General features: G+C 55.8%; 51 protein-coding genes (1 of these 51 running past the window's edge). 30 read left to right on the forward strand and 21 right to left on the reverse strand.

Annotated elements, in window-relative coordinates:
* Positions 1-285: 285 nt before the first annotated feature.
* From asnB to nagB, 5 genes are all read right to left on the reverse strand, one after another.
* Positions 286-1,947, reverse strand: coding sequence for an asparagine synthase B (gene asnB / locus ABLV75_RS11410; protein WP_004100213.1), 1,662 nt, complete (start codon positions 1,945-1,947; stop codon positions 286-288).
* Between the two features lie 278 nt (positions 1,948-2,225).
* Positions 2,226-2,978: an HAD-IIA family hydrolase gene (locus tag ABLV75_RS11415; RefSeq protein ID WP_004100215.1), complete on the reverse strand. Its 753-nt coding sequence runs from the start codon at positions 2,976-2,978 to the stop codon at positions 2,226-2,228.
* A 45-nt stretch (positions 2,979-3,023) separates the two neighbouring features.
* On the reverse strand, positions 3,024-4,244 hold the full coding sequence (locus ABLV75_RS11420) for an N-acetylglucosamine repressor (protein ID WP_004100216.1): 1,221 nt from the start codon (positions 4,242-4,244) through the stop codon (positions 3,024-3,026).
* Positions 4,245-4,251: 7 nt separating this feature from the next.
* Positions 4,252-5,400 carry an N-acetylglucosamine-6-phosphate deacetylase gene (nagA, locus tag ABLV75_RS11425; protein WP_004100218.1) on the reverse strand — a complete coding sequence of 383 codons (1,149 nt, stop codon included), beginning with the start codon at positions 5,398-5,400 and terminating at the stop codon, positions 4,252-4,254.
* A 60-nt stretch (positions 5,401-5,460) separates the two neighbouring features.
* Positions 5,461-6,261 (reverse strand): glucosamine-6-phosphate deaminase, encoded by an 801-nt coding sequence (nagB, locus tag ABLV75_RS11430; RefSeq protein WP_004100220.1) that lies wholly within the window; start codon positions 6,259-6,261, stop codon positions 5,461-5,463.
* Between the two features lie 312 nt (positions 6,262-6,573).
* Between nagB and nagE the strand changes: the two genes are divergently transcribed.
* From nagE to chiQ, 4 genes are all read left to right on the forward strand, one after another.
* A complete protein-coding gene (gene nagE, locus ABLV75_RS11435; RefSeq protein WP_004100222.1) occupies positions 6,574-8,526 on the forward strand; it encodes a PTS N-acetyl glucosamine transporter subunit IIABC in 1,953 nt (650 codons plus the stop codon).
* 177 nt (positions 8,527-8,703) lie between these two features.
* Positions 8,704-10,371 carry a glutamine--tRNA ligase gene (gene glnS / locus ABLV75_RS11440; RefSeq protein WP_004100223.1) on the forward strand — a complete coding sequence of 556 codons (1,668 nt, stop codon included), beginning with the start codon at positions 8,704-8,706 and terminating at the stop codon, positions 10,369-10,371.
* Between the two features lie 437 nt (positions 10,372-10,808).
* Positions 10,809-12,212 carry a chitoporin gene (gene chiP, locus ABLV75_RS11445; RefSeq protein WP_004100225.1) on the forward strand — a complete coding sequence of 468 codons (1,404 nt, stop codon included), beginning with the start codon at positions 10,809-10,811 and terminating at the stop codon, positions 12,210-12,212.
* A 47-nt stretch (positions 12,213-12,259) separates the two neighbouring features.
* Entirely contained in the window at positions 12,260-12,592 is a 333-nt protein-coding gene (chiQ, locus tag ABLV75_RS11450) for a ChiQ/YbfN family lipoprotein (RefSeq protein ID WP_004100227.1), read from the forward strand.
* Between the two features lie 53 nt (positions 12,593-12,645).
* Here chiQ and ABLV75_RS11455 read toward each other — a convergent pair whose 3' ends face one another.
* The 8 genes from ABLV75_RS11455 to ybfF form a co-directional block, all read right to left on the reverse strand.
* Positions 12,646-13,941, reverse strand: a complete 1,296-nt coding sequence (locus tag ABLV75_RS11455; protein ID WP_004100228.1) for an MFS transporter — start codon at positions 13,939-13,941, stop codon at positions 12,646-12,648.
* 54 nt (positions 13,942-13,995) lie between these two features.
* Positions 13,996-15,135, reverse strand: a complete 1,140-nt coding sequence (gene tcuB / locus ABLV75_RS11460; RefSeq protein ID WP_023320572.1) for a tricarballylate utilization 4Fe-4S protein TcuB — start codon at positions 15,133-15,135, stop codon at positions 13,996-13,998.
* Positions 15,122-16,525, reverse strand: coding sequence for an FAD-dependent tricarballylate dehydrogenase TcuA (tcuA, locus tag ABLV75_RS11465; RefSeq protein ID WP_004100231.1), 1,404 nt, complete (start codon positions 16,523-16,525; stop codon positions 15,122-15,124). Before tcuA ends, tcuB begins: the two co-directional genes overlap by 14 nt.
* A gap of 97 nt (positions 16,526-16,622) precedes the next feature.
* Positions 16,623-17,549, reverse strand: coding sequence for a tricarballylate utilization LysR family transcriptional regulator TcuR (gene tcuR, locus ABLV75_RS11470; protein WP_004100232.1), 927 nt, complete (start codon positions 17,547-17,549; stop codon positions 16,623-16,625).
* Between the two features lie 128 nt (positions 17,550-17,677).
* Positions 17,678-18,130: a ferric iron uptake transcriptional regulator gene (gene fur / locus ABLV75_RS11475; RefSeq protein WP_004100233.1), complete on the reverse strand. Its 453-nt coding sequence runs from the start codon at positions 18,128-18,130 to the stop codon at positions 17,678-17,680.
* Between the two features lie 291 nt (positions 18,131-18,421).
* The gene (gene fldA / locus ABLV75_RS11480; protein WP_004100234.1) at positions 18,422-18,952 is read right to left on the reverse strand and encodes a flavodoxin FldA; all 531 of its coding nucleotides are present in this window, start codon (positions 18,950-18,952) and stop codon (positions 18,422-18,424) included.
* A 149-nt stretch (positions 18,953-19,101) separates the two neighbouring features.
* Positions 19,102-19,395 (reverse strand): LexA regulated protein, encoded by a 294-nt coding sequence (gene ybfE / locus ABLV75_RS11485; RefSeq protein ID WP_004100235.1) that lies wholly within the window; start codon positions 19,393-19,395, stop codon positions 19,102-19,104.
* Between the two features lie 133 nt (positions 19,396-19,528).
* Positions 19,529-20,302, reverse strand: coding sequence for an esterase (gene ybfF / locus ABLV75_RS11490; protein WP_004100236.1), 774 nt, complete (start codon positions 20,300-20,302; stop codon positions 19,529-19,531).
* Positions 20,303-20,486: 184 nt separating this feature from the next.
* On the opposite strand from ybfF, the gene seqA reads away from it, so the two are divergent.
* From seqA to araD, 11 genes are all read left to right on the forward strand, one after another.
* Complete coding sequence (seqA, locus tag ABLV75_RS11495) at positions 20,487-21,035, forward strand: replication initiation negative regulator SeqA (protein ID WP_004100237.1); 549 nt, start codon at positions 20,487-20,489, stop codon at positions 21,033-21,035.
* A gap of 32 nt (positions 21,036-21,067) precedes the next feature.
* Positions 21,068-22,708: a phosphoglucomutase (alpha-D-glucose-1,6-bisphosphate-dependent) gene (gene pgm / locus ABLV75_RS11500; RefSeq protein WP_004100238.1), complete on the forward strand. Its 1,641-nt coding sequence runs from the start codon at positions 21,068-21,070 to the stop codon at positions 22,706-22,708.
* Positions 22,709-22,764: 56 nt separating this feature from the next.
* On the forward strand, positions 22,765-23,184 hold the full coding sequence (locus ABLV75_RS11505; RefSeq protein ID WP_004100239.1) for a hypothetical protein: 420 nt from the start codon (positions 22,765-22,767) through the stop codon (positions 23,182-23,184).
* 322 nt (positions 23,185-23,506) lie between these two features.
* On the forward strand, positions 23,507-24,304 hold the full coding sequence (locus ABLV75_RS11510; protein ID WP_004100245.1) for a DeoR/GlpR family DNA-binding transcription regulator: 798 nt from the start codon (positions 23,507-23,509) through the stop codon (positions 24,302-24,304).
* 114 nt (positions 24,305-24,418) lie between these two features.
* Positions 24,419-25,492: an erythritol/L-threitol dehydrogenase gene (locus ABLV75_RS11515; RefSeq protein WP_004100247.1), complete on the forward strand. Its 1,074-nt coding sequence runs from the start codon at positions 24,419-24,421 to the stop codon at positions 25,490-25,492.
* Positions 25,493-25,774: 282 nt separating this feature from the next.
* Positions 25,775-26,641: an ABC transporter substrate-binding protein gene (locus ABLV75_RS11520; RefSeq protein WP_049595825.1), complete on the forward strand. Its 867-nt coding sequence runs from the start codon at positions 25,775-25,777 to the stop codon at positions 26,639-26,641.
* A gap of 105 nt (positions 26,642-26,746) precedes the next feature.
* Positions 26,747-28,231 (forward strand): sugar ABC transporter ATP-binding protein, encoded by a 1,485-nt coding sequence (locus tag ABLV75_RS11525; protein ID WP_004100251.1) that lies wholly within the window; start codon positions 26,747-26,749, stop codon positions 28,229-28,231.
* 67 nt (positions 28,232-28,298) lie between these two features.
* A complete protein-coding gene (locus ABLV75_RS11530; protein ID WP_047721089.1) occupies positions 28,299-29,228 on the forward strand; it encodes an ABC transporter permease in 930 nt (309 codons plus the stop codon).
* Between the two features lie 27 nt (positions 29,229-29,255).
* Positions 29,256-30,734 (forward strand): FGGY-family carbohydrate kinase, encoded by a 1,479-nt coding sequence (locus tag ABLV75_RS11535; protein WP_004100253.1) that lies wholly within the window; start codon positions 29,256-29,258, stop codon positions 30,732-30,734.
* Positions 30,731-31,630: an L-ribulose-5-phosphate 3-epimerase gene (locus ABLV75_RS11540; RefSeq protein WP_004100254.1), complete on the forward strand. Its 900-nt coding sequence runs from the start codon at positions 30,731-30,733 to the stop codon at positions 31,628-31,630. The genes ABLV75_RS11535 and ABLV75_RS11540 overlap by 4 nt, the downstream gene beginning before the upstream one ends.
* On the forward strand, positions 31,620-32,315 hold the full coding sequence (gene araD / locus ABLV75_RS11545) for an L-ribulose-5-phosphate 4-epimerase (RefSeq protein ID WP_004100255.1): 696 nt from the start codon (positions 31,620-31,622) through the stop codon (positions 32,313-32,315). The genes ABLV75_RS11540 and araD overlap by 11 nt, the downstream gene beginning before the upstream one ends.
* Positions 32,316-32,471: 156 nt before the next feature.
* Here araD and kdpE read toward each other — a convergent pair whose 3' ends face one another.
* From kdpE to kdpF, 6 genes are read right to left on the reverse strand one after another with little or no spacing between them, the layout of a single operon-like run.
* Positions 32,472-33,149: a two-component system response regulator KdpE gene (gene kdpE, locus ABLV75_RS11550; protein ID WP_004100256.1), complete on the reverse strand. Its 678-nt coding sequence runs from the start codon at positions 33,147-33,149 to the stop codon at positions 32,472-32,474.
* On the reverse strand, positions 33,146-35,833 hold the full coding sequence (gene kdpD / locus ABLV75_RS11555; RefSeq protein ID WP_004100257.1) for a two-component system sensor histidine kinase KdpD: 2,688 nt from the start codon (positions 35,831-35,833) through the stop codon (positions 33,146-33,148). Before kdpD ends, kdpE begins: the two co-directional genes overlap by 4 nt.
* 1 nt (position 35,834) lies before the next feature.
* Entirely contained in the window at positions 35,835-36,410 is a 576-nt protein-coding gene (kdpC, locus tag ABLV75_RS11560) for a potassium-transporting ATPase subunit KdpC (protein WP_004100258.1), read from the reverse strand.
* A gap of 10 nt (positions 36,411-36,420) precedes the next feature.
* Positions 36,421-38,469, reverse strand: coding sequence for a potassium-transporting ATPase subunit KdpB (gene kdpB / locus ABLV75_RS11565; RefSeq protein ID WP_004100259.1), 2,049 nt, complete (start codon positions 38,467-38,469; stop codon positions 36,421-36,423).
* A gap of 21 nt (positions 38,470-38,490) precedes the next feature.
* Positions 38,491-40,170: a potassium-transporting ATPase subunit KdpA gene (kdpA, locus tag ABLV75_RS11570; protein WP_004100260.1), complete on the reverse strand. Its 1,680-nt coding sequence runs from the start codon at positions 40,168-40,170 to the stop codon at positions 38,491-38,493.
* Complete coding sequence (gene kdpF, locus ABLV75_RS11575; protein ID WP_016807944.1) at positions 40,170-40,259, reverse strand: K(+)-transporting ATPase subunit F; 90 nt, start codon at positions 40,257-40,259, stop codon at positions 40,170-40,172. Before kdpF ends, kdpA begins: the two co-directional genes overlap by 1 nt.
* Before the next feature lie 310 nt (positions 40,260-40,569).
* On the opposite strand from kdpF, the gene ABLV75_RS11580 reads away from it, so the two are divergent.
* A complete protein-coding gene (locus tag ABLV75_RS11580) occupies positions 40,570-40,776 on the forward strand; it encodes a DUF2517 family protein (RefSeq protein ID WP_004100261.1) in 207 nt (68 codons plus the stop codon).
* A gap of 254 nt (positions 40,777-41,030) precedes the next feature.
* Positions 41,031-42,473 carry a deoxyribodipyrimidine photo-lyase gene (gene phrB / locus ABLV75_RS11585; protein ID WP_004100262.1) on the forward strand — a complete coding sequence of 481 codons (1,443 nt, stop codon included), beginning with the start codon at positions 41,031-41,033 and terminating at the stop codon, positions 42,471-42,473.
* On the opposite strand, the gene dtpD is transcribed toward phrB, so the two are convergent.
* Complete coding sequence (gene dtpD / locus ABLV75_RS11590; protein ID WP_004100264.1) at positions 42,442-43,923, reverse strand: dipeptide permease DtpD; 1,482 nt, start codon at positions 43,921-43,923, stop codon at positions 42,442-42,444. The two genes, phrB and dtpD, sit on opposite strands and share 32 nt — an antisense overlap.
* Before the next feature lie 270 nt (positions 43,924-44,193).
* On the opposite strand from dtpD, the gene ABLV75_RS11595 reads away from it, so the two are divergent.
* From ABLV75_RS11595 to nei, 8 genes are all read left to right on the forward strand, one after another.
* Positions 44,194-44,937 (forward strand): type 2 GTP cyclohydrolase I, encoded by a 744-nt coding sequence (locus ABLV75_RS11595; protein WP_004100265.1) that lies wholly within the window; start codon positions 44,194-44,196, stop codon positions 44,935-44,937.
* Positions 44,938-44,952: 15 nt separating this feature from the next.
* Positions 44,953-45,609: a 5-oxoprolinase subunit PxpB gene (gene pxpB / locus ABLV75_RS11600; RefSeq protein ID WP_004100266.1), complete on the forward strand. Its 657-nt coding sequence runs from the start codon at positions 44,953-44,955 to the stop codon at positions 45,607-45,609.
* Positions 45,603-46,535 carry a 5-oxoprolinase subunit PxpC gene (gene pxpC, locus ABLV75_RS11605; protein WP_004100268.1) on the forward strand — a complete coding sequence of 311 codons (933 nt, stop codon included), beginning with the start codon at positions 45,603-45,605 and terminating at the stop codon, positions 46,533-46,535. The genes pxpB and pxpC overlap by 7 nt, the downstream gene beginning before the upstream one ends.
* Positions 46,525-47,271 carry a 5-oxoprolinase subunit PxpA gene (gene pxpA, locus ABLV75_RS11610; protein ID WP_004100269.1) on the forward strand — a complete coding sequence of 249 codons (747 nt, stop codon included), beginning with the start codon at positions 46,525-46,527 and terminating at the stop codon, positions 47,269-47,271. The genes pxpC and pxpA overlap by 11 nt, the downstream gene beginning before the upstream one ends.
* Before the next feature lie 66 nt (positions 47,272-47,337).
* Positions 47,338-48,063 carry a DUF969 domain-containing protein gene (locus tag ABLV75_RS11615; protein ID WP_004100271.1) on the forward strand — a complete coding sequence of 242 codons (726 nt, stop codon included), beginning with the start codon at positions 47,338-47,340 and terminating at the stop codon, positions 48,061-48,063.
* Entirely contained in the window at positions 48,060-49,055 is a 996-nt protein-coding gene (locus ABLV75_RS11620) for a DUF979 domain-containing protein (protein WP_004100273.1), read from the forward strand. The genes ABLV75_RS11615 and ABLV75_RS11620 overlap by 4 nt, the downstream gene beginning before the upstream one ends.
* 9 nt (positions 49,056-49,064) lie before the next feature.
* On the forward strand, positions 49,065-49,709 hold the full coding sequence (gene pcp, locus ABLV75_RS11625; RefSeq protein WP_004100274.1) for a pyroglutamyl-peptidase I: 645 nt from the start codon (positions 49,065-49,067) through the stop codon (positions 49,707-49,709).
* Positions 49,710-49,724: 15 nt separating this feature from the next.
* Positions 49,725-50,516, forward strand: coding sequence for an endonuclease VIII (nei, locus tag ABLV75_RS11630; RefSeq protein ID WP_004111444.1), 792 nt, complete (start codon positions 49,725-49,727; stop codon positions 50,514-50,516).
* A gap of 45 nt (positions 50,517-50,561) precedes the next feature.
* Here nei and gltA read toward each other — a convergent pair whose 3' ends face one another.
* Complete coding sequence (gene gltA / locus ABLV75_RS11635; protein WP_004100276.1) at positions 50,562-51,845, reverse strand: citrate synthase; 1,284 nt, start codon at positions 51,843-51,845, stop codon at positions 50,562-50,564.
* Between the two features lie 640 nt (positions 51,846-52,485).
* Between gltA and sdhC the strand changes: the two genes are divergently transcribed.
* The 5 genes from sdhC to sucA all read left to right on the forward strand — a co-directional run.
* Entirely contained in the window at positions 52,486-52,890 is a 405-nt protein-coding gene (sdhC, locus tag ABLV75_RS11640) for a succinate dehydrogenase cytochrome b556 subunit (RefSeq protein WP_004100277.1), read from the forward strand.
* Positions 52,884-53,231, forward strand: a complete 348-nt coding sequence (sdhD, locus tag ABLV75_RS11645; RefSeq protein WP_004100278.1) for a succinate dehydrogenase membrane anchor subunit — start codon at positions 52,884-52,886, stop codon at positions 53,229-53,231. Before sdhC ends, sdhD begins: the two co-directional genes overlap by 7 nt.
* Positions 53,231-54,997 carry a succinate dehydrogenase flavoprotein subunit gene (sdhA, locus tag ABLV75_RS11650; RefSeq protein WP_004100279.1) on the forward strand — a complete coding sequence of 589 codons (1,767 nt, stop codon included), beginning with the start codon at positions 53,231-53,233 and terminating at the stop codon, positions 54,995-54,997. The genes sdhD and sdhA overlap by 1 nt, the downstream gene beginning before the upstream one ends.
* A 15-nt stretch (positions 54,998-55,012) precedes the next feature.
* Positions 55,013-55,729: a succinate dehydrogenase iron-sulfur subunit SdhB gene (sdhB, locus tag ABLV75_RS11655; RefSeq protein WP_004100281.1), complete on the forward strand. Its 717-nt coding sequence runs from the start codon at positions 55,013-55,015 to the stop codon at positions 55,727-55,729.
* Between the two features lie 380 nt (positions 55,730-56,109).
* A protein-coding gene (gene sucA / locus ABLV75_RS11660) for a 2-oxoglutarate dehydrogenase E1 component (RefSeq protein ID WP_004100282.1) crosses the window boundary here: on the forward strand, positions 56,110-57,671 show its 5' portion. It continues 1,246 nt past the right edge of the window; only the first 1,562 of its 2,808 coding nucleotides appear in the window; the start codon lies at positions 56,110-56,112; the stop codon falls past the right edge of the window.

A 57,671-nucleotide genomic window follows, 5' to 3' on the forward strand; every position in this document is an offset into this window, starting at 1 on the left:
CCTGTGACCCCATCATTATGAGTGATGTGCTCTAACCAGCTGAGCTACGTAGCCATCTTTTTTTTCGCGTTACCTTATCGGCGTTGCGGGGCGCATTATGCGTATTGAGCTTTGAAGCGTCAACCTCTTTTTCATTGAAAATGGGCTGAAAGTAACTGTTTGGTTAGGTTGCGAACAGCGTGGCGCAATAATCGGCAATTATTGGTTATTTATCGTTTTTAGCGGCTTAAATAAGGCTCAAAGTAAAAACGGACTCCGAAGAGTCCGTTTGGCAAAAAACGAGGCTTAGTAGGCCGACTGGTGTACGCCCACCGCGCGTCCGGACGGATCGTTCATTTTTTTGAAAGATTCATCCCACTCGATCGCTTTTGCGGAGGAGCAGGCGACGGACGGGCCGCCAGGCACGCATTCTGCGGCGCTCGGTACCGGGAAGAGCTCTTCAAAGATCTCACGATACAGATAGGCTTCTTTCGACGATGGCGTGTTGTACGGGAAGCGGAAGCTGGCCGTTTCCAACTGCTGATCGGAAATTTGTTCAGCGGCCACCTCTTTTAAGGTGTCGATCCAGCTGTAACCGACGCCGTCAGAGAACTGCTCTTTCTGCCGCCAGGCGACGCTTGCTGGCAGATAAGATTCAAAACATTCGCGCAGAATATGTTTTTCCATTTTACCGTTGCCGCACATTTTATCCTGCGGGTTGATACGCATTGCCACATCAAGGAACTTCTTATCGAGGAACGGCACGCGGGCTTCAACGCCCCAGGCGGACATCGCCTTGTTCGCACGGGCGCAGTCGAACATGTGCAGCGCCTGCAGTTTGCGTACGGTCTCTTCGTGCAGCTCTTTGGCGTTTGGCGCTTTATGGAAATAGAGATAGCCGCCGAACACTTCATCAGAACCCTCGCCGGAGAGCACCATTTTGATGCCCATCGCTTTGATTTTACGCGACATCAGATACATCGGCGTCGAAGCGCGGATGGTGGTGACATCGTAAGTTTCAATGTGATAGATAACATCGCGAATCGCGTCCAGCCCTTCCTGGACCGTAAAGTGGATCTCGTGATGCACGGTACCCAGATGGTTAGCCACTTCCTGCGCGGCTTTCAGATCGGGGGCGCCTTCCAGCCCAACGGCGAAAGAGTGCAGCTGCGGCCACCAGGCTTCGGATTTTTCCTGATCCTCGACGCGGCGGGCGGCAAATTTCTTGGTGATAGCGGAAATTACCGATGAGTCCAGGCCGCCGGAGAGCAGTACGCCGTACGGAACATCGGACATCAGGTGGCTTTTCACCGACTCTTCCAGCGCCTGACGCAGTTCGTTTTTGTCCGTGACGTTGTCTTTCACCGCGTCATAGTCGAACCAGTCGCGCTGATAGTACTGGCGAATTTCGCCATCTTTGCTCCACAGGTAGCTGCCTGCCGGGAACTCTTTAATCGTGCGGCAGACCGGTACCAGCGCTTTCATTTCCGAAGCGACGTAGAAGTTGCCGTGTTCGTCGTGGCCCATATACAGCGGGATAATCCCGATGTGGTCGCGACCAATCAGGTACGCGTCTTTTTCACTGTCGTAGAGCGCGAAAGCAAACATTCCCTGCAGATCGTCGAGGAAGTCCGGACCTTTTTCCTGATACAGCGCGAGGATGACTTCACAGTCGGAACCGGTCTGGAAGGCATAGCGATCGCCGTATTCCGCGCGCAGCGCCTGGTGGTTGTAGATTTCCCCGTTGACGGCGAGCGCGTGCGTTTTTGCGGCATTATACAGCGGCTGTGCGCCGGCGTTCACGTCAACGATTGACAGGCGTTCATGCGCCAGAATGGCTTTATCGCAGGCATAGACGCCGGACCAGTCCGGACCGCGGTGGCGCATCAGGCGGGAGAGTTCCAGTGCCTTTTTACGCAGCTCGCCTGCGTCAGTTTTAATATCCAGTACGCCAAAAATCGAACACATAGCCTTCTCCGTTACCCTGTCTTATTTGATGTTGTGCAGGCTTCGTCTCGTTGCGAAGCCCTGGTGCGTGCTTAAGAAAATGCCGCAAAGGGGCGGAGGGCGCAAGGGTTTTACGGCTGGAAAAGGAAATAATGCAATGACGATTGCTGGATAGTGAAAAAAGAGCATGTTTTAAGCGCTTTCATTGAATGATATTTAATAATGAGGCTTTTTTATTAGATGAAGGGCTTTTTTGGGGCTTTAAAAGAGAAAAACCACGTCATGAGACGTGGTTTTATTCAGAAAATATCAATTTCCGCAACGGAAGGGTAAATCCATGAGGGGCGGAACGGCATGCTGTCGATATCATCGAGCGTGGCAACGCCCGAAAGCACCAGGATAGTTTCCAGACCGGCCTGGAAGCCCGCCAGAATATCCGTGCGCAGATTATCGCCGACGATAACCGTTTGTTCCGAATGCGCCTGCATTTTATTCAGCGCGGAGCGGATGATCCACGGGCTTGGTTTACCGACATAGAACGGCTTACGCCCGGAGATTTTCTCGATGCCGGCGCACAGCGCGCCGCAGGCCGGATAGTAGCCGCGGCCGTGCGTATCCGGGTTAGTGGCGATAAAGCGCGCGCCGTTGGCGACAAAAAACGCCGCTTTATGCATCATCTCCCAGTTAAAGGAGCGGGTCTCACCGACGATAACGAAATCAGGATTGACGTCAGTGATGGTAAAGCCGGCTTTGTACAGTTCGTGAATCAGCGCGCCTTCGCCGACCACATAGGCTTTTTTACCTTCCTGACGGCGCAGAAAATCCGCCGTGGCCATCGCAGAGGTATAAAAGGCAGTATCAGGGACATCAATTCCGGCGGTCGCAAAGCGGTTCGCCAGGTCCTGGCCGGTCTGCGAAGGGTAGTTAGTCAGCATCACCAGCGGCATCTCTTTTTCGAGAATGCGCTTGATGAATTCGGCGGCGCCCGGTACGGCCACATTGTCGTGCATCAGCACGCCGTCAATATCACAAATTACGTTTTGAATGGTCATGGACTGTCCGACATCGTTAAAGAAAGGCGAAACTATAAAGCGGCTTTAGCTTTCCAGCAAACGCTGGAGCAGGATCCCGTTAAGCATCGCGCGCTTGACCAGAGCAAAAGCGCCGATGGCAGAACGATGATCGAGCGTAGAACGGACCACCGGCAGATTTTTACGAAATGCCTTCAGCGCCTGGGTGTTAATGCAGCCTTCAATAGCCGGCAACAGCACTTTTTCCGCTTCGACGATCTCACCGGCAATCACCACTTTTTGCGGATTAAACAGGTTAATGGCGATGGCGATAGTTTTACCCAGATGACGGCCAACGTGCTCGATCACCTCGCAGGCCAGCGCATCGCCTTTATTCGCGGCTTTACAGATTGTTTTGATCGTACAGTCATCGAGGGAGATTTTGCTCTGATAACCCTGTTCCAGCAGATGACGAACGCGATGTTCAATTGCCGCGTTGGCGGCGACGGTCTCCAGACAACCGAAGTTACCGCAGTGGCAGCGCTCGCCTAGGGGGTCGACCTGAATATGGCCGATTTCGCCGACGTTACCGTTACGGCCAATAAAAATCCGCCCGTTGGAGATGATCCCCGCGCCGGTTCCGCGGTGTACGCGCACCAGAATGGAGTCTTCGCAGTCGTGGCTCGCACCGAAGTAGTGCTCCGCCAGCGCGAGGCTACGGATATCGTGACCGACAAAACAGGTGACCTTAAACTTTTTTTCCAGCGCTTCGACCAGACCCCAGTTTTCAACCTGGATGTGCGGCATGTAGCGAATGACGCCGCTTTCCGGATCGACCAGTCCCGGCAGGATCACCGAGATGGCGATCAGTTCGCGGATTTTACGCTGGCAGCGCTCCATAAAGGCGGCAATGATATTTAGCAGCGCGTGTTCCAGGGTTTCCTGGGTTCTTTCCGGCAGCGGGTAGTGCTCTTCTTCAAGCGTTTTGCTGCTCAAATCATAGAGCGTCAGGGTGGCGTCATAGCGGCCCAGGCGTACGCCGATGGCGTGGAAGCTACGGGTTTCAGCAACGATGGAGATAGCGCGGCGGCCCCCGGTGGAGGCCTGCTGATCGACTTCTTTGATCAGCCCGCGTTCAATAAGCTGACGCGTAATTTTCGTTACGCTGGCAGGGGCAAGCTGGCTTTGTTCCGCAATCTGGATACGCGAGATGGGGCCGTGCTGATCGATGAGCCGATAAACGGCCGCGCTGTTCAGCTGTTTTACGAGATCGACGTTACCAATTTGAGCCTGTCCGCCTGCTGTCATACTTTACTTACTCAGTGACGACCTCGTTACCATTAACGATGGTCTTGGTGATTTTATAGTCGCGGGTAAATGCGGTCAGGTTAGCGACCATCCCCGGGGCAATGCAGCCCAACTGTTTGTCTACGCCAATCGCACGGGAAGGGTAGAGCGTTGCCATACGTAACGCTTCGTCCAGCGCGATGCCGCAATGCTCAACGAGGTTACGCACCCCTTCAATCATGGTCAATGAAGACCCGCTGAGGGTACCGTTCTCATCTACGCACAGGCCGTTCCGGTAGTATATTGTTTTACCAGCAAAAATGAACTGCTCAATATTGGCGCCTGCCGGAGCCGTTGCATCAGTAACGAGACACAGCTTATCGCCTTTCAGGCGTTTAGCGAGGCGAACGTTAGCGTAATCGACGTGCATACCATCGACGATAATACCGCAGTAGACATCCGGCTCGTCGAAAATCGCGCCGGCGAGACCCGGTTCGCGGCCGGTGATATACGGCATGGCGTTAAACAGATGGGTAGCGAAAGTGATGCCGGAGCGGAAGCCGACTTTTGCCTCTTTGAGCGTCGCGTTGGAGTGACCGGCGGAAACGATGATGCCTGCCGCGACCAGTTTACGGATAACTTCTGGTTCCACGCGTTCCGGCGCCAGGGTGATTTTGGTGATGACATCCGCGTTTTGACACAGGAAATCGACCAGCGCGGCATCCGGCTTACGTACGTAGTCCGGATTGTGGGTGCCTTTTTTAACAATATTCAGCCACGGGCCTTCAAGATGCAGACCCAGCGCCTGGTGAGGATGTTTTTGCAGGTATTCACGCATCACGCGCACGCCCTGCTTCATCAGATCATCGCTGGCGGTAATCAGGGTGGGCAAATAGCTGGTGCAGCCGGAGCGTTCATTGGCTTTCTGCATAATTTCCAGCGTTTCAACGGTCACCGCGTCCGCCGTGTCGTTAAACTGCACGCCGCCGCAGCCGTTAAGCTGGACGTCGATAAAACCGGGGGCAAGGATTGCACCATCAACCGAGCGCTGTTCGATACCGGTTGGCAGCTCTGTTTGAGGACAGATACGTTCGATAAGGCCATTGGCGATAACAATCGCATGGTCATCCAGAATTTCATGACCGGTATAAATCCGGCCTTGGGTTAATGCATACATTACGACCCCCGGTTATCAAAAATGATTGTCCCGCGGGGGCAGCCGCGGGACGAGACTACATTACAGACCTTTGATGTTTTCAGCTTCTAATTCGTTGAAATATTTCAGGGTCTTAACTTTTAGTTCCATGGTGGACGGCTCATCGCAGACCACAACGGCTTTCGGATGCAGCTGCAGACAGGTAATAGTCCACATATGGTTAACGTTGCCTTCAACCGCCGCCTGCAGCGCCAGCGCTTTCTGATGGCCCAGTACCAGAATCATCACTTCTTCCGCATCCAGCAGGGTGCCCACGCCAACGGTCAGCGCGTACTTCGGCACCTGATCAACGTCGCCGTCGAAGAAGCGGGAGTTCGCTACGCGAGTATCGTGGGTCAGGGTTTTAATACGCGTGCGTGAAGCCAGAGAAGAGGCTGGTTCGTTAAAAGCGATGTGGCCATCGTTACCCACGCCGCCCATAAACAGGTGGATTTTACCGTAAGAACGAATTTTTTCTTCATAACGACGGCATTCTGCATCAATATCCGGCGCGTTACCATTCAGCAGATTAATATTTTCCGCCGGGATATCAACGTGATCAAAGAAGTTGCGGTGCATAAAGCTATGATAGCTTTCCGGGTGATCTTTCGGCAGACCAACGTACTCATCCATGTTGAAGGTCACAACATGCTTAAAGCTAACCTGGCCTGCTTTGTGCATCTCAACCAGCGCTTTGTAAGCGGTCAGAGGCGTACCGCCGGTAGGCAGACCGAGGACAAACGGACGGTCTGCAGTCGGTTTGAACGCGTTGATGCGGTTAACGATATGCCGGGCAGCCCATTTACCGACTTGTTCAGCAGTTACCAGGGGGATCAGTCTCATTGTTCACCTCAATAGTTAAATTAGAACCTGGCGGATTGGCGCCAGCATACTAGTAAGAGTATTGCAGTTACTGCGCCGACCGGGGTCAATCCGTGTTGATTTTTTGAATGATAAAATAAGTTTTCGTTGTTAGCCAGTCAAAGGCGGAGGTGAATACGATATTTGGTGACTATTGTCACAAAAAATAGCCATTTAATTTGCGGGACGAATTAATTTTTCAGACACTTTGCAGGTAAGTTAAAAATTTAACCAGGTTACACAATAATAAAGTGGCTTTAATGAGCCTCAACGGGGTCTCATAGGGGGAATAAGATGAATATTTTAGGTTTTTTCCAGCGACTCGGTAGGGCGTTACAGCTCCCTATCGCAGTGCTGCCGGTCGCGGCGCTGCTGCTGCGATTCGGGCAACCCGATCTGCTTAACATTTCGTTTATCGCGCAGGCGGGCGGGGCAATCTTTGATAACCTGGCGCTGATTTTCGCTATCGGTGTTGCATCCAGCTGGTCGAAAGACAGCGCCGGTGCCGCAGCGCTGGCGGGGGCGGTAGGTTACTTCGTATTGACTAAAGCGATGGTCACCATCAACCCGGCCATCAACATGGGCGTCCTGGCAGGTATCATTACCGGTCTGGTCGGCGGCGCCGTGTATAACCGCTGGTCGGGCATCAAACTGCCTGACTTCCTGAGCTTCTTCGGCGGCAAACGCTTTGTGCCGATCGCAACCGGCTTCTTCTGTCTGGTACTGGCAGCCATCTTCGGCTACGTCTGGCCGCCGGTGCAGAACGCCATCCATGCTGGTGGTGAATGGATTGTCGGCGCGGGCGCGCTCGGCTCCGGTATTTTTGGTTTCATCAACCGTCTGCTGATCCCGACGGGTCTGCACCAGGTGCTGAACACCATTGCCTGGTTCCAGATTGGTGAGTTCACTAACGCTGCTGGCGCGGTATTCCACGGTGATATCAACCGCTTCTATGCCGGTGACGGCACCGCGGGGATGTTCATGTCCGGCTTCTTCCCGATCATGATGTTCGGTCTGCCGGGCGCGGCGCTGGCGATGTACTTCGCGGCGCCTAAAGAGCGTCGTCCTATGGTCGGCGGTATGCTGCTGTCGGTTGCCATCACCGCATTCCTGACCGGTGTGACTGAGCCGCTGGAATTCCTGTTCATGTTCCTGGCGCCGCTGCTGTATCTCCTGCACGCTATCCTGACCGGCATCAGCCTGTTCGTTGCGACGGCGCTGGGTATCCATGCGGGCTTCTCTTTCTCTGCAGGCGCTATCGACTATGTTCTGATGTACAGCCTGCCGGCAGCCAGCAAGAACGTCTGGATGCTGATTGTGATGGGTGTTGTCTTCTTCGTTATCTACTTCCTGCTGTTCAGCGCGGTAATCCGCATGTTCAATCTGAAAACGCCGGGTCGTGAAGATAAAGTGGATGATGTGGTCACTGAAGAAGCCAACAGCAATACCGAAGAGGGCTTAACCCAGTTGGCGACCAACTACATTGCGGCGGTTGGCGGTACCGATAACCTGAAAGCGATCGATGCCTGCATTACCCGCCTGCGCCTGACCGTTGCGGACTCCGCGCTGGTAAACGATGCGGCCTGTAAGCGCCTCGGTGCTTCCGGTGTGGTTAAACTGAACAAGCAGACCATCCAGGTTATCGTCGGTGCGAAAGCCGAATCCGTCGGTGATGAAATGAAGAAAGTGGTTGCCCGCGGCCCGGTTGCCGCAGCAGCAGCGACTTCAAACAGCGCGCCCGCAGCCGCTCCGGCCGCTAAACCGCAGGCCGTCGCTAACGCGAAAACCGTCGAAGCGCTGGTTTCGCCGATTACTGGCGACATTGTGGCCCTGGAGCAGGTGCCGGATGAAGCCTTCGCCAGCAAAGCCGTCGGCGACGGCGTGGCGGTGAAACCGACCGATAAGATTGTTGTTGCGCCGGCAGCGGGCACCGTAGTGAAGATTTTCAACACTAACCATGCTTTCTGTCTGGAGACGGAAAACGGCGCGGAAATCGTCGTCCATATGGGTATCGATACCGTTGCGCTTAACGGCCAGGGCTTTAAACGCCTGGTGGAAGAGGGCGCGGAAGTGAAAGCGGGTCAGCCGATTCTGGAACTGGATCTTGAGTTCCTGAACGCTAACGCACGTTCGATGATTAGCCCGGTCGTATGCAGCAACAGCGACGACTACAGCGCGCTGGTTATCCAGGCAACCGGCAAGGTTGTAGCGGGTCAGACGCCGTTGTACGAAATTAAAGGCAAATAAGACTCCTGAGTGGCGTTTATGCCTCGGCGGCGCAGCGAACCTGCGCCGCTTTTTTTTACCGCAAACAACCCCATAATCTCCTTCTGATACGTATTTTGCGTAACTAATAGTTGTCTCTACGCCCTGCTTGTAAGATCATGTGCCGTTATACGTTGTTTACGCTTTGAGGAACCCACGATGAGTGAGGCAGAAGCCCGCCCGACTAACTTTATTCGTCAGATCATTGATGAAGATCTGGCTACTGGTAAGCACACCACCGTTCATACCCGTTTTCCACCGGAACCGAACGGCTATCTGCACATTGGCCACGCAAAATCTATTTGCCTGAACTTTGGTATCGCCCAGGATTACCAGGGCCAATGCAACCTGCGTTTCGATGACACCAACCCGGTGAAAGAAGATATCGAATACGTTGAGTCGATTAAAAACGACGTGCAGTGGTTAGGTTTCCACTGGTCCGGGGATGTTTGCTACTCGTCTGATTATTTCGATCAGCTGCACCAGTATGCGGTTGAATTAATCAATAAAGGCCTGGCCTACGTTGATGAACTGTCAGCAGATGAGATCCGTGAGTACCGCGGCACCCTGAAAGAGCCGGGTAAAAATAGCCCGTATCGCGATCGCAGCGTGGAAGAGAACCTGGCGCTGTTTGAAAAAATGCGTAGCGGTGGATTTGCCGAGGGTAAAGCCTGCCTGCGCGCGAAAATCGATATGGCTTCGCCGTTTATCGTGATGCGCGATCCGGTACTGTACCGTATTAAGTTTGCCGATCACCATCAGACCGGAAGCAAGTGGTGCATCTACCCGATGTACGACTTTACCCACTGCATCAGCGATGCGCTGGAAGGAATTACCCACTCTCTGTGTACTCTCGAGTTTCAGGATAACCGCCGCCTGTACGATTGGGTGCTGGATAACATCAGCATTCCCGTGCATCCGCGTCAGTATGAATTCTCGCGCCTCAACCTTGAATACACCGTGATGTCCAAGCGTAAGTTGAATCAGCTGGTGACGGAAAAACACGTCGAAGGCTGGGATGACCCGCGTATGCCGACCATTTCCGGCCTGCGCCGTCGCGGCTATACCGCAGAGTCTATCCGTGAGTTCTGCAAACGCATCGGCGTGACCAAGCAGGACAACACTATCGAAATCGCTGCCCTGGAATCCTGCATCCGCGAAGATTTGAACGAAAATGCTCCGCGTGCCATGGCCGTTATCGACCCGGTTAAGCTGGTGATCGAAAACTATCCGCAGGGCGGCAGCGAAATCGTCACTATGCCGAATCATCCCAATAAACCGGAGATGGGTAGCCGCGAGGTGCCGTTCAGCGGCGAAATCTGGATCGATCGCGCCGACTTCCGCGAGGAAGCGAACAAGCAGTACAAGCGTCTGGTGCTGGGCAAAGAAGTTCGCCTGCGCAATGCTTACGTCATCAAAGCGGAGCGCGTGGAGAAAGATGCGGAAGGCAATATCACCACGATTTTCTGTACCTATGATGCCGACACCCTGAGCAAAGATCCGGCCGACGGCCGCAAGGTGAAGGGCGTGATTCACTGGGTGAGCGCGGCGCACGCGCTGCCGGTCGAAATCCGTCTGTACGATCGCCTGTTCAGCGTACCGAACCCGGGCGCGGCGGAGGATTTCCTCACGGTGATGAACCCGGAATCGCTGGTTATCAAACAGGGTTTTGCCGAGCCAAGCCTGGCGCAGGCGCAGCCGGAAAAAGCGTATCAGTTCGAGCGCGAAGGGTATTTCTGCCTGGATAGCCGCTATGCAACCGCAACCAATCTGGTGTTTAACCGCACCGTCGGTCTGCGCGATACATGGGCAAAAGCCGGCGCGTAATTCTCCGCCGCGAAGGACAACGCCGCTTACAGCGGCGTTTTTTTTATTCAGAATCAGAGAATTAAAATCTCATATTTTCGCGATGCGAATTAATCTTGTTTACAGATTGTAATAAACGCGATTTTTAACCCTTTCTCTTTATCCCCTGGAAATATGTAATCGCTTCCATTTCTCTTAATTTTGTCAGTTTTTGCAAGCACTTCCCCCGCTAAATGTGTGACTTCTAAGACTGAAACAAAAAGACATAAATTATGTGCGCTTTGTCATAATCTTCATCTTTGGTCGGCGAAAGAGATTGATAATTCGCGTCACGAAAAATAGTCTATACCCAGTGGTTATGCGAATTTTTACCGCACCACTTTTAAAGTATTTTTATTTTATTTTTTGCGTGTTGCCCCTGGTAACCGCACTTTTAAAACGTCAAAGAGGATATGCATATGCGTACGTTTAGTGGCAAACGTAGTACGCTGGCGCTGGCTATTGCCGGTGTCACAGCCCTGTCAGGATTTGCAATGGTGCCGGATGCAAAAGCAGAAGGGTTCATTGATGATTCAACGTTAACCGGCGGCATCTATTACTGGCAACGTGAACGCGACCGTAAAGATGTCACCGACGGCGACAAATATAAAACTAACCTGTCGCACTCTACCTGGAACGCCAACCTCGACTTCCAGTCCGGCTACGCCGCCGATATGTTCGGCATTGACGTTGCTGCCTTTACCGCCATCGAAATGGGCGAAAGCAGCGAGAGCGGTCACCCGAACGAAATCGCTTTCTCCTCGCGCAATAAAACCTACGACGAAGACTATTCCGGCGATAAGAGCGGGATCAGCCTGTATAAAGCTGCCGCAAAATTTAAATTTGGTCCGGCGTGGGCGCGCGCGGGCTATATTCAGCCAACCGGCCAAACGCTGCTGGCTCCGCACTGGAGCTTTATGCCCGGCACCTATCAGGGCGCGGAAGCCGGCGCTAATTTTGACTATGGCGACGCGGGCGCGCTGAGTTTCTCCTATATGTGGACGAACGAGTATAAAGCGCCGTGGCATATTGAGATGGATGAGTTCTACCAGAACGATAAGAAAACCAAGGTGGATTACCTTCACTCTCTCGGCGCCAAATATGATTTTAAAAACGACCTGGTGCTGGAAGCGGCATTTGGTCAGGCCCAGGGTTACATCGACCAGTATTTTGCCAAAGCCAGCTATAAATTTGATGTTGCAGGCACGCCGTTAACCACCAGCTATCAGTTCTACGGCACCCGCGATAAAGTCAGCAACGGCGGGGCTAACGATATTTATGACGGCACCGCGTGGCTGCAGGCATTGACCTTTGGCTATAAGGTGGCCGACGTGCTGGACCTGCGTCTGGAAGGAACCTGGGTTAAAGCTGACGGCCAGCAGGGCTACTTCCTGCAGCGTATGACGCCAACCTACGCCTCTTCTAACGGTCGTCTGGATATCTGGTGGGATAACCGCTCGGACTTCAACGCCAACGGTGAAAAAGCGGTGTTCTTCGGCGCGATGTATGACATGAAGAACTGGAACATGCCGGGCTGGGCCTTTGGCGCATCTTATGTCTATGCCTGGGATGCGAAGCCGGGCAGAATGTCCTCGCCTGATGCCTACTACAACCCGGATAAACGCCTGGAAGAGTCCGCCTATAGCCTGGACGCCATGTATACCGTTCAGGAAGGGCGCGCGAAGGGCACGCTGTTCAAACTCCACTTTACGCAATACGACAACCACTCTGATATCCCGAGCTGGAGCGGCGGTTACGGCAACATCTTCCAGGATGAGCGCGACGTGAAGTTCATGGTTATCGCACCGTTCACCATTTTCTGATGCCTGAGCGGCGGGCGTGAGCCTGCCGCAATATCCCGAGGTTGATTATGAAGAAGTTACTGCTTGTCGCCATTATGGCAACAGGTCTGGTTGCCTGTACGCAGTCGCCAGCGCCGAAAGAAGACTCAAAGTTGAGAGACGCCTACAGCGCCTGCATTACTAGCGCGGAGGGGAACCCGGATAAGGTTGAAGCCTGTCAGAGCGTACTGAACGTGCTTAAGCAAGAGAAACAGCACCAGCAGTTCGCCACCCAGGAAAGCGTGCGGGTGCTGGACTATCAACAGTGTATCCAGGCGCGCAAAACCGGTAACGATCAGGCCGTGCAGGCGCGCTGCGACCAGCTCTGGAAAGAGATCCGCAGCAACAATACGCCCCGTTAATCCAGGCGGAAAGGGGCAAAGCGGGCGGAGCGTAAACTCCGCCCGCGGCTATTTTAGCGGGGTATTTCTGCTGGCTGATAGCTGCGGCTCAGGCGAGTAAAGAGCATGGCGGTTGCGGCAAGTCCGCATAGCGCAGCGCACATCAGCCACCAGCCCGGCGAGCTTTTATCCCCGGTGATCTCGACCAGCGCGGTGGAAATAGCCGGCGTCAGGCCGCCAAAGATAGCGGTGGCGAGGCTAAAGGCTAACGAAAAGCCCACGGTGCGGACGTAGACCGGCATCACTTCGGTCAGCGCCGCGACCATCGCGCCGTTATACATACCGAAGAAAAACGAGAACCAGAGCAGAACCAGCGTCATACGGGTAAAATCCGGCGCGGCGGTGAGCCAGTGCATCACCGGCCAGGTGGTAAGCAGCGCCAGCAGGGTGATGCCCATCAGCACCGGACGACGGCCTATTCTGTCAGAAATTGTCCCGCCAATCGGTAACCAGATAAAGTTAGAGATGCCGACCAGCATGGTGACCAGCAGGCTATCGCGAGCGCTCAGATGCAGCACGGCTCTCCCGTAGGTTGGGGTATAAACGGTAATAAAGTAAAAAGTGGTCGTGGTCATCGCCACCAGTAAGGTGCCCGCCGAGATGATGCGCCAGTTTTTTACAATCGTGCTCAGGATTTCTCGGGTATCAGGACGATGTTTACGCTGCAGGAAAGCTTCGGTTTCCTGTAACGAACGCCGCAGTACAAAAATCAGCGGAATGATCAGACAACCAATAAAGAAGGGGATACGCCAGCCCCATTCGGCGATCTCATCATGGCCAAGCGTTTCGTTCAGCGCGTAGCCAATCAGCGCCGCGACCACGATAGCCACCTGCTGGCTGGCGGATTGCCAGCTGGTATAGAACCCCTTTTTCCCCGGGGTGGCGATTTCCGACAGGTAGACCGACACGCCGCCGAGCTCTACGCCCGCCGAGAATCCCTGCAGCAGACGGCCGACTAATACCAGAATGGGGGCGAGAACGCCGATGGCGTGATAGCCGGGGACCAGTGCTATCAGCAGTGTCCCGCAGCCCATAATTGCCAGCGTCACCATCAGCCCTTTACGCCGCCCGATTCTGTCGATATAGGCCCCCAGCACTATCGCCCCGATAGGGCGCATCAGGAAGCCCGAACCAAACACGGCGAAGGTGAGCATTAACGCCGCAAACTCACTTTCCGCCGGAAAGAACGTTCTGGCGATGTAGGTGGCGTAAAAACCGAACAGAAAAAAGTCGAATTGCTCGAGAAAATTACCGCTGGTCACGCGGAGAATAGCGCCGAAGGTACCGGCGCGCGATGATGATTGCGTCATAGGGGTTGCTCTCCATTGTCTTTATCTTGTTTTTATAGAGGTAAGAGGAGCGGACTAGTCGCCTGCGACTGCCGCCTGTTTTCCGCGCCGTTTCTCAATTGCCCACTTGAGTAACGCCGCACAGCGATAAAATCCGTGGGCAAATTTTCCGTATGGCAGGGTTAAAAACAGCGCCATCACAACGCCGAGATGAATGGCGAGCAGGACGCCCATCCACGAGGTATCGCGCCCTGCCAGCAGGGCCAGTCCGGTCAGGCTGGTCAAAAACAGCAGCAGAATAAAGCCGCGATCCATCGGCTTTTGCCGCGCATCGCCGTGCAGCGGCGAGCGGCGCAGGTTTAGCCATAGCAAACCCGCCGGGCCGACCAGCAGGCCGATACCGCCGAGCGTGCCCAGTACAACCGGTACGCTGAAGAACGGGTAGGGGGCCTCCCAACCGGCGATATAGTGATAACCCGTAGCCACCACGGTGGCGGCGAAACAGAGCAGAAAACCGTAGAAGGTAAAGTGATGGAAACGGCGGCGCATCAGGGTAAACGCGTCATCAGCCTCGTTGCAGCCTTTACCGTGCCCGCCGTCGAGATACTTCAGCGTGAGCGCATTATGCGAGGCTGTAGCGATGTCGATAGCCTGAGGCTGACCCGGTGAAATCTCGCGCCAGAAGCGGATCACCCCGCTCATAAGTAACCCTATGGCCAGAATGAAGACCGAGCCAAACATCCAGGCCAGCAGGTTATGGGGAAATATCCGGTAAAAATCGCCGGCCAGCGGCGGATGAAGCAGCGAGCCATTGAGCCCCATCGCCAATAGCAAAAAGAGGATCAAACCGGCGACCAACGCCAGCACCGTGGTCACGCCGGCCCGACGGTAAAGGCTGCTGAAAGCCGCGGGCTGGGCATAGTGCTGATAGGTTTCCAGGCGGACTTCCGCCATCGCTTTCGGGACATTAATGGCAAACTCGTGCGGCGGAGCATACTGGCAGGCATGCAGGCAGGCGCCGCAGTTGTGGCACAGGTTGGCCAGGTAGTTAATATCCGCTTTACCAAAAGCCAGGCGCTGAGTCATGGCCGGAAACACGGCGCAAAACCCTTCGCAATAGCGGCAGGCGTTACAGACCTGCATCACCCGTTCAACTTCCGCTTCCGGCTCGGTGATGATCTGCGCGTCGATAATCAACTTTTCAAGCGACTTCATGATGTATCTCCTGCTGTGCCGCACGGGCGGCCTGCTGGCCGGCAATGCGGCCGAACGTCGTACCAATCGACATGCCTACGCCGGCGGTATAGCCTTTGCCCAACACGTTGCCGGCCATCATTTCGCCAGCAACGAACAGGTTACGGCTGGGTTTGCCCGCAAAATGGACGGCGGCGCGTTCATTGACGTACAGTCCGAGGTAGGTGAAAGTGATCCCCGGGCGCAAGGCGTAACCGTAGTAAGGCGGCGAATCGATGGGCCGCGCCCAGTGGGTTTTCGGTGGGGTCAGGCCTGATGTTGCGCAGTTATCAAGGCAGGTATGATCGAACTGGCCCGGCACGCAGGCGGCGTTATAGTGCGCGATGGTTTGCGCCAGACGCGCCGCGTCCAGCCCCAGCTGGCGAGCCAGTTCTTCGATAGTATTGGCCTGGGCGCCGGGAAAAACCGGCGGCATAAAGTGACCGATCGCTTTGCTGTCGATAATTGAATAGCCGATTTGTCCCGGCTGGTGGGCGACCAGCCGCCCCCAGATGGCATAACGTTTGGGCCAGAAATCTTCCCCTTCATCATAAAAGCGCTCGGCGTCGCGGTTTACGACCACGCCCAGCGATACGCAGTCCACGCGGGTGCAGATCCCGCCATCATAGAGCGGTGCCCGGGCGTCTATGGCGACGCAGTGTGACTGCGAGGGATCGCCGATAACGTCAGCCCCGGCGTCGATCATATATTTCAGCAGCACGCCCTGGTTAAAGCGGGTTCCGCGGATGAGAAAGTTATCGGCTGGCCATTCGCCGCGATCGTTCTGTCCCCACGCTTCGCGCAGCCACTCGCGGTTAGACTCAAAGCCGCCGGCGGCGAGGACGCAGGTTTTTGCGGCAATCCTTTCTTCACCCGCCAGCGCGGCGACGAATTCGCCGTTATATAATTCGAGCGCCTGGACCGGGGTGTTGTAGCGGATCTGTACACCCATCTGCTCCGCGCTGCGGTAATAAGCATTTATAAGAGCCTTGCCGCCGCCCATGAAAAAGGCGTTGGTGCGGGCGACGTGCAGTGCGCCGGAGAGCGGCGGCTGAAAGTTAACTCCGTGCTGGCGCATCCAGTCCCGGCACTGTGATGAGGTACGGATCACCAGCCGCGCCAGCGCTTCGTTGGTATTACCCTCGGTGACGCGCAGCAGATCCTGCCAGTACTCTTCTTCCGGATAGCTGTCGACCAGCACATCCTGCGGAGCATCGTGCATACAGCGAAGGTTCCGCGTGTGCTGAGAGTTTCCGCCGCGCCATTCTTTCGGTGCGGCCTCCAGCAGCAGCACGGACGCGCCGGATTCCCGGGCGGTCAAGGCGGCGCATAGCGCAGCGTTGCCGCCGCCAATCACCAGTACATCCACCATTTTTGGCTCCATTACGGTTTGCTTTATTGTTAAATTTGTAATGGAAATGTATGCGCTCAGGGCAGCAGGACGCTATGGCGTATTGCTAAAGAGGGGTTTAGTGTGCGTAAAGGCTGGCGCCAGGCCAGCGGCCAGATTCGACCAGCTGACGCATGACTTTTGCCAGTATGACTCGCGCGGCGAGACCCGATGGGGTCAGTTCATCATCGGAAAGACTGACGAGAAAATTAGGCCGACTGAGTATCGGATTGTTGATGCCGATCACTCTCAGGGGGTCGCCATCGAGATGAGAAATCGCTGCTCCCGGCTGCAAAGTGGCGCCGAGGCCGTCGCGCACGGCGCGCATCAGCAGGGCCAGACCGTCGATTTCAGCGACCACATCGACATTAAGCGCATGCTCCTGGCAAATCGCCTCCAGCCTGCCGCGCAGCCCATGCCCCAGGCTTGGCATAATCAGCGGGACAGCGGAGAGCTGGTCCGGCGAGATGCTATCGTCGGGAAGGGGAGCCAGTACCTTATGGGTGCCAATCAGAAACAGACGCTCTTCAAGAATCGGCCTGGAGCTCCAGCGCACAAGCTTCTCCTTCTGGAACACGATCGCTAAATCGAGCTGACGGGTGTTGATCATGCGTTCAAGGTTGCCGGAGAGACTTTCTACCAGATGCAGGCGGACGTCGGCATAGCTTTCGCGCATCGCGTTAATAAAGGGTACGCCGAGCACAGAGGCGGTGCTGGGGGCCATGCCGACGCTGACGTGGCCAGATAGCCGCGCCTCGCGCGCAGCAAGAACCGCATCATCAGCGTGACGCAGCGCCAGCTGCGCCTGTGAATAGAAGGCGAGGCCAGCGCTGGTGGGCATTACGCCGCGAGACGTCCGTTGTAGCAGGCGAATGGCGAGTTCATTTTCCAGGCGCGCCATTTGTTGGCTAAGCGCGGAGACGCCGATATTCAGGTCAAGCGCGGCGCGGCCCATACTGCCGGTTTCAATAATGCGCACAAAATAGCGTAGCTGGCGAAGCTCCATAAGCACTCCGTATAAAGCAGGATGCACCGACAGTAAACGTATTCAGGCGCGAGAGGAAGAGGCGGCAGATGGCGGGCAAAAAAAAAGCCAACCCGCAGGCTGGCTTTGGCTGATAAACGATGCGGTGATTATTTCTCTACCGCGTCGTGGGCATGTTCATCTTCGCGGCAGTCGCCTTCTGCACAGTGGCCGTACAGGTACAGACTGTGGTTGGTGAGGCGAATACCGTGTCTGGCGGCAATCTCACGCTGGCGCGCTTCGATGGAATCATCGCTAAACTCGATCACTTTGCCGCAGTCCAGGCAAATCAGGTGATCGTGATGGTGCTGCTGCGTCAGTTCAAAAACGGATTTACCGCCTTCGAAATTATGACGGGTGACGATACCGGCGTCGTCAAACTGGTTCAGTACGCGGTAGACGGTGGCCAGGCCAATCTCTTCACCCATATCAATCAGGCGTTTGTATAAGTCTTCCGCACTGACATGATGGTTATCCGGTCCTTGCAGCACTTCCAGGATTTTTAATCTCGGAAGCGTCACTTTCAGGCCAGCTTTCTTTAATGCGGTATTGTTGTCAGTCATGCGGAATCTGTCCTGTTGCTAAACGATCTACTTCCATCAGCGGAAGTAATACAGAGAATCACCCGATGTAATGCGTCTCATTATAGAACTGCCATGGTGAAATGAAAACTGCAAGCATCGGGCCTTGTATGCTGTCAAAAACGAGGCACTCGCTACAAAGTGCTTCACGCGACCCCGTTAAATCAGAGGACATTGTACAGATATGTGATTAAAAGTTAAAAACTTGTAGCTATAACTTTGATTGCTTTTATCTATCAATTCGGCGAAATATGGTGATTACGCCGTTTAGACTCAGGCATTCTTGATTTCTTCGAGGTGCAGCTCCTCGGAAATCTGTTTTACCCATTTTTCGACGCGTTCGTTAGTCAGTTCAGGCTGACGGTCTTCGTCGATAGCCAGACCGACAAAATGATCGTCATCGGCCAGGCCTTTAGAGGCTTCAAAATGGTAGCCAGCGGTCGGCCAATGGCCAACGATAGTTGCGCCGCGCGGTTCGATGATATCGCGAATGGTGCCCAGCGCATCGCAGAAGTATTCAGCATAGTCTTCCTGGTCGCCGCAGCCAAAGAGGGCTACCAGTTTGCCATTAAAATCGATCTCTTCCAGCGTCGGGAAGAAATCGTCCCAATCGCACTGGGCTTCACCGTAGTACCAGGTTGGGATGCCGAGCAGCAGGATATCGTGAGCTTCCAGATCCTCTTTGCTGCTTTTGGCAATGTCGTGAACATCAGCAACATCTTTACCAAGCTGCTTTTGAATCATTTTTGCAATATTTTCGGTGTTGCCGGTGTCGCTGCCAAAAAAGATGCCGATGATTGCCATGAGTAAAATAACCTCTTGAAACTTAATGATGTGGTAGTGGCGTAATGCCCGCAGATAGGGGCAATGATAGCAGAACTGAGAAGGGCGCGGAAACAGCAATCACGCCCAACTGCACACTCTGCTACATGAAAGCTTATTTTTTGAGGGTTTTAGGCTTTATCCTGGCCGCGCAGGGCTGCCAGCTGGGTCATCAGCATCTCTTCGATCAGATCGCTGCGGTTCATGTTACGGGCTTCGGCCAGCTCATTGAGCGCATCGACCGCATCGGCATTGAGCTTAAGCTCCACGCGCTTCAGGCCGCGGCTCTTGTCGCGTTTAAGCTGATTGCGTTTGTTGATGCGCAGCTGTTCATCGCGCGAAAGCGGATTCGTTTTCGGTCTTCCCGGCCGACGCTCAGTTGCGAACAAATCTAATGTCGTACGGTCCGTTTGTTCTTTTGCCATGATTCAGAGTGACTTCGGGGGAAACAAGCTATCGGGCATAGCCGACGCAGACAGCGCGCCATAATACATCAGGCGGCGGGCTGCGCCAACGGCCGCGGACATTAAGCCGCGCGGTCGAGTATATTTTAGGCAGTTACGCGGCGATAGAGGTCAAATAACGGCGAATGGCGCGGATCACGGCCTCCGGTTTTTCAGCGTGCACCCAATGCCCGGCGCCGGCGATAACGTGCGCCCGAGCTTCGGGAAACTGCGCCAGCAGCGCGTCACGACAGGCATCGGTCACGTAAGGGGAGTTGCCGCCGGGGATAAACTGCGCCGGATGCGGCCATGCCGGGACGGTTTGCCAGCCGACGATGTTGTCGTACTGCTCCCACAGCACCGGTACGTTAAAACGCCACTGGCCATCCACAAAGGATTTCAGCAGAAACTGAACCACGCCCTCTTCATTAAGGTGTTGACGCATGACCGTCGCTGCCTGCTGACGCGTAGCGGCGCCCGCATCGGTAACGGCGTTGATGGCAGCAAAAATTTCATCATGGCGGCGGACGTGATAATCCACCGGGGCGATATCAATAGCTACCAGGCCTGCGATGCGCTCTGGTGCCAGCGCGCTCAGCGCCATCACCGCTTTGCCGCCCATAGAGTGACCAATAAAGGTGGCTTTCTCAATCTGCGATTCATTGAGAGTATCAAGCAGATCCTCAGCCATCGCGGCGTAGGTCATCTCCGGCGCGCGCGGGGAGAGACCGTGGTTTCGCATGTCGACCTGCACCGTATCGTGATCGACAACCAGATCGCGGGCGAGGATCCCAAGGTTGTCCAGGCTGCCAAAAAGGCCGTGGACCAGGACGATAGGGGGATTATTGTGCTGATTCTGTGCAGATTGCGCTCGGCTATTTAATTTCATGGCAAAGTTCTTTTTTTCGCTCCGTCGGGTTAGGGTATTATGTTGAACATTCTGCCATCCGGCTGCAAGACCCGGAAGATTTCTGAGTTTTGCCGTCATCCTGGTTTGACGCTATCCGCGGTTGGGATTTGTCCCTATAATCCCGACAACTTGTATTCAGAAAAAGATATCGCACTGGATTAAGATGAAAACAATTGAAGTTGATGATGAACTCTATAGCTATATTGCCAGCCACACCAAGCATATTGGCGAGAGTGCATCCGACATTTTACGGCGCATGTTGAAGTTTTCCGCCGTTTCCCAGCCCGCCGCACCGGTAGCGAAAGCCGCTCCGGCACCGGCGCTAACGCCTGTCGTTGACGTGAAGCCCGCTAATCCTCTGAAGGATAAAGTTCGCGCGATGCGTGAGCTGCTGTTATCTGATGAGTATGCTGAACAAAAGCGCGCGGTAAACCGATTCATGCTGGTTCTGACTACCCTCTACACCTTAGACAGCAAAGCGTTTGCCGAGGCCACCGAGTCTCTGCACGGGCGCACCCGCGTCTATTTCGCTGAAGATGAGCGCACGCTGCAGAAAAACGGTAATCAGACTAAGCCTAAGCAGGTCCCCGGTACGCCGTGGTGGGTTATCACAAATACCAATACCGGTCGCAAATGCAGCATGATCGAACACATCATGCAGTCCATGCAGTTCCCTGCGGAATTGATCGAAAAGGTTTGCGGTACGATCTAGTCATTTAACTTTTGCACCAGAAGGATCAGGCAATGGCAATCGATAAGCGCGCAGGTCAACCTGCGCAACAGAGTGATTTGATTAACGTCGCCCAACTGACTGCCCAGTACTATGTGCTGAAGCCGGAAGTAGGCAATGCGGAACATGCGGTGAAGTTTGGCACCTCCGGCCATCGCGGCAGCGCGGCGCGCCATAACTTCAACGAGCAGCATATTCTGGCGATTGCCCAGGCAATTGCTGAAGACCGCGCGAAGAACGGGATCACCGGCCCATGCTACGTCGGGAAGGACACCCACGCGCTCTCCGAACCTGCCTTTATTTCCGTACTGGAAGTGCTGGCGGCGAACGGGGTTGACGTTATCGTGCAGGAAAACAACGGTTTCACCCCGACGCCGGCGATTTCCAATGCGATTCTGGTGCACAACAAAAAGGGCGGCCCGCTGGCTGACGGTATTGTTATTACGCCGTCCCACAACCCACCGGAAGACGGCGGTATCAAATACAACCCGCCGAACGGCGGCCCGGCTGATACCAACGTCACCAAAGTGGTCGAAAACCGCGCCAACGAACTGCTGGCGGCGGGTCTGCAGGGCGTGAAGCGTATAACGCTTGATGCGGCGCTGGCCTCCGGTCACGTCAAAGAGCAGGATCTGGTGCAGCCGTTTGTTGAGGGATTAGCGGATATCGTCGACATGGCGGCGATCCAGAAAGCCGGACTGACGCTGGGCGTCGATCCGCTGGGCGGCTCCGGTATCGAATACTGGAAGCGTATCGCCGAGCATTACAACCTAAACCTGACTATCGTGAATGACCACGTGGATCAGACTTTCCGCTTTATGCACCTCGATAAAGACGGCGCAATCCGCATGGACTGCTCCTCCGAGTGCGCGATGGCGGGCCTGCTGGCGCTGCGCGACAAGTTTGACCTGGCTTTCGCCAACGACCCGGATTACGACCGCCACGGTATCGTCACGCCGGCCGGGTTAATGAACCCGAACCACTACCTGGCGGTGGCGATTAACTACCTGTTCCAGCATCGCCCGCAGTGGGGCAAAGATGTTGCGGTGGGTAAAACCCTGGTCTCCTCGGCGATGATTGACCGCGTAGTCAACGATCTGGGCCGCAAGCTGGTGGAAGTACCGGTTGGCTTTAAGTGGTTCGTTGATGGCCTGTTCGACGGTAGCTTCGGCTTCGGCGGCGAAGAGAGCGCGGGGGCGTCGTTCCTGCGCTTTGACGGGACGCCGTGGTCCACTGACAAAGACGGCATCATCATGTGCCTGCTGGCGGCGGAAATCACCGCGGTGACCGGGAAAAACCCGCAGCAGCACTACGACGAGCTGGCAGAGCGCTTCGGCGCGCCAAGCTACAATCGTCTGCAGGCTTCCGCGACTTCAGCCCAGAAAGCGGCGCTGTCTAAGCTCTCTCCGGAAATGGTGAGCGCCAGCACCCTGGCAGGCGATCCGATTACCGCGCGTCTGACTGCGGCTCCGGGCAACGGGGCGGCGATTGGCGGTCTGAAAGTGATGACCGACAACGGCTGGTTCGCCGCGCGTCCGTCAGGTACCGAAGATGCCTACAAAATCTACTGTGAAAGCTTCCTCGGCGCTGAACACCGTCAGCAGATTGAAAAAGAAGCGGTGGAGATTGTCAGCGAAGTGCTGAAAAACGCCTAATCTCCCACATGATAATCAGGCCCGTTTCAGGGCCTGATTTTTTTCGCAAGGCGGCGATGAAACTAAAACGTAAACACGTCTTCCGGTTCTGGGGCGGGATGGATCTCTTTTATCTCATCCAGTTTCTCGGCTGGAATCTTTACCATCAGCGCCTGCCTTTCTACGACGACATCCTCTCTTATCTCCAGCTTGTACCCACCCTTGGCCCCGCGGCCGCCTGGCTGTTCCCGCTGAATGTGCTGCTGATTGTCACTATTCCCGTGTCGATGGTTCTCCTCTGGCGGCAGAGCCGCTATGCCCTGCGGTTGGCCTGTGCGCAAACGCCCCTGCGGCTGGCCTTTATGCTGCCCTCACTTTCGCTGGTGCTATGGGGCGCGCAGGTCCTGGGAGTTAAAGGCGCGGCTTTCTTTATCGCTCTGCTGCTGGTCTCTGAGGCGGCAAAATTGATGACGTTATGGCGATGGCGAAAGATTTAACTTTTCGCGTTATCTTCACGGGGCAGGGGTATCCGGTAACACGGTGACCGAATCGGGCATAAACGGGTATCAGGTCGTTGACCGGGTTTGCCCGTTTTGCCGAATTAACTACCGGAGCAGGTGAACAATCACGGCTAATTCTGCGATTTTAGTCACAAATTTCTCGTGATTAAAATGAAATTTCCCATATATATATGATCTACTTCAAATTAAAAAAAGCTAAAAGCTTGTTTTGATTTTGTATGATTTATGTCACTTACTGATATGGATGATTTTGTTATATTTATGTCATTAAATCCTGGATGCTTTCTTGAGAACTTATATGTTACAAGTTAAACGTCACTCATTAATTGTGGAATATGTCGTAGAAAAGGGATGTGCCAGAGTTAATGAGCTGTCGCGATTATTTGGTGTATCTCCGGAAACTATTCGACGTGATTTAACTGCGCTGGCCAGGAATAAGAAAATAGTGCGCAGCTTTGGCGGCGCAATGATTTCCGAAAATACGGCATCGTTTTTAGCTGCCGATATGCCGGCAAATAACGGAAACTTTGTCGATAAAGCCGAAGCCTTTATTAAACGCACGAAAGAACAGCCAGAACGTAAGATGCGCATCGCCAAAGGTGCGCTGCAATTTATTCATGAGCATGAGTGCATCATTATGGATAATAGCAGCTCCTGCTGGTTTTTAGCCCGTCAGCTACCTGACATTGAATTGACCGTTATTACTAATTCTTTGAATATTATTCAAACCTTAGCCTGTCGCAAAAAAATAAGAATTGTCAGCGTTGGTGGTGAATATTCTGAGCGTCACGGTGACTTTCACGGTCCGGTTGCTGAGTTCATTATCAACAATTTTAAGGTCAATAAGCTGTTTTTTTCCTGTCAGGGCCTGGACTCCGGTCTGGAAATTAAAGACAGTAATGAAGTCAACGTCCGGCTAAAGCAAGAGATGCTGAAAGTTGCCGATCAAAAAATTCTGATGGTCGATAGCAGTAAATTTGAACGCTATTCGCTTTATAAAATATGCGATCTGGCGGATATTGATATCTTGATCACTAATGAGTTACCCGGCGATATCTATCGCCAGCATCAGGTACATATTGTAGAGACCAAATAAGGCTCTGAATAATAATCTAATTGCATCATCATTTAATCGCTCTGTACCAGTTGGAGGAATATTGCATTAGCAATACTGTCCCTCTTCATTATTTATCCGAAAAAGAGGTTTACGATGGAACAATTACCTGAAGATATGAAAGCGGTTGTCTGCCACGGTCCCCAGGATTATCGCTTTGAGAAAATTCGCCGCCCGATCGCCAAAGAAAAGGAAGTGGTCATTAAGGTTGACGGCTGTGGAATATGCGCCGGTGATTGCAAGGCCCAGGACGGTGCGCCGATGTTCTGGGGTGATAATCCGTGGGTAAAAACGCCGGTAGTGCCCGGCCATGAGTTTTACGGTCGGGTTGCTGAATTAGGCCCGGGTTCCGCTGAAAAATATAAATTAAAAATTGGCGATCGCATTCTCGCTGAACAGATTGTTCCCTGCCATGAGTGCCGTTTTTGTAAAACCGGAAAATACTGGATGTGTGAAACCCATGATATTTACGGCTTCCAGAAAGATGTCGCCGATGGCGGTATGGCTGAATATATGCGTTTCTCCGAACGCGCGATTATTCATAAAATTCCTGAATCATTAAGTGAAGAAGATGCGGCGCTGATCGAACCTATGGCCTGTGCAATCCATACGGTACGCCGCGGGGATATCGAACTGGATGATGTGGTCGTTATCGCCGGCGCCGGGCCGCTGGGGCTGTGCATGGTGCAGGTCGCTCATCTTAAGACGCCGAAGAAACTGGTGGTCATCGATACCATGGAAGATCGCCTGGCGCTGGCTAAAGCGTTTGGCGCCGACGTGGTCATCAACGCGGCGAAAGAGGACGCCGTCGCCATTGTTAAATCCATGACGGACGGATACGGCTGCGACGTTTATATCGAAGCGACCGGCGCGCCTGTTGGCGTGACTCAGGGACTGGAGATGATACGCAAACTGGGGCGCTTCGTTGAATTTAGCGTGTTTGGGAAAGAAACCACCGCCGACTGGTCGATCATCGGCGACCGCAAAGAGCTCGATATTCGCGGTGCGCATCTCGGCCCCTATAGCTATGAAATCGCCATCGATCTTTTTGAGCGTGGCCTCTTGACCGCCAAAGGCGTGGTAACGCATTTCTATTCTATCGATGAGTGGAAAGCCGCTTTTGAGATGGCCAAATCGCTGGATTCCATCAAGGTCGTTATCAAGCCATAAATTTATCATCAGTCACTCGCGTCATTTATATTTATTGTTCTGCACTTTCATAAATGGCTGCTAAATCAATACTGGATTTCTTCAATCATGGGGATTGCTGAGATAAATGTCGGTAGCCTCTGCTAATTACCAGTGGTGAATTTATTGCTCAGTAAATCAGGCAACATTAGTACCATGAAAACGCTGCTGAATAATTTATATTCCGCAGCGCACAACTCAATAAGGAGATATTGAATGCCTGTAAAATTTAATACCAAAGCATTACTCTCAGGACTTCTGGCTATGAGCATGGTCGCCTGCGTTAATGCTAAACCTTTGACTATCGGCATGTCCTTCCAGGAATTAAACAACGAATATTTCGTGACCATGAAAGAGTCACTTGAACAGTCGGCAAAAGATATTAACGCCACCGTCTATACTGCGGATGCGGCGCATGATGTCTCCAAGCAGATTAGCGATGTTGAGGATATGCTGCAAAAGAAAATTGATATTTTGCTGATTAACCCGGCAGATAGCGTTGGCGCGGAAACCGCCGTCCTGGCCGCCAAAAAAGCCGGCGTGGTGGTGGTGGCGATAGATGCTCAGGCTAACGGTCCGATTGATTCTTTTGTGGGTTCAAAAAACTATGATGCGGGCTTTATTGCCGGAGAGCATTTAGCCAAAGCGCTGGGAGATAAAGGCAACGTGGCGATTCTCGACGGAATTCCGGTGGTGCCTATTCTGGAGCGCGTGCGCGGCTTTGAAGATGCGATGAAAAAGCATCCCAATATTAAAGTGCTTACCAAACTGAATGGTAAACAAGAGCGCGATACCTCCATGAGCGTGACGGAAAATATGCTGCAATCCAACCCGACGCTCAACGGTATTTTCAGCGTCAATGATGTTGGCTCACTCGGTGCCCTGGCGGCTATTCAGTCATCTGGACGCGATGTCAAGCTGGTCAGCGTCGATGGATCTCCGGAAGCGGTGGCTGAAATTGCCAAAGGTAATACGCCGTTTATTGCTACCGCAGCACAGTTCCCGCGCGATCAGCTGCGTATTGGCTTAGGTATTGCCCTGGCAAAACACTGGGGGGCGAATATTCCTAAAGAGATTCCTGTTGATGTAAAGCTTATCGATAAAAACAACGCCAAAGATTTCCACTGGTAATCGCGTTATTACGCCACAGCGGCTCTCGCTTATTCAGGTGAGCCGTGCCGGATTCTTATTAAAGTATGGCTCGCTATTTTATCGAGCCATTATGGAGCGATGTTTATGCCCAGCCTACTGGAAGTCAAAAACGTCAGTAAAAGCTTCCCCGGAGTCAAGGCGCTGGATAATGTTAATATCACCCTTGCTCGTGGAGAAGTTCACGCTTTATTAGGTGAAAACGGCGCGGGTAAATCGACGCTGATGAAAATCCTGTGCGGGATCTATCAACCTGACGCCGGTAATATTTTTATTGACGGTAAGCAGCAGCATTTTCATAACTATCGCGATGCGATTGCCTGCGGCGTAGGGATTATCTTTCAGGAGTTTTCTCTTATTCCCTATCTGAACGCTTATGAGAATATTTTCCTTAATCGTGAAAAGGTAAATCGTTTTGGCCTGTTAGATCGTAAAGCGATGCGTCGGGAGGCGTTACGCATTTTTAAAGAGCTTGGCGTCACGCTCGATCCCGACGAGCAAATCTGCCATCTCAGCGTCGCCGAGCAGCAATTCGTGGAAATTGCCAAAGCGCTGTCGCTGGATGCGCGAATTCTCATTCTGGACGAACCCACCGCGACCCTGACTCCTGGCGAGGCGGAACATCTTTTCCGCGTGATGCGCGATTTAAAGGCCAAAGGCGTCGGCATGTTCTTTATCTCGCATCATCTGGAGGAGATATATGAAATCTGCGACAGCCTGAGTATTCTGCGCGACGGCAAATATATCGGATCGGCAAAGGTCGACAATATCGATATCGCAGAGATGATCCAGATGATGGTCGGCCGTGAGGTGGAGAACATCTATCCCGAGCGGCGGACGCTGGCGCATGATGAAATACTGCTGGAGGCGGAAATTCAGCTGACCGAAAGTAGTCAGGTTAATCGGCTGACGTTGCGCAAAGGGGAGATTTTAGGCCTTGCCGGGCTGGTGGGGTCGGGGCGTTCCGAAGCGATTCTGGCTCTGACCGGCGCGGATAAATGCTACAAAAAACGCGTCCGTCTGGCCGGAAAAGAGGTGACGATAAATTCAACCGATCGGGCTCTGCGTCTGGGTATCGGCCTGTTGCCGGAAAGCCGCAAAACGCAAGGACTGGTACTGCCTTTTTCGGTCAAAGACAATATCTGGCTTAACAAACACGCCTGCCAGTTCTCGCTTATCCGCGATAACGAAGAGCGCCTGACCGCCGAGCGTTTAATTAGCCACGTTGGTGTGAAAACGCCAGATGCCGGGACCGCGGTGGGGACGTTGAGCGGCGGTAACCAGCAGAAAGTCGTTATTTCTCGTTGGTTAAATCATGACGTCAATATTCTTATTTTTGACGAGCCGACTCGCGGTATTGATGTCGGAGCAAAATCAGAAATCTACCAGATTATGCGCGACCTCACCGCCCAGGGGATTGCGATAATTATGATTTCATCTGAGCTTCCAGAGGTCATAGGCGTCAGCGACCGGGTGATGGTTTTTCGCGACGGTAATATCGTTGCGGAGCTTGAGAACGACCAAATTAATTCCACCGTCATTATGCTGCATGCTGCCGGTAATATTATTTAGGGAGTATTAAATGAGTAATGAAAACGTATCATTAGCGCCAGCCGTGTCTCCTGATAAAAATAAAAAGATGCTGCATAGTTTATTAAAAATGCCTGCATTCCTGCCGTTCGTTGGTCTGGTACTCCTGTTTTCCTGTATGGCCATTTTTAATGACTACTTCTTAACGGTTGATAACTTATCTACCGTCGCCCGTCAGGTCTCGATCAATGCCATCATCGCCATCGGAATGACCTTTGCCATCCTGACCGGCGGGATCGACCTCTCCGTCGGCGCGGTCATGGCCCTGGCCGGTACGCTGATGGCGGGATTAATGAAGTACTATGGTTTAGATCCGTGGTTAGCCATTCTTATCGGCCTGGGTTCCGGCGTCGCCTTTGGCGCGCTGAACGGCTTTTTAACCGCCTACGGCAAAATGCCGCCGATTATCGTAACCCTCGGCGCGATGATTATTGCGAAGGGGCTGGCACTGATCTATACCGGCGGCTATCCCATCTCCGGCTTACCGGATTCATTCGCTTTTTGGGGCCGTGAATATCTGTTCGGTATTCAGGTACCTATTATTCTGATGGTGGTTTTATATTTCATCTTTTATATCGTGCTGAATCATATGCCGTTTGGCCGCTATGTTTATTCTCTTGGCGGCAATGAAGAAGCGGCGCGCCTGAGCGGACTGCGGGTTAAATATTATAAATTGCTGGTTTATGTGATCAGCGGTTTTACCGCCAGTTTTGCCGGTCTTATTTTTACCTCACGGGTGATGAGCGGTCAGCCTAATGCGGGCGTCGGTTTTGAACTGGATGCTATTGCCGCCGTGGTGCTCGGCGGGGCATCGATTGCCGGTGGGCGCGGAATGATTATTGGCACGCTGATCGGCGCCATGATGCTCGGCGTACTGAATAATGGATTAAACCTGTTAGGGATCTCACCTTACGTTCAGTACGTGGTGAAAGGGCTTATTATTTGGGGCGCCACCTTTATTAGCTCAGCCAGACGTTAACTTATATTAATTATGGGACGAAGGGATATGAATTTTATCGGAGTGGATATCGGTGGTACGGTCACCAAAGCCGGGATATATACTGAGTGCGGGCAGGAGATCCACGTGGCTTCGCAATATGCTCAGGTATTATCCGAACAGCCGGGTTTTACCGAGCGGAACATGCATGAGCTATGGGATACCGTTTGCAGCGTAATAAAAAAAGCGCTGTTTGAAAGCCAGGTGCCAGCGTTAAGTATTGGCGGGATCGGCTTCTCCTCGCACGGCAAAGGGCTGTACGCGATTGATAAAAAAGGCGAGCCGGTGCGCAACGGAATTATCTCATCCGATACCCGGGCGCTGGCGTTCGTCAAAAAATGGTACCGCGAAGGGGTCGATAAACTGGCCTATCCCAAAGGGCTGCAGCAGTTGTGGACCGGGCACCCGGTATCGCTGCTGGCGTGGTTAAAAGCACATGAGCCCGCCAACTACGACAGAATCGACGCCGTTTTAATGGTGCACGACTACATTCGCTTTCGTCTGACCGGCGAGGCGACGGCGGAAATTACCAATATTTCCGGCAGCAATTTTTATAACCAGCTTTCCTCCCGCTACGACCGCGACATGATGGCGCTTTTCGGCATTGAGGAAGTGGCGGATAAGACCGCGCCGGTGGTCAACTCGACGGACTGCGTGGGCCACATTACCCTGCAGGCCTCGCTGGACTGCGGATTATGTCCCGGAACGCCGGTATTCGGCGGCTTTTTCGACGTGGTGGCCTCCGCCGTCTCATCGGGCATTGACCGGGCGGATACCCTGAGCGCAGTGGCCGGTACATGGAGTATCGCCACCTCGGTGACGGACAGCATTATTGCCAGCGACTATCCCTACATTTGGGGAAAATACTGCATTCCGGGCAAATATTTTGTTCATGAGGGCAGCCCCACTTCGGCGAGCAATCTCTCCTGGTTTGTGAAACAGTTTTTCCCTGACGATGACCGCTGCTACGACCATTTCGAAAGCTGGATTGCGCAAGAGACCGACAGCAACCTGATTTTTTTACCTTATCTGTTCGGTTCCAATCTGGCGATGGATCTGCCGGGTGCGCTGGTAGGTCTGGCGGGACATCATACGAAAAAGGATATTATTGCGGCCATCTACCGCGGGATCGTTTTTTCTCACCTGATACATCAGGACCGCATTATTGAACTCAATCGGGGTATTGAAAAAATTCGCTTTACCGGCGGGCCGAGCCAGTCGAGAGGCTGGACCCAGATGTACGCCGACGCTGCCAATCTTCCTCTGGAAGTCGTGGACATCGAACAGGCGGGATGTCGAGCCGCCGCGCTGTGCGCAGCCGCCGGCAGCGGAGCCTACGCCAACTTCAGCGAAGCGATAGCGGCCACGCAGCCCGAGGTGGTCAGTTATCAACCGGACGGCAAGCGGCATCAGCAGCTGCGCGAAGGTTATGCCCGTTACGTAGAGGTCGCGCAAAGCCTCTCCAGGGCAACGGGGGCGGCGCAATGAAACCGAGACTTGGTATCTACGAAAAAGCGCTTCCCGCTGCGCTGGACTGGCCGAAACGCTTCGAAATGGCGGCTGGCCTGGAGTTTGATTTTATCGAAATCTCCGTTGATGAGAGTCCTGAACGCCAGGCCAGGCTGCGCTGGAACCGTGGACAGCGGCTGGCATTTGTGGCCGACAAAATTAACAGCGGTATCGATGTGCCGAGCATGTGCCTCTCCGCGCACCGCAGCCATCCCTTTGGTAGCGTCAATCGCGAGACCCGGCTCAAGGCGCGGGAACTGATGCTTGATGCGCTGGATTTTGCCAGCCACGTCGGTATTCGCAACATCCAGCTGGCAGGCTATGACGTCTATTACGAATCCTCTTCGGCGCAGACCCGGGAATACTTTATTGAGGGCATCAACTGGGCGGTAGCCGAAGCGGCGAAAGCGCAGGTGATGCTGTCGATGGAGATTATGGATACCGCCTTTATGAGCAATATCTCCCGCTGGCTGGATCTCGAAAGGAAGGTCTGTAGTCCGTGGTTTTGCGTCTATCCGGACGTCGGCAACTTAAGCGCATGGCAAAACGATGTTCCCGAAGAGTTGAGTAAGGGAATTCATAAAATCACCGCCATTCATTTGAAGGATACGCAGCCGGTGTCCCACGCTTCGCTGGGGCAGTTTCGCGATGTGCCATTCGGTACCGGCTGCGTCGATTTCACGGAGATATTTCGTACGCTCTCGGCGCTGAACTATCGCGGCGCCTGGCTGATTGAGATGTGGGCCAAAAACGACGGGCTGGATAGCGAGAGAATCGCCGACGCTAAAGCGTGGCTAACGGATAAATACCAGCAGACATTTCGTCCACCGCACTATGAAGGCATTGTGAATTCAGGAGTGAAGTATGTTGGATAACCTCAAGCAGGCGGTTCTTGATGCCAATCTGGCGCTGCCGAAATTTAATCTCGTGACCTTTACCTGGGGCAACGTCAGCGGCATCGATCGCGACGCCGGGCTGGTGGTGATCAAACCCTCCGGCGTGGAATACGCCGTGATGACCGCTGACGATATGGTGGTGGTGGAGCTGGCGACCGGCAGCGTGGTGGAGGGACGCTATAAGCCCTCGTCGGATACGCCGACCCATCTCGAGCTGTATAAGGCATTCAGCGGCGTGGGCGGAATTGTGCATACCCATTCGCGCCATGCGACGATTTGGGCGCAGTCGGGGAGGTCGCTGCTGGCGATGGGCACCACCCATGCCGACTATTTTTATGGGCCGATCCCGTGTACCCGTCCCCTTAGCGATGATGAAATCCGCAGTGATTATGAAACCAATACCGGTCACGTGATTATCGAAACGCTGGGCGCGCAGCATACCGATCCACTCAGCGTGCCCGCCGCGCTGGTTCACGGCCACGGCCCATTTGCATGGGGAAAAGATCCGGCGAACGCGGTGCATAATGCCGTGGTGCTGGAAGAGATTGCCTATATGAATATGTGGACCCGCCAGTTAAGCGCTGACGAACAGCCGGTCTCTGCGACCCTGCTGGATAAACACTATTTGCGTAAACACGGCGCGGGGGCCTACTACGGGCAGTAATTGTCTGCATTCCCCGGATGGCGGCGTAAACGCCTTATCCGGGCTACCGGTCCGCAGTCGACGGTGAACCCGTAGCCCGGTCAGCGCAGCGCCACCGCGATGAAACAGCGCAGGAACTGTAGCCCGGCTAAGCGAAGCGCGAGCCGGGGACAACGGCTAGGGCATAAACCGATAGCCGATCCCCGTTTCGGTCAGCAAGTGCTGCGGACGGGCCGGGTCGGCCTCCAGCTTTTGCCGCAGGTGCCCCATATAAATCCGCAGGTAGTGGCTGTGCTCCACCGCATTTGGCCCCCAGACCTGGTTGAGCAGCTGTCGCTGGGTCAGCACTTTGCCAGGGTTGTTGAGCAGGACCACCAGCAGGCGAAACTCAATCGGCGTCAGGTGGATCTCTTCATCGCCGCGCACGATGCGGCGGGCGGGGATATCAACGTCAATATCGGCAAAACGCACCCGCGGCTCGTCGGCCTGGGCGCCGGCATGGCGACGCATCGCCACCCTCAGTCGCGCCTGCAGCTCGCCAATGCCAAAGGGTTTACTGAGATAGTCATCGGCTCCTGCGTCAAGGGCGGCGATTTTGTCCTGCTCCTCGGTGCGCGCCGACAGCACGATAATCGGCATCTGGCTCCACTGGCGAACCTCGCGAATAAACGCGTTGCCGTCGCCATCGGGCAGACCCAGATCGAGAATAGCTAAATCCGGCTTGCGGGTCGCGGCTTCGATCAGCCCGCGCTGCAGCGTCTCTGCTTCAAATACGCGCATGCCGTCGGCTTCCAGCGCGGTGCGCAGAAAGCGGCGGATAGCGTTTTCGTCTTCGATAATCAGAACGTTAATCACATTTCCTCGGCTAACTCTTCCAGTTCAGGGGGCGCTTCTCGCGGCAGTGTAACACGGAAACAGGCGCCGCCTTGCGGGCGCGTCTCGGCGCTAATCGTTCCGCCGTGCACTTCAACGATGGCCTGACAAATCGCCAGTCCCAGGCCTACGCCGGGGATCGCCGACTCTTTATTGCCGCGGGCGAATTTATCAAAGATAGCCTGTTCCTGCCCTGGAGGAATACCCGGCCCGTTATCCCACACCTCAAGCAATAAATGGTGCGGGTCGACATGCGCCGCGATGCCGATTTGCGCCTGCGGCCCGGTGTACTTCACCGCGTTTTCCAGCAGATTAATCAGCACCCGTTCAAATAGCGGGCCATCGACGTGTACCAGCAGCAGCGGGTCCGGCAGATCGAGCTGAATATGCCGCCCACCGAGCCCCGGTTCCAGCATGCGCAGCGCGCTGCCGACCACCTCTTCGAGGGTTAACCACTCTTTATGCAAATTAAAGCCGCCGGACTGGATCCGCGCCATATCCAGCAGATTATTCACCAACCGGGTGGTGTTCAGTACGTGCTGGCGTATCTCATTGGCCTGCGGCGCGTGCTTCGACCCTTCGCTGGCAAGATCGAGGGTCAGGATCTCCGCCTGGCCGAACAGCACCGTCAGCGGGGTGCGTAAATCATGGGACAGCGCCGCCAGCAGCGAGTTGCGCAGGCTTTCCCGCTCGCTGTTCAGCCGCGCCTGCTCTTCGCTGGCGGTGAGCGTCAGTCTCTCCAGCGCGCTGGCGACCAGCAGGGTAAAGGTTTCCAGCAGGCGCTGTTGTTCGGGGATCATCAGCTGGCGCAGGTTAGCCGGCTCCACCACCACCAGCCCCCAGGTGCGGGCGGCGCTTTTCAGCGGCAGGATTTGGTAGGGGACGCCGGGTAACGTATCGGTACCCGCCCCGGCGGGCAGCCCCTTATCGAAGCTCCAGCGGGCGATCGCGTCGTCCCAGGTGATGGCCGCGGTGGGTTGAGTCAATGGAGAGAGCCGGTTCATCTCATCGGGCAGCAGTAGCTGACTGCGCGCCTGAAACGTCGAGGCGATAAACCGTTCGCTGGTGGCGGCGATATCTTCACGGCTGCGGCCCACCGCCAGCGCTTTGGACATTTCGTACAGATGCCGGGTGCGCCGCTCGCGATAGCGCGCCACCCGCGCCTGGTAGCGAACGCCGGCGGTGAGGTTGCCGATAAGCAGCCCGACGGTCAGCATCACGCCAAAGGTGAGTAAATACTGTACATCTGAAACCGCCAGCGTACCGCGCGGCGCAACGAAAAACAGATCGAAGCTGACCACGTTAATCACCGTCGCCAGTACCGACGGCCAACGGCCATACACGAGAGCGATAATCACCACGCCAAGCAGATACAGCATCACCAGGTTGGCGGCCTCAAAGGCCATCAGCCACTGCATGGCGACAACGGTAATCACCGCGCACAGCGCGATGGCGACGACGCAGCCCTGGAGCTGTAGACGCCATTTATCCATCGCCGTCCGGCTATCGCTGGCGCGAGCCGGCAGGGAGGCGGCTTTTTCATCCAGCGCGATCACCACCAGATCGAGATCCGGGGCGTGACGGGCCAGCCGATCGGCGAAGCCGCCGCGATCCCACCAGCGCCTTTTCTGCTGGCGGCCAATCACTATCTTGCCGAGATTATGTTCGCGGGCGTAGTGCAGAACGGCCTTCTCTTCGGAGGGATCGGAGAGGGTGGCGGTTTCCGCTCCCAGCTCCTGCGCCAGCCTGAGCGCGGCGAGAATCGCCCGCCGCTTCGCCTCCGACAGGCGGTGCAGCGACGGGGTTTCAACATACACCGCATGCCAGACGCTGCCCAATCTGGCGGCCAGCCGGGCGGCGGCGCGCACCAGCTTTTCGCTGCCGGTGTTATGGCCGATGCAGAGCAAAATGGCGTCGCGGGTGTGCCAGACTTTTTCCTGGCCCTGGCGATCGCGCCAGGCGCGCATCTGCTCATCGACTCGATCGGCAGTACGGCGTAGCGCCAGCTCGCGCAGGGCGATGAGATTGCCCTTGCGAAAGAAGTTTTCAATGGCCCGCTCAGCCTGACCGCCGATATAGACTTTACCTTCATTGAGCCGCTGACGCAGATCGTCCGGAGGCAGGTCAACCAGCACCACATCGTCGGCGGCGTCGAAAAACGGATCGGGGACGGTTTCGCGAACCTGCACGCCGGTGATGCCGCTGACGACATCGTTCAGGCTCTCGAGGTGCTGAACGTTAACGGTGGTAAACACGTCGATGCCGGCTTCCAGCAGCTCTTCGACGTCCTGCCAGCGTTTAGGATGACGCGATCCGGGCGCGTTGCTGTGCGCCAGCTCATCGACCAGGATCAGCGCCGGGCGGCGGGCCAGGGCGCCGTCAAGGTCAAACTCCTTCACGTAGCGCCCGCGGTGGGAAAGGCGGCGCTGGTGCAGGGTACTCAGCCCCTCAAGCATCGCCGCCGTCTCTTTACGCCCGTGGGTTTCCGCCACGCCAATCAGGATATCCAGCCCCTGGGCGCGCAGCCGCTGCGCTTCCGCCAGCATCGCCCAGGTTTTACCGACCCCAGCGCAGGCGCCGAAAAATATCTTTAGCTTACCGCGATGCGGGGCGGCGGCGTGTTGCAGCAGGCGATCAGGGTCCGGACGCAGCGGCTCATCACTCATCTTACTTATCCTTCAGGGCATCCAGCGACATATTCAGCTGCAGTATATTTACCACAGGTTGGCCGAGAAAACTGAGCAACGGTTTTTGCGTTGCCTCGTTCACCAGTTGCGTGACCTGCTCCACGCTGAGCTGTCGCGCTTGGGCGACGCGCGGCGCCTGCCACAGGGCGGCGGCAGGCGTCAGGCTGTAATCCAGCCCGCTAGCCGAGGCGGTGACCAGCTCCACCGGAACCGTGGCGCTGGCGTCCGGATTGGCGGCGCGCAGGGCCTGCACCCGTTCGCTGATGGCGTTGTCCAGCGCCGGATTGCTGGCGGCGAGGTTGCTGCCGCCGGAGGCCAGCGGGTTATCCGGCATCTCCGCCGTAGCGGAAGGGCGGCCCTGGAAATAGCCCGGCGCCGTAAAGTTCTGCCCGATGAGACGGGAACCGCGCACTTCGCCGTCAATCCGCACCAGCGAGCCGTTGGCCTGCTGCGGGAACCACCACTGTCCCAGCGCGGTGGTCAACAGCGGGTAGACGCCGCCGGTGAGCAGCGTTAACAGAATAAACAGTACAAGGGCAGGACGAATGAATGACATGGTTTTTTCCTCACAGCAGCCCGGTCAGGGTCAATAACAGGTCGATAGCTTTGATACCGATAAAGGGCACCAGCAGTCCGCCCAGGCCGTAGACCCACAGGTTGCGGCGCAGCATCGCCGAGGCCGTCAGCGGCTTATAGCTCACGCCCTTCAGCGCCAGCGGGATCAGGAAGATGATAATCAGCGCATTAAAAATCACCGCGCTCAGGATCGCCGAAGAGGGCGAGTGCAGATGCATCACGTTGAGCATCGCCAGCGGCGGATAGACGGCGGCAAAGGCGGCCGGAATGATGGCAAAGTACTTCGCCACGTCGTTGGCGATACTGAAGGTGGTCAGGGATCCGCGGGTCATCAGCATCTGTTTACCGATATGTACGACCTCGATCAGTTTGGTGGGGTTAGAGTCGAGATCCACCATATTGCCCGCCTCTTTCGCCGCCTGGGTACCGGAGTTCATCGCGACCGCCACGTCGGCCTGCGCCAGCGCCGGGGCGTCGTTGGTACCGTCGCCGGTCATCGCCACCAGCCGACCTTCCGCTTGATACTGGCGGATCAACGCCAGCTTGGCCTCCGGCGTCGCTTCGGCGAGAAAGTCGTCCACTCCGGCTTCCGCGGCGATAGCGGCGGCGGTCAGTCGGTTATCGCCGGTGATCATCACCGTTTTAATCCCCATTTTACGCAGTTGGGCAAAACGCTCTTTGATGCCGCCTTTCACGATATCTTTCAGCGAGACAATCCCCAGCACCCGCTCGCCTTCGGCGACCACCAGCGGCGTCGCGCCAAGACGCGCCACTTCTTCAACCTGCTTATCGACATCGGCCGGAAAGTGGCCGCCGTTGGCCTCAACGTGGCGGCGGATGGCATCTACGGAACCTTTGCGGATCATCCGCTGGTCGATGTTGATGCCGCTCATCCGGGTCTGGGCGGTAAACGGCACAAAGGTGGCATGCAGCGACTGGAGATCGCGCTCGCGCAGGTTAAAGCGCTGTTTGGCCAGGACGACGATGCTGCGGCCTTCCGGCGTTTCATCGGCCAGCGACGACAGCTGGGCGGCATCGGCAAGGGTTTTCTCTTCCACGCCCTGCGCAGGCAGGAATGCCGAAGCCTGGCGGTTGCCGAGGGTAATGGTGCCGGTTTTGTCCAGCAGCAGGACGTCGACGTCGCCCGCCGCCTCAACCGCGCGGCCGCTGGTGGCGATGACGTTCGCGCCGAGCATGCGGCTCATCCCGGCAACGCCGATGGCCGACAGCAGGCCCCCAATAGTGGTGGGGATCAGGCATACCAGCAGCGCCACCAGTACCGTTACGCTGACCGCATTACCGCTCCAGGCGGAGAAGGGCCAGATAGTGGCGGTGGCCAGCAGGAATACCAGCGTCAGGGCAATAAGCAGGATGGTTAGCGCAATTTCGTTCGGCGTCTTGCGGCGCTGAGCGCCTTCAACCATGGCGATCATCCGGTCAAGGAAGGTTTCGCCCGGGTTGACGCTACAGCGGATCACCAGCCAGTCGGAGAGAATACGCGTCCCGCCGGTCACCGAGGCGAAGTCGCCGCCGGATTCGCGGATAACCGGCGCGGACTCACCGGTAATGGCGCTCTCATCTACCGACGCGCCGCCTTCGATAACCTCGCCATCGCAGGGGATAATATCTCCCGCTTCCACCAGCACCACGTCACCTTTACGCAGCTCTTCGGCGGGGACGTGGTCAATTTGCGCATCGTGCTGCGGCGCGCGCAGCTTACGGGCAAAGGCGGTCTTTTTGACACCTTTGAGGCTGTTGGCCTGCGCTTTACTGCGGCCTTCCGCCATCGCTTCGGCAAAGTTGGCGAACAGGACGGTGAACCACAGCCAGAGACTAATGGCGGCGGTAAATCCGGCGCTGCCGACGATTTGCCCGCTCGCCATGGCAATGGCCAGCAGGGTGGTGAGCAGGCTGCCGATCCAGACGATAAACATCACCGGGTTACGCCACTGTACGGCAGGGCTCAGTTTTTTCACGGCGTCGAGCAGGGCCTGACGCACCAGCGTCGGCTCCAGCAGGGCTAATGATTTGCGACTCATAACAGGTTGCTCCGCAATCGCTTAAAGTAAGGAAAAATGTTCTGCCAGCGGGCCGAGCGCCAGCGCGGGAATAAAGGTCAGGGCGCCGACCAACAGTACGGTGCCGATCAGCAGGCCGATAAACAGCGCGTCATGGGTGGCGAGCGTGCCGCTGCCGGCGGGCTGAATTTTCTTCGTCACCAGCGAACCGGCAATCGCCATCACCGGGATAATCACCGCGAAGCGGCCGACCAGCATGCAGAATGCCAGTAGCAGGTTCCAGAACGGTGTTGCCGCGCTGAGGCCGCCAAAGGCGCTGCCGTTGTTGTTCGCCGCTGAGGTGACGGCATACAGTACTTCGCTGAAGCCATGCGGCCCGGGGTTAAACATGCCCGCGCGACCGGCCTCGGTCAGCATCGCCAGCGCCGTGCCGAGGAGCACCAGCGTCGGGGTAACGAGGATCGCCAGCGCGATCATTTTCATTTCGCGGACGTCGATTTTTTTCCCGAGGTATTCCGGGGTGCGGCCAATCATCAGCCCGGCGATAAACACGGCCAGCATCACGAACAGCAGCATGCCGTACAGACCCGAGCCGACGCCGCCGAAGACCACTTCGCCTATCTGCATCAGCCACATAGGGACCATCCCGCCCAGCGCGGTAAAGGAGTCGTGCATGGCGTTGACCGCCCCGCAGGACGCGGCGGTGGTGACCACGGCAAACAGGCTGCTGGCGAGAATACCGAACCGGCTCTCTTTGCCTTCCATGTTGCTACTGCTGTCGGCGCCAAGGCTCAGCAAGTGAAGGTTGCCGCGGGTTTCTGCCCACATCACTACCGCCACGCAGACGATGAAGATGAGCGTCATCGCCCACAGAATCGCCCGACCCTGACGGCGATCGCCCACCGCCTCACCGAAAGCGAAGCACAGCGCCGCCGGAATGAGAAAGATCGCCAGCATCTGCACCAGGTTGGTCAGCGCGGTGGGGTTTTCAAAGGGATGCGCCGAGTTGGCGTTAAAGAAGCCGCCGCCGTTGGTACCCAGCATTTTTATCGCTTCCTGCGAAGCCACCGGCCCCAACGGCAGCATCTGGCGTACCCCTTCAAGCGAGGTAAATTCCTGATTCGGCGATAAACTTTGCGGCACGCCCTGCTGGATAAAGAACAGCGCAATCAGCAGCGAAATCGGCAGCAGCACCCAGAGAGTAATGCGGGTCAGATCGACCCAGGCGTTGCCCAGAGCGGTGACTTTCTGCCGGGCGTATGCGCGGGTGAGGGCAAAGATCACCGCGATGCCGGTAGCGGCGGAGAGGAAGTTTTGCACCGCCAGCCCGGCCATCTGGCTAAGGCTACTCATGGTGGCTTCACCGGCATAGGCCTGCCAGTTGGTGTTGCTGACAAAGCTCACCGCCGTATTCAGCGCCAGATCCCATGACAGACCGGGCAGATGCTGCGGGTTGAGCGGCAGAGAGCCCTGAAACATCAGCAGAGCGAACAGCGCCGCCAGACCCAGCGCGTTAAACAGCAGAATCGCCACTAAATACTGGAGCCAGTTCATCTCCTGCGAACGAATCCCCGCTGCCTGCCATAAACCGCGTTCAATCCGGGCCAGACCCGGTAGCGGCATATCATTGATCATCGTCGCCAGCGCCGTACCCAGCGGACGAGCGAGGATCATTAGCAGCAGAATAAAAGTCGCGATGAGTAAAAAACCTTGAGCGGCCATCAGAATGCCTCCGCATGTATCAGGGCATAAACCAGATAAACCAGCAACAGGAACACCAGCGCTACGCCAGCGATTACGCCTGTAGTCACAATCCACCTCCGGATGTCTTTTTTGATTTACGAGGAGAATAGGAAGTCGGGCGCAAAGATTTCGCAAAAATCAGCCACGGGGGTGTAAAAAAAATATAAAAATGGCCAAAACCACAATTTAACTAATGATTAGTATTAATTTAACCTTTATGTAACTTAATTACCGGATGAATGTAAATAAATCCTGAATAGGCGTTTTTTAGTGGTCGGATGAGTAGTAAAATTACAGCCAAAGCGGTACTATTTTAAGCAGAGAAACAGATTAACTTTACCGGCTTTACTTGCCGGCCTGACAAAGGGGAGAGAAATTATGGCGTTGTACAAAACTTATCCTGCTCATATCATCTTTGCGCGTCGCGCTTTCGCCGTGGCGGCTGGTGTACTGGCGCTGCCGGTGATGCTGTTCTGGAAAGATCGCGCCCGTTTTTACAGCTGGCTGCACCGCGTGTGGGCAAAGACCAGCGAACAGCCGGTATGGATGGCGCAGGCCGAAAAAGCCTCCGCAGATTTTTATTAATAACGGCTTATGGCTCAGCGCGTGCGCGCCGTGGAAACAGGCTAATGTATTGAGATTGCGGTTTATTTACCCTGTCTCCTCCGCCAGACTCGCGACACAGCGTGCCAACAGATTGCTTTATCATCATGCCGCCGGTTTATCCGGCGGTTTTTTTTTGCCATGAGTGGCTTACACTTATTCACTCCCCGAAGGTTAACCTGCGGGAGGATTAAATATACGTCGAACTTATCAATTTTCATCATGAAAGGAATGTTATGGCCACCCATCTGGTCTGGTTTCGCGCGGATTTGCGCATCCACGATAACCTGGCGCTCGCCGCCGCCTGCCGCGATCCGCATGCCAGGGTGCTGGGATTATTCATCGCCACGCCAGGGCAATGGCGTCAGCACGGTATGGCGCCGCGCCAGGCGGCGTTTATGGTCAGCCATCTGCACAGCCTGCAAGCGGCGCTGGCCGAAAAGGGGATCCCGCTGCAGATTGAACATGCTGAAGATTTCACCGCCAGCGTAGAGCTACTCGTCAGCATTTGCCGGCAGCAGCAGGTGACGCATCTGTTTTACAACTACCAGTATGAAATCAATGAGCGCCAGCGCGATGCGGCGGTGGAGAGAACCTTAGCAGAGGTGACCTGTCAGGGGTTTGATGACAGCGTGCTGCTGCCGCCCGGCAGCGTGCTGACCGGCAGCCGCGAAATGTATAAGGTATTTACGCCGTTTAAAAATGCTTTTGTTCGGCGTTTACAGGAGGCGCTGCCGGAGTGCGTCGCCGCGCCGAAAGTCCGTGCGGGTGGGCCCATCACAGCCTCGTCTGCAGTAAAAATAGATTTTCCACAGACGTCATTCGATAGCGAACTGTTCGCCGCGGATGAAAAAAGCGCTATCGCCCGGCTTCGCGGCTTCTGCCAGCAAAAGGCCGCCGAATATGAACAGCAGCGCGATTTTCCGGCCATCGAAGGGACCAGCCGGCTGTCGCCGTGCCTGGCGGTGGGCGCGCTCTCGCCGCGCCAGTGTCTGCACCGCTTGCTGGTGGAGCTGCCGCGGGCGCTGGATGGCGAAGCCGGAGCGGTATGGCTCAACGAGCTTATCTGGCGCGAGTTTTATCGCCACCTGATGGTTTACTACCCGGACTTGTGTAAAGGTCGGCCTTTTATTGGCTGGACCGATAAGGTTGCCTGGCTGGACGATAAAGCCGCGCTTCAGGCCTGGCAGCGTGGGCAAACCGGCTTCCCGATTGTCGACGCCGCGATGCGTCAGCTTAATGCGACCGGCTGGATGCATAACCGCCTGCGGATGATTGTCGCCAGTTTTCTGGCGAAAGATCTGCGCATCGACTGGCGGCTGGGGGAGCGCTATTTTATCGAACAGCTTATAGATGGCGATTTGGCGGCGAATAACGGCGGCTGGCAGTGGGCGGCTTCGACCGGCACCGATGCCGCGCCCTATTTTCGTATTTTTAACCCTACGACCCAGGGAGAGCGCTTCGACAAAGCGGGGCAGTTTATTCGTCAATGGCTACCGGAGCTGGCCGGGGTGCCTGAGAAAGCGCTGCATCAACCGTGGCTGTGGGCGGAGAAACAGGGCGTAACGCTGGATTATCCGCGCCCGATTGTCGATCACAAACAGGCGCGGCTGGAGACGCTGGCGGCCTGGGAAGCCGCCAGAGAAGTTAAGACTCCATCGCCAGGCGGCGAGCCCTGATCTTAACGGAGTGATACAGCCAGATAGCCAGCACCAGGCCGACGCAGGCCAGCGAGCCCCAGGTTATCTGGCTGAACACCTCAATGTAGGCATTAATTGAATAGTTGATGGCTCCGGCGGCGTCGAACGATCCCTGCGAGGTTTGATCGGCAATAACCCCAGCCAGATAGTTGGCGATAGCGCCGGAGAGCAGCATATATATGCCGGTCAGCACGCCGGTCACGCCGGGGATCTCGATACGGGTAATCTGCGACATCGCCACCGGGTCGATAAACAGTTCGGCAAACCCCATCACCGCCAGGCCCAGCACCATCAGCGGCATTGAGGAGTGCCCATAGGCGGCTGACCAACGTGCGCTAAGGGTCAGGATGCAGAACCCGGCGCTCATCAGGCCAAGGCCCAGCGCGAACTTACCCCAGATGCGCACGGTACGGTTGCCGTTGATGTTTTCTTTCACCAGCCACGCCAGAACCACCCCGCAGAGCATCACCGCAAAGGCATTGACCGACTGGAACATCGCGGTCGGAATCTCATAGCCCATAAAATGACGGTTAACAAAACGGTCGATGTACAGGCTGATGGAGCTGCCGCCCTGCTGCGCAAAGGCCCAGAACAGCAGGCTGAAGCAGGTGAGCACCATAATCAGGCGCAGCTCTTTACGCTGCCTGGCGGTCTCTGCCCGCAGGTAGATCCGCGCCAGTACCGCCAGACCAATCACCGTCGCGACAATCAGCGCGTACACCGACCACTCCTGCCAGAACAGCACGGTGATCAGCAGCGGCGCGGCGATCAGCAGAACCAGCAGCCAGCCCCAATTCGGTAAGACAAAACTCCGCGCCCGCAGCGCTTCGCGATTCACGCCCCGGGTGTGGCGGAAATGGTGATTGCCGCTGAGGAAAATCACCAGCCCGGCAATCATGCCAACGGCCGCCAGCGCGAAGCCCATCGCCCAGCTGTACTCTTGCTGTACGTAGCCGCAGGCGATTGGCGCGACGATAGATCCGACGTTGCCCGCCGCGTACATCAGCGAAAAACCGCCATCGCGACGCGGGTCTGTGGGTTCATACAGTTCACCGAGCAGACAGCTGACGTTGGATTTAAACAGCCCGTAGCCGCAGACAATAATCGCCAGCGACAGATAGAGAAAGGTGGGGGCGATTTCGCTGGCGCCGAGCACCAGATGGCCGATGGCCATCAGCAGCGCGCCGAGCATCACCGCCATACGGTTGCCCAGCAGCTTATCGGCCAGGAAGCCGCCGAGAATAGGCGTGACGTAGACTAAAGAACAGTAGGCGCTGAACAGCGCATAGGCATGATTATCGTCATACTTGAGCTGATTGGTGAGATAAAGAATGAGCAGCGCGCGCATGCCGTAAAAACTGAAGTATTCCCAGATTTGCAGCGCGACGACGTAATAAATCGCCCGCGGCTGTGAAGATTGTGTGTTCATGAAACGCTTTGTCCTGCCATAAAAATGAAAGTCGATCTTTCTGCATGAATAGCCACTCCCTAGTGATATTCATGGCCTTATAGGCTTTCTGGTTATTTAATATGCTGTAATAGTGCATAAATATACACGAATGCGCGAGGGAGTGAGTAGACAAATTGCGGGATTTTGTGAATGGGCAAAATTGACGGCGACGCGGCAGGACTATCGACGGATTGGGCGGATACCGTTATGTTATTCCTCTGCATAAAACGATGACCTGGTGGAACGGCAATGAAAAATAGTGAACTGGAACAACTGATTAATGAAAAACTCAATAGCGCGGCCATCAGTGATTACGCACCCAATGGGCTCCAGGTGGAAGGTCGCGAGACGGTTCGGAAAATCGTCACCGGCGTAACCGCCAGCCAGGCGCTGCTTGATGAGGCCGTCCGTCTTGAGGCGGATGCGGTCATCGTCCACCACGGCTACTTCTGGAAAGGCGAGTCGCCGATTATTCGCGGCATGAAGCGTAATCGCCTCAAAACGCTGCTGGCTAACGACATCAACCTTTACGGCTGGCATCTGCCGCTTGATGCCCATCCGGAGCTGGGCAATAACGCCCAGCTGGCGTCGCTGCTCGGCATTAATGTGATGGGCGAAATTGAACCGCTGGTGCCGTGGGGCGAACTGTCGATGGCGGTCTCGGGCCTGGAACTGGCGTCGTGGATTGAAGCGCGGCTGGGGCGCAAACCGCTGTGGTGCGGCGACACCGGGCCGGACAAAGTGGCCCGCGTGGCGTGGTGTACCGGCGGCGGCCAGAGCTTTATCGACAGCGCAGCCCGCTTTGGCGTTGATGCATTTATTACCGGCGAAGTTTCAGAGCAAACCATCCATTCGGCGCGCGAGCAGGGGCTGCATTTTTACGCCGCCGGACATCATGCCACCGAGCGTGGCGGAATTCGCGCGTTAAGCGAATGGCTGACGGAAAATACCGAGCTGGATGTCACCTTTATTGATATCCCGAACCCGGCCTGATGAACGGAGGTAAAAGTGCAGCGAGCGCGTTGTTATTTATTAGGTGAAACGGCAGTCGTACTGGAGCTTGAACCTCCGGTGACGCTGGAGAGTCAGAAGCGGATCTGGCGATTAGCCCAACGGCTGGTTGGTCATACCGAGGTGGTGGAAGCCGTTCCGGGTATGAACAACATTACCGTGATACTGCGAAATCCCCAGCAGACGGCGTGGGACGCGATCGAGCGCCTGCAAATCTGGTGGGAGGAGTGCGATACGCTCGAACCGGAATCGCGGGAGATTCTGGTGCCGGTCGTTTACGGCGGAGAAGGCGGTCCGGATTTGGGGGAAGTGGCTCGCCACAGCGGACTGAGCGAAAAGCAGGTGGTGGAGCTGCATTCATCGGTGGAGTACGTGGTGTGGTTCCTCGGCTTCCAGCCGGGGTTCCCCTACTTCGGCGGCCTGCCGGAGCGCCTGGCGATGCCGCGGCGGGCGGAACCGCGCCTGCTGGTGCCGGCGGGTTCGGTAGGGATCGGCGGAGCGCAGACCGGGATTTATCCGCTGGCGACGCCGGGAGGTTGGCAGCTGCTGGGCCGAACGCCGCTGGCGCTATTTGATCCGAAGCGCAAGGAGCCGGTGCTGCTGCGCTCCGGCGACAGAGTGCGTTTCGTCCCGCAAAAGGAGGGCGTATGTTAAAAATCATCCGTGCCGGGATGTATACCTCGGTGCAGGACGGCGGGCGTGAAGGTCTGCGTCAGCTGGGCATCAGCCGCTGCGGTGCGATGGATAAACCGGCGCTGGTTACCGCGAATCTGCTGGTGGGCAACGGGGCCAATGCCGCGGCGCTGGAGATCACGCTGGGCCAGGTGGATATTCAATTTGAACGCAGCGGCTGGTTCGCGCTCACCGGCGCCGCCTGCGAGGCGAAGCTTGACGGCGAGCCGGTGTGGGTGGGCTGGCGGACGGCGGTCAAGGCCGGGCAGCGTCTGGTGCTCAAGAATCCACAGCACGGCGTGCGCAGCTATCTGGCAGTGGCGGGCGGCATCGCGGTGCCGAAGGTGCTGGGCTCGCGCAGTACCGATCTGAAAGTGGGTATTGGCGGTCTGGAAGGTCGACGTTTGCAGGATGGAGACCGACTGAAGCTGGGGAAATCGGATAAGCAGTTCCGCGGGCCGCGCGGGGTGAAGCAACTGCCCATCGGCAACCGCATCCGCGCGCTGCCCGGCCCCGAGTATCAGGAGTTTGACAGCGTGTCGCAGGACACTTTCTGGCGTTCGCCGTGGCAGCTTAGCCCGCAGAGCAACCGCATGGGCTATCGTCTGCAGGGGCAACCGCTGAAGCGGACGACCGATCGCGAGATGCTTTCGCACGGTCTGCTGCCTGGCGTGGTGCAGGTTCCGCATAACGGTCAACCTATCGTACTGATGAACGATGCCCAGACCACCGGCGGTTACCCGCGCATCGCGACGATTATCGAGGCCGATATGTATCAGCTGGCGCAAATCCCGCTGGGGCAGCCGATCCACTTTGTTCCCTGCTCTCTGGAGGAGGCGCTGAAGGCGCGCGCCGACCGGCAACGTTATTTTGAACAACTGGCATGGAGACTGAACGATGAAGATTGATTTAAACGCCGACCTTGGCGAAGGCTGCGCCAACGATAGCGCGCTACTGCAGCTGGTCTCTTCCGCCAATATCGCCTGCGGTTTCCATGCGGGCGATGCGGTGATGATGCTGCAGTGCGTGCGCGAAGCGCTGAAATATGGCGTCGCGGTGGGCGCGCACCCCAGCTTCCCCGACCGGGAAAATTTTGGCCGCACGGCGATGCAGCTGCCGCCGGAGACGGTTTATGCGCAAACGCTGTATCAGGTGGGCGCGCTGGCGGCGCTGGTGCGCGCGCAGGGCGGCGAACTACAGCACGTCAAACCGCACGGCATGCTCTATAACCAGGCGGCAAAAGATCCGCAGCTTGCTGACGCTATCGCCAAAGCGGTATATGACGTTGACGCCGGTCTGGTGCTGGTGGGCCTGGCGGGCAGCGAGCTGATTCGCGCCGGGCAGCGTTATCAGCTGACCACCCGCCAGGAGGTCTTCGCCGACCGCGGCTATCTGGCGGACGGTAGCCTGGTGCCGCGCACTCAGCCAGGGGCATTGATCGAGAGTGAAGAGCAGTCGCTGGCGCAAACGCTGGAAATGGTGCAGCACAGCCGGGTACGCAGCATCACCGGCGAATGGGCGCACGTGGTGGCGGAAACCGTTTGTCTGCACGGCGACGGCGAGCATGCGCTGGATTTTGCGCGTCGCCTGCGCGCGGCGTTCGCCGGACGTAACATTCAGGTGAGCGCGGAAGCAGAAGAATAAAAATAATATTATTAATCAATAAATTAATAATAAACAACACTTCACAACAACATACAGGATGTAATTATGGGAGAGTCATTATCTCTCTGGCCGCTGATCGGCATTGCCGCGATCGTGGTCGGATTTGTTCTGCGTTTTAACCCGGTGCTGGTGGTTATTGTTTCCGGGATCATCACGGGTCTGACGGCGCATATGCCGATCGCGACCATTCTGGAGAAGCTGGGTGAAGGATTTCTCAATACCCGCAATCTGCCGTTTATTCTTCTGTTGCCGCTGGCGGTGATTGGCCTGCTGGAGCGGCACGGTCTGAAAGAGCGCGCGCAGACGTGGATCGCGAAAATCCGCAGCGCCACCGCCGGTCGTCTGCTAATCGTCTATCTTTTCGTGCGTGAAGTGACCGCGGCGATGGGCCTTACCAGCCTGGGCGGTCATCCGCAGATGGTGCGCCCGCTTCTGGCGCCGATGGCGGAAGGGGCGGCGGAAAAAAACTTTGGCGCCTTGCCGGGAAATGTCCGCTATCGCCTGCGCGCGATGTCAGCGGCCACCGACAACGTGGGCCTGTTCTTCGGCGAAGATATTTTCGTTGCCTTCGGGGCGATTATCTTTATGCATAACTTTATGCTGGAGTCGGGGGGCATTCAGACTGAGCCGCTGCATATTGCCCTGTGGGGGATCCCAACGGCGGTATGCGCCTTCCTGATCCACTCTGCCCGCCTGTGGCGCCTCGACCGTCATCTCCAGCGCGAGCTGGACAAGGTTAACGCCGGGCAGGCGAAAGGCGGTGCCGTATGAATTTTCAGCAAACCTGGTTGTACTGGCTGGCGGGCGTCGTTCTGCTGGTGGTAGCGGTGATGTCATGGCGCGATAAGGCTAATCCGCGCAGGCTGACAACCGGTCTGTTCTGGGGTCTGTACGGCGTGGTCTTTCTGTTCGGCGACTGGACCTATGCGCTGGTCGGCGACAAGCGCCTCGTCAATATCGGCGTTGGCGTGGTGGTCGTGGTGCTGGCGCTGATCGCCGGATTTGGCGGCGTGCGTCTCGGTCGTTATCACCAGCGCTCGCAGGAAGAACGCAGCGCCAGCGCCGCGCGCCTCGGCAATCGGCTGTTTTTCCCGGCGCTGGCGATCCCGGTAGTGACGGTGATCGGCGTCCTGCTGTTTAATAATTTGCCCTCGCTGCAGGTCGCCATCTTTGGCCCGGGCAATCACGCCACGCTGATTACGCTGTTTTCAATGACTGCGGGCACGTTGATTGGTCTGGTAATGGCTATCCGCATGACCCATGAAACGGCGGTTCAGCCGTTACAGGAAGCTCGCCGTCTGCTGGATTCTGTGGGCTGGGCGTTTATTTTGCCGCAAATTCTGGCGGTTCTTGGGCTGCTGTTTACCGCCGCGGGCGTCGGCAACAGCATCTCCTGGCTGACGCAGCACTATCTGGCGGTGGACAGCCGGTTTATCGCCGTCGCCGTCTATACCCTTGGGATGGCGCTGCTGACGATGGTGATGGGCAACGCGTTTGCCGCTTTCCCCATCGTGACGGCAGGGGTCGGGATCCCGATTCTGGTGCTGCAGCACGGCGGTAACCCGGCGGTGATGGCGGCAATTGGCATGTTCTCCGGCTACTGTGGAACGCTGATGACGCCTATGGCGGCGAACTTCAATATCGTCCCGGCCGCGCTGCTGGAGCTGCCGGACAAAAACGCGGTGATCAAAGCCCAGGTGCCGACCGGCATTATGTTACTTATCGTGAACGTATTTTTGCTCTATTTCCTGATGTTCCTGTAAGGAGGGATGATGGCTGGCGTATTGATTACCGGTTTTGAACCGTTCGGCGGCGAAGCGGTTAACCCTTCGTGGGAAGTGGTAAAGCAGCTGGATGGCGCTATCATTGCCGGGCAACCGGTGGTGGCGCGGCAGCTGCCCTGCGTCTTCGGCGAGGCCCTGACGGTGCTGAACGTCGCGCTGGATGAGCTGCAGCCGCGCCTGATCCTGGCGATTGGTCAGGCGGGCGGTCGCGTCGACATCACCGTTGAACGGGTAGCGATCAACGTCGATGATGCGCGGATCCCGGATAATAAAGGTCTGCAGCCCATTGACGTACCGATCGTGGCTGACGGTCCGGCGGCGTACTTTAGCACGCTGCCGATCAAAGCGATCGTTGCCGCGCTGCGCAGCAAGGGGATCCCGGCGTCGGTATCGCAGACGGCGGGGACGTTTGTCTGTAATCACGTGATGTACGGTCTGCTGCATAGCCTGCGTAACAGCAGCGGCGTGAAGGGCGGGTTTATCCATATTCCGTATTTGCCTGAGCAGGCTGCGGCTCACCCCGGTGCCGCCAGTATGGCGGTAGAGACGGTGCGTGCGGCGCTGGAAACGGCTATCGCCGTTGCCCTGCAGCAGGATGGCGACGTGAAAATCGGCGGCGGCGCAACGCATTAACACAAGGATATTATTATGCCGGAAGGTCCGGAAATTCGCCGTGCGGCGGATAGCCTGGAAGCGGCGATTAAAGGCGAACCCCTGACTGAGGCGTGGTTCGCCTTCCCGCAGTTACAACATTATCAATCCCAGCTTGTCGGCCAGCGAGTAACACGCATTGAAACACGCGGTAAGGCGCTGTTGACCCATTTCTCCGGCGGATTAACGCTGTATAGCCACAATCAGCTGTATGGCGTCTGGCGAGTGGTGGACGCGGGGGCGCAGCCAGAAACCACGCGCGTGTTGCGCGTTCGGCTGCAGACGGCGCGTAGAGCGATTTTGCTCTACAGCGCCTCCGATATTGAAATGCTGACGCCCGAGCAGCTCGCCCGACATCCATTTTTGCTGCGGGTCGGACCGGATGTGCTCGATATGAGCCTTAGCGTTGAACAGGTTAAAGAGCGGCTGCTGTCGGCGAAATTCCGCAACCGCCAGTTCTCCGGACTGCTGCTGGATCAGGCGTTTCTTGCCGGATTGGGCAACTATCTGCGCGTGGAGATCCTCTGGCAGGTCGGGCTAACCGGTCGTCATAAAGCCTCTGAACTGGATGAAAAGCAGCTCAATGCGCTGGCGCATGCGCTGCTGGAGATCCCGCGTTTGTCCTATAACACGCGCGGTCTGGTGGACGACAATAAGCACCACGGCGCGCTGTTTCGCTTTAAGGTTTTTCATCGCCAGGGTGAGGTCTGCGAGCGCTGCGGCGGGATTATCGAGAGGACCATGCTCTCGTCGCGGCCGTTTTACTGGTGCCCCGGATGCCAGCAATAAAAAAACGCGCCTTCAGGCGCGTTTTTTGTCGCTGCGAAAGCTGACTTAGCGAGCGATATCGTTCTTGAAGTCGCGTTTTTCGTAGCCGGTATAGAGCTGACGCGGACGGGCGATTTTCATGCCATCGCTGTGCATTTCGTTCCAGTGCGCAATCCAGCCCACGGTACGCGCCATCGCGAAGATAACGGTAAACATCGAAGACGGAATGCCCATCGCTTTGAGGATGATACCGGAATAGAAATCGACGTTCGGGTAGAGTTTCTTCTCGATGAAGTACGGGTCGTTGAGCGCAATGTGCTCAAGCTCCATGGCTACTTCCAGCAGATCGTCCTTCGTTCCCAGTTCTTTCAGCACTTCATGACAGGTTTCACGCATCACGGTGGCGCGCGGGTCGTAGTTTTTGTACACGCGGTGGCCAAAGCCCATCAGGCGGAAAGAGTCGTTTTTGTCTTTCGCGCGACGGACGAATTCCGGAATGTGTTCAACGGAGCTGATCTCTTCGAGCATCTTCAGCGCCGCTTCGTTGGCGCCGCCGTGTGCCGGTCCCCACAGGGAAGCAATGCCTGCAGCGATGCAGGCGAACGGGTTGGCGCCGGAGGAGCCGGCAGTCCGCACGGTGGAGGTGGAAGCGTTCTGTTCGTGGTCGGCGTGCAGGATCAGAATACGGTCCATGGCGCGTTCCAGAATCGGGTTCACTTCATATTTTTCACACGGCGTGGAGAACATCATATTCAGGAAGTTACCCGCGTAGGAGAGGTCGTTGCGCGGATAAACGAAAGGCTGGCCGATGGAATATTTGTAACACATTGCCGCCATCGTCGGCATCTTGGAGAGCAGACGGAATGCGGCGATATCGCGGTGGCGTGGGTTATTTACATCCAGCGAATCGTGATAGAACGCAGCCAGCGCACCGGTGATACCGCACATGACGGCCATCGGATGAGAATCGCGGCGGAACGCGTGGAACAGACGAGTGATCTGCTCGTGAATCATGGTGTGGCGCGTCACGATGGTTTTAAATTCGTCGTACTGTGCCTGGGTCGGTTTCTCACCGTTTAACAGGATGTAGCATACTTCCAGATAGTTAGAGTCGGTTGCTAACTGATCGATCGGGAAACCGCGGTGCAGCAGGATACCTTCATCACCGTCGATAAAGGTGATTTTAGATTCGCAGGATGCGGTTGAGGTGAAACCAGGGTCAAAAGTAAATACACCTTTTGAACCAAGACTACGAATATCAATAACATCCTGACCGAGAGTGCCCTTTAGCACATCCAGTTCAATAGCAGTATCACCACCCAGGGTGATTTTTGCTTTAGCATCAGACATTTATGGTCTCCTTAGCGCCTTTATTGCTTAAGACTGCCGGGGTGGTGGATTTGCATTCGGCCCGTAGCAGATGACGTTACCAGTTTGTTATGTTGCACATCGCTCTGCGTCGCGAAAGGGGCAGGGTACAGAGCAAGGGCGCTTGATGGTACGTCTTCAGCCTACGATGAAACAGCAGCAAATCAGCGTTTTAGCAGCCCGAATATTATAAAACTATATACCACTAATAACTGTCCTGATTACATCGGTCAATACTCTCTCACTGTTGCATAACTTATTCTCAGGTAAAAGAGTGACCCCATAACTTTTGCGTATTATTGCATTTATCTGGTAATGGTTGTAACAATAATGTTTAATATTTGTCAAATCAGATGATTAAAAATTAAAAATATGTTGTTATCGTGACATAGATCACTGTTCGGGAGAAAACCCGACAAACTATATGTAGGTTAATTGTAATGATTTTGTGAACGGCCTATACTGCCGCCAGGTCTCCGGAACACCCTGCAATCCCGAGCCACCCAGCGTTATTTTGTCACGCTTTAACTCCTGGAAAGGCGTTTTAACATGACTTTTAGTTATAGATAAGGACGCTGTCTGACCCGCAAGCAGACCGGAGGAAGGAAACAATAAGAACAGCATGTGGGCGTTATTCATGGTAAGAAATGTGAAAAAACAAAGACCTGTCAATCTGGATCTGCAAACGATCCGGTTCCCAATCACGGCGATAGCGTCCATTCTCCATCGCGTATCCGGAGTGATCACCTTCGTGGCGATCGGGATTCTGCTATGGCTGCTGGGCACCAGCCTTTCCTCTCCCGAAGGTTTCCTCACAGCGGCATCCATTATGGATAGCTTCTTTGTGAAATTCATCATGTGGGGCATCCTGACCGCGCTGGCGTATCACGCGGTGGTCGGTATCCGCCATCTGCTGATGGATTTTGGCTATCTTGCAGAAACTCTCGAATCAGGGACACGCTCCGCCAAAATTTCTTTTGTTATTACTGTCGTGCTTTCACTTCTCGCAGGAGTCCTCGTATGGTAAGCAACGCCTCAGCACTAGGACGCAACGGCGTACATGACTTTATTCTGGTCCGTGCTACCGCTATCGTTCTGACCCTCTACATCATCTATATGGTTGGCTTCTTTGCCACCACCGGTGAAATTTCATGGGAAGTCTGGACGGGCTTTTTCTCCTCCGCGTTCACTAAAGTCTTCACCCTGCTGGCTCTCGTTTCCATTCTGATCCACGCCTGGATCGGCATGTGGCAGGTGTTAACGGACTACGTTAAACCACTGGCCGTGCGCTTAATTCTGCAACTGCTGATCGTTGTTGCGCTGGTGGCTTACGTTCTTTATGGATTTGTTGTGGTGTGGGGTGTGTAATGAAATTGCCTGTCAGAGAATTTGATGCAGTTGTGATTGGTGCCGGTGGCGCAGGTATGCGCGCGGCGCTGCAGATTTCCCAGAGCGGCCAAAGCTGTGCGCTGCTCTCCAAAGTTTTCCCGACCCGTTCCCATACCGTTTCCGCACAGGGCGGTATCACCGTCGCGCTCGGTAATACCCATGAAGATAACTGGGAATGGCACATGTACGACACCGTTAAGGGGTCGGACTACATTGGCGATCAGGATGCCATCGAATATATGTGTAAAACCGGCCCGGAAGCGATTCTGGAGCTGGACCATATGGGTCTGCCGTTCTCGCGTCTCGATAACGGCACGATTTATCAGCGCCCGTTCGGCGGCCAGTCGAAAAACTTCGGCGGCGAGCAGGCGGCACGTACCGCTGCGGCGGCTGACCGTACCGGTCACGCCCTGCTACATACTCTCTATCAGCAGAACCTGAAAAATCACACCACGATTTTCTCCGAGTGGTACGCGCTGGATCTGGTGAAAAACGCCGATGGCGCGGTGGTCGGCTGTACCGCCCTGTGCATCGAGACCGGTGAAGTGGTTTACTTCAAAGCCCGCGCTACCGTGCTGGCGACCGGCGGCGCCGGCCGTATTTACCAGTCCACCACTAATGCGCATATCAATACCGGCGACGGCGTTGGCATGGCGATCCGCGCCGGCGTTCCGGTACAGGATATGGAGATGTGGCAGTTCCACCCGACCGGTATTGCCGGGGCGGGGGTTCTGGTGACCGAAGGCTGCCGCGGCGAAGGCGGCTATCTGCTGAATAAACACGGCGAGCGCTTTATGGAGCGTTATGCGCCGAATGCGAAAGACCTGGCGGGTCGCGACGTAGTGGCGCGTTCCATCATGATCGAAATCCGTGAAGGTCGCGGCTGCGACGGTCCGTGGGGCCCGCACGCCAAGCTGAAACTCGATCACCTCGGTAAAGAAGTGCTTGAGTCCCGCCTGCCGGGTATCCTGGAACTCTCCCGTACCTTTGCCCACGTCGACCCGGTGAAAGAGCCGATTCCGGTCATTCCAACCTGCCACTATATGATGGGCGGTATTCCGACCAAAGTGAGCGGCCAGGCGCTGACCGTCAACGAGCAGGGCGAAGACGTAGTGATTCCGGGGCTGTTTGCGGTAGGCGAAATCGCCTGCGTATCGGTACACGGCGCAAACCGTCTGGGCGGCAACTCGCTGCTTGACCTGGTGGTCTTTGGCCGCGCGGTAGGTCTGCATCTGCAAGAGTCTATCGCCGAGCAGGGCGTACTGCGCGATGCGACGGATGACGAGATCGACGCTTCTCTGGAACGTCTGAACCGCTGGAACGGCAACCGGAATGGCGAAGATCCGGTCGAAATCCGCAAAGCGCTGCAAGAGTGTATGCAGCATAACTTCTCGGTATTCCGCGAAGGGGATGCGATGGCGAAGGGCCTTGAGCAGCTGAAAGCCATCCGCGAGCGCCTGAAAAACGCCCGTCTGGATGATACTTCCAGCGAGTTCAACACCCAGCGCGTTGAGTGCCTGGAGCTGGATAACCTGATGGAAACCGCTTACGCCACCGCAATGTCTGCAAATTATCGTACCGAAAGCCGCGGCGCGCATAGCCGCTTCGACTTCCCGGATCGTGATGATGAAAACTGGCTGTGCCATTCCCTGTATCTGCCAGAGTCGGAATCCATGACGCGTCGTAGCGTCAATATGGAACCGAAACTGCGTCCGGCATTCCCGCCGAAGATTCGTACTTATTAATGCGGAGACAGGAATATGAAACTCGAGTTTTCAGTTTATCGTTATAACCCGGACGTAGACGATGCTCCGCGTATGCAGGATTACACCCTGGAAGCGGAAGAGGGTCGTGACATGATGCTGCTGGATGCGTTAATCCAGCTGAAAGAGAAAGATCCGTCGCTGTCGTTCCGTCGCTCCTGTCGTGAAGGGGTATGCGGTTCCGACGGTCTGAACATGAACGGTAAAAATGGTCTGGCGTGCATCACGCCGATCTCCGCGCTGAATCAGCCGGGTAAGAAAATTGTTATCCGTCCGCTGCCAGGATTACCGGTTATCCGTGATTTGGTGGTAGACATGGGGCAATTCTATGCACAATATGAGAAGATTAAGCCTTACTTATTGAATAATGGGCAAAATCCTCCGGCTCGTGAGCATCTGCAGACGCCAGAGCAGCGTGAGAAACTCGATGGTTTGTACGAGTGTATTCTCTGCGCATGTTGTTCGACTTCTTGCCCGTCGTTCTGGTGGAACCCGGACAAGTTTATCGGCCCGGCTGGCCTGCTGGCCGCGTATCGCTTCCTGATCGACAGCCGCGATACCGAAACCAGCGATCGACTCGAAGGGCTGAGCGATGCTTTCAGCGTATTCCGCTGTCACAGCATTATGAACTGCGTCAGTGTGTGTCCTAAGGGGCTGAACCCGACGCGCGCCATCGGCCATATTAAGTCGATGCTGCTGCAGCGCAGTGCGTAAGTAACCCGGTCTGTCCCGGATGGCGCTACCGCGTATCCGGGCAATCCGAAGCAGTAGCCCCGGCAAGCGTTCGCGCCGCCGGGGGATATAGCAGGAAATCTTTAAAAACCGCCAAATATGTACCAGTAATCAAGGCGTTCAGAGCGAGGTAAGGCGGCAACTGAACGCATCCCCGGGAGCATAGTGAACTATGTGACCGGGGTAAGTGAAGGCAGCTAACGCAACCGCAGCCTGAACGCCGAAGATTAATGGCAGTTTTTAAAGGTTCCTTAGCGGACGAAACCACAACTCCTCCGCAACAAGTGAACCCCGGCACGTACAACTTCTGTGCGTGGTAGTTTCTACGGCGAAATAAGCATATAAATGCTTAAGGGATCACGATGCAGAACGGCGCAATGAAAGCCTGGCTGGACTCTTCTTACCTCTCTGGTTCGAACCAGAGCTGGATAGAACAGCTCTATGAAGACTTCTTAACCGATCCTGACTCTGTTGACGCCAACTGGCGTTCTATGTTCCAGCAGTTACCTGGCACCGGAGTCAAACCGGATCAATTTCATTCCAAAACGCGTGATTATTTCCGCCGCCTGGCGAAGGATGCCTCGCGTTACACTTCTTCGATTTCCGACCCTGACACCAATGTGAAGCAGGTTAAAGTCCTGCAGCTCATCAACGCATACCGCTTCCGTGGTCACCAGCATGCGAATCTCGATCCGCTGGGACTGTGGCAGCAAGAGAGAGTGGCGGATCTCGATCCGGCTTACCACGATCTGACCGAGGCCGATTTCCAGGAGATCTATAACGTAGGTTCTTTCGCCATCGGCAAAGATACGATGAAGCTGGGCGATCTGATCTCCGCCCTTAAGCAGACCTACTGCGGCTCCATCGGCGCGGAATATATGCATATTACCTCCACCGAAGAAAAACGCTGGATCCAGCAGCGCATTGAGTCGGTAGCAGGCAAAGCGAACTTTAGCGCCGAAGAGAAAAAACGCTTCCTCAGCGAATTGACCGCGGCGGAAGGCCTGGAGCGCTACCTCGGCGCGAAATTCCCGGGCGCTAAACGCTTCTCGCTGGAAGGCGGCGACGCGCTGATCCCGATGCTGAAAGAGATTATCCGCCACGCGGGTAAGAGCGGCACCCGCGAAGTGGTGCTGGGTATGGCGCACCGCGGACGTCTGAACGTGCTGGTCAACGTGCTGGGTAAAAAACCGCAGGACCTGTTCGACGAGTTCGCCGGTAAACATAAAGAACACCTCGGCACCGGTGACGTGAAGTACCACATGGGCTTCTCTTCCGATATGGAAACCGAAGGCGGCCTGGTGCACCTGGCGCTGGCGTTTAACCCGTCGCATCTGGAAATCGTCAGCCCGGTGGTTATCGGCTCCGTCCGCGCTCGTCTCGATCGTCTCGACGAACCGAGCAGCAACAAAGTTCTGCCGATCACCATTCACGGCGACGCCGCGGTAACCGGCCAGGGCGTGGTTCAGGAAACCCTGAACATGTCCAAAGCGCGCGGTTACGAAGTCGGCGGTACCGTACGCATCGTTATCAACAACCAGGTGGGTTTCACCACTTCCAACCCGCTGGATGCGCGTTCTACCCCGTACTGTACCGATATTGGTAAAATGGTCCAGGCGCCTATTTTCCACGTGAATGCCGACGATCCGGAAGCGGTCGCTTTCGTGACTCGCCTGGCGCTGGACTTCCGTAACACCTTTAAACGCGATGTCTTCATCGACCTGGTGTGCTACCGCCGTCACGGCCACAACGAAGCCGACGAGCCGAGCGCAACCCAGCCGCTGATGTATCAGAAAATCAAAAAGCATCCGACCCCGCGCAAAATCTACGCTGACAAGCTGGAAGCGGATAACGTCGCGACGCTGGAAGACGCCACTGAGCAGGTTAACCTCTACCGCGACGCGCTGGATGCCGGCGAATGCGT

Origin of the sequence: Klebsiella sp. CN_Kp066 (assembly GCF_040065135.1) — a bacterium.
Lineage (GTDB): Bacteria > Pseudomonadota > Gammaproteobacteria > Enterobacterales > Enterobacteriaceae > Klebsiella > Klebsiella oxytoca.

Bases quoted from the DNA above. Each gene is read 5' to 3' on its own strand.
- kdpD (WP_004100257.1), bottom strand. From the start codon at position 35,833: ATGAGTGATGAGCCGCTGCGTCCGGACCCTGATCGCCTGCTGCAACAC.
- pgm (WP_004100238.1), top strand. From the start codon at position 21,068: ATGGCAATCGATAAGCGCGCAGGTCAACCTGCGCAACAGAGTGATTTG.
- asnB (WP_004100213.1), bottom strand. From the start codon at position 1,947: ATGTGTTCGATTTTTGGCGTACTGGATATTAAAACTGACGCAGGCGAG.
- ABLV75_RS11580 (WP_004100261.1), top strand. From the start codon at position 40,570: ATGGCGTTGTACAAAACTTATCCTGCTCATATCATCTTTGCGCGTCGC.
- chiQ (WP_004100227.1), top strand. From the start codon at position 12,260: ATGAAGAAGTTACTGCTTGTCGCCATTATGGCAACAGGTCTGGTTGCC.
- nagA (WP_004100218.1), bottom strand. From the start codon at position 5,400: ATGTATGCATTAACCCAAGGCCGGATTTATACCGGTCATGAAATTCTG.
- ABLV75_RS11525 (WP_004100251.1), top strand. From the start codon at position 26,747: ATGCCCAGCCTACTGGAAGTCAAAAACGTCAGTAAAAGCTTCCCCGGA.
- tcuA (WP_004100231.1), bottom strand. From the start codon at position 16,525: ATGGTGGATGTACTGGTGATTGGCGGCGGCAACGCTGCGCTATGCGCC.
- ABLV75_RS11510 (WP_004100245.1), top strand. From the start codon at position 23,507: ATGTTACAAGTTAAACGTCACTCATTAATTGTGGAATATGTCGTAGAA.
- chiP (WP_004100225.1), top strand. From the start codon at position 10,809: ATGCGTACGTTTAGTGGCAAACGTAGTACGCTGGCGCTGGCTATTGCC.
- ABLV75_RS11515 (WP_004100247.1), top strand. From the start codon at position 24,419: ATGGAACAATTACCTGAAGATATGAAAGCGGTTGTCTGCCACGGTCCC.
- ABLV75_RS11620 (WP_004100273.1), top strand. From the start codon at position 48,060: ATGAATTTTCAGCAAACCTGGTTGTACTGGCTGGCGGGCGTCGTTCTG.
- kdpC (WP_004100258.1), bottom strand. From the start codon at position 36,410: ATGTCATTCATTCGTCCTGCCCTTGTACTGTTTATTCTGTTAACGCTG.
- pcp (WP_004100274.1), top strand. From the start codon at position 49,065: ATGGCTGGCGTATTGATTACCGGTTTTGAACCGTTCGGCGGCGAAGCG.
- fldA (WP_004100234.1), bottom strand. From the start codon at position 18,952: ATGGCAATCATCGGCATCTTTTTTGGCAGCGACACCGGCAACACCGAA.
- nagE (WP_004100222.1), top strand. From the start codon at position 6,574: ATGAATATTTTAGGTTTTTTCCAGCGACTCGGTAGGGCGTTACAGCTC.
- glnS (WP_004100223.1), top strand. From the start codon at position 8,704: ATGAGTGAGGCAGAAGCCCGCCCGACTAACTTTATTCGTCAGATCATT.
- ABLV75_RS11530 (WP_047721089.1), top strand. From the start codon at position 28,299: ATGCTGCATAGTTTATTAAAAATGCCTGCATTCCTGCCGTTCGTTGGT.
- ABLV75_RS11505 (WP_004100239.1), top strand. From the start codon at position 22,765: ATGAAACTAAAACGTAAACACGTCTTCCGGTTCTGGGGCGGGATGGAT.
- seqA (WP_004100237.1), top strand. From the start codon at position 20,487: ATGAAAACAATTGAAGTTGATGATGAACTCTATAGCTATATTGCCAGC.
- araD (WP_004100255.1), top strand. From the start codon at position 31,620: ATGTTGGATAACCTCAAGCAGGCGGTTCTTGATGCCAATCTGGCGCTG.
- ABLV75_RS11595 (WP_004100265.1), top strand. From the start codon at position 44,194: ATGAAAAATAGTGAACTGGAACAACTGATTAATGAAAAACTCAATAGC.
- ABLV75_RS11540 (WP_004100254.1), top strand. From the start codon at position 30,731: ATGAAACCGAGACTTGGTATCTACGAAAAAGCGCTTCCCGCTGCGCTG.
- ybfE (WP_004100235.1), bottom strand. From the start codon at position 19,395: ATGGCAAAAGAACAAACGGACCGTACGACATTAGATTTGTTCGCAACT.
- sdhA (WP_004100279.1), top strand. From the start codon at position 53,231: ATGAAATTGCCTGTCAGAGAATTTGATGCAGTTGTGATTGGTGCCGGT.
- fur (WP_004100233.1), bottom strand. From the start codon at position 18,130: ATGACTGACAACAATACCGCATTAAAGAAAGCTGGCCTGAAAGTGACG.
- ABLV75_RS11535 (WP_004100253.1), top strand. From the start codon at position 29,256: ATGAATTTTATCGGAGTGGATATCGGTGGTACGGTCACCAAAGCCGGG.
- ybfF (WP_004100236.1), bottom strand. From the start codon at position 20,302: ATGAAATTAAATAGCCGAGCGCAATCTGCACAGAATCAGCACAATAAT.
- nagB (WP_004100220.1), bottom strand. From the start codon at position 6,261: ATGAGACTGATCCCCCTGGTAACTGCTGAACAAGTCGGTAAATGGGCT.
- sdhD (WP_004100278.1), top strand. From the start codon at position 52,884: ATGGTAAGCAACGCCTCAGCACTAGGACGCAACGGCGTACATGACTTT.
- tcuB (WP_023320572.1), bottom strand. From the start codon at position 15,135: ATGAAGTCGCTTGAAAAGTTGATTATCGACGCGCAGATCATCACCGAG.
- pxpA (WP_004100269.1), top strand. From the start codon at position 46,525: ATGAAGATTGATTTAAACGCCGACCTTGGCGAAGGCTGCGCCAACGAT.
- ABLV75_RS11415 (WP_004100215.1), bottom strand. From the start codon at position 2,978: ATGACCATTCAAAACGTAATTTGTGATATTGACGGCGTGCTGATGCAC.
- dtpD (WP_004100264.1), bottom strand. From the start codon at position 43,923: ATGAACACACAATCTTCACAGCCGCGGGCGATTTATTACGTCGTCGCG.
- ABLV75_RS11455 (WP_004100228.1), bottom strand. From the start codon at position 13,941: ATGACGCAATCATCATCGCGCGCCGGTACCTTCGGCGCTATTCTCCGC.
- kdpB (WP_004100259.1), bottom strand. From the start codon at position 38,469: ATGAGTCGCAAATCATTAGCCCTGCTGGAGCCGACGCTGGTGCGTCAG.
- pxpC (WP_004100268.1), top strand. From the start codon at position 45,603: ATGTTAAAAATCATCCGTGCCGGGATGTATACCTCGGTGCAGGACGGC.
- nei (WP_004111444.1), top strand. From the start codon at position 49,725: ATGCCGGAAGGTCCGGAAATTCGCCGTGCGGCGGATAGCCTGGAAGCG.
- sdhC (WP_004100277.1), top strand. From the start codon at position 52,486: ATGTGGGCGTTATTCATGGTAAGAAATGTGAAAAAACAAAGACCTGTC.
- kdpA (WP_004100260.1), bottom strand. From the start codon at position 40,170: ATGGCCGCTCAAGGTTTTTTACTCATCGCGACTTTTATTCTGCTGCTA.
- ABLV75_RS11615 (WP_004100271.1), top strand. From the start codon at position 47,338: ATGGGAGAGTCATTATCTCTCTGGCCGCTGATCGGCATTGCCGCGATC.
- phrB (WP_004100262.1), top strand. From the start codon at position 41,031: ATGGCCACCCATCTGGTCTGGTTTCGCGCGGATTTGCGCATCCACGAT.
- gltA (WP_004100276.1), bottom strand. From the start codon at position 51,845: ATGTCTGATGCTAAAGCAAAAATCACCCTGGGTGGTGATACTGCTATT.
- ABLV75_RS11520 (WP_049595825.1), top strand. From the start codon at position 25,775: ATGAGCATGGTCGCCTGCGTTAATGCTAAACCTTTGACTATCGGCATG.
- tcuR (WP_004100232.1), bottom strand. From the start codon at position 17,549: ATGGAGCTTCGCCAGCTACGCTATTTTGTGCGCATTATTGAAACCGGC.
- sdhB (WP_004100281.1), top strand. From the start codon at position 55,013: ATGAAACTCGAGTTTTCAGTTTATCGTTATAACCCGGACGTAGACGAT.
- ABLV75_RS11420 (WP_004100216.1), bottom strand. From the start codon at position 4,244: ATGACAGCAGGCGGACAGGCTCAAATTGGTAACGTCGATCTCGTAAAA.